The sequence below is a fragment of the Thalassolituus maritimus genome, from assembly GCF_900156675.1.
Taxonomy (GTDB): domain Bacteria; phylum Pseudomonadota; class Gammaproteobacteria; order Pseudomonadales; family Oceanobacteraceae; genus Thalassolituus; species Thalassolituus maritimus.
Map to the genome: position 1 here is coordinate 1 of NZ_FTOH01000009.1, position 56,064 is coordinate 56,064.

The following is a 56,064-nucleotide window of genomic DNA, read 5'->3' on the forward strand; positions in this document are numbered from 1 at the left end:
TAGACCGGGCAAGTGTACAGATAATGCCCATATGGAATCGTTCTTCCATTCAATGAAGGCTGAATTGATTCGCAATACAACATTCCATTCAGCAGAGAAGTTGAAGTATGCTTTGGCAAGGTATATCAATGATTACTACAACCGAAAGCGGCTGCATTCGGGAATAGATTACTATTCACCAATGGAATACGAGCGAATAGCAGCATGAAAACGAACGTGTCCGTTTTATCGGGGCAAGATCACCCAACTCCGTTCCGGCTTTTTTGTGGCGCTTTCAGCTTGCCACAAAAATTCCTCCACTTCGGTGGGCCTTTGATGGCGGCGTTAACCCTCTAGGAGAGATTGTGGCATTACTCGCGGGATTAGATTTTCATTTTGATCTGGACTATGACAAGATTCCCCTTCAGGAAGCGGAGGTCTATCTTGAGGAGTTAACATCAAAGTATGCGAACCTTATTTATGGTCAACAAACAAAGATTTATGTTCGACTTGAAGAAGGAAGTCTCAAGGTCACTTTAGCTGTTATTGGCGCTTTGTATATTGGTATTGGCCAATATGGCTCCTTCCGTTCTGGTATCGATTATATGATCAAAGATGCCAAATCATTGAATAGCTTGGTTACTAGTGAAATAGTTAAAAACGGAATGAATGAGGCAGACATAATTGAGAGTAAGAAAATGCACTGTGATCCTGACAGGATACGTCGTGTATTGCTTGCAATTGATCGACTTGAGTCGAAACAAAAATTATCAAAATCTGAACTAGATAAAGAATTATCAAAGATAAGAACATCAGTACGAAACATATGTAGTTCATTGAGTGAAGAGGATGCTGGATTTTTTGCCACATCAATTAAAGAGGAATACTGGCCACAGGATAAAGAAATTCCCTATTTTGTAGAGCGTTATAAGTTAGTGGCTAGAGAAGAAGATATTGTACATTACCCAGTAGCAAGTATTGATATACCAAGGGTTAACAAGGCATTGCAGCGGACAAGCCGCTGAATGCAGAGTTATGAGAAAATCGAGCATTAAGTACCTTACCATCTTTTGGGGCCTCGTCTGCTGTATTCTGGTTTGGTCGATCAGCATGGTGAAAGCCCTGACGTTTTCAAATGTTTTTGGTTCGTTGGCATTTTCTGTTGCCATTGGTGCAATGGTATTCTTTTCCATTTTTTCACCATATGGCCTACGTTCATCTACAACTGTCTTCGGCCGTGAGCAAAAGTATCGATTTCCAGTCTCTGAAATACCGAAAAAAGTGGCTATTCTTATTATATTTACAGTTTGCATTCTTTCTCTAATCAGTTTTGGGTTTTTCATCTATGGCATGTAATACTCATAACAAACCGTTCAAATCCGTTCCGGCCACAAAAAGCGTGGCCTCCATAAGTACGTGCTGAACACTGACTTTATCGATCGGCGAAGTAAGATGATGCTTTCAGCTCTGGTATCCGCACTGTATCTGACGAGAGTTCATAGATTAGCGATGTATTGACCTTCACTCTGCTTAGACTAGACTGAACGTCGCCTTCCCAAGGCGACTATCCCAATTGGAAAAGAACAATAAAACGGAGTTGTACCTATGAAGCTAAAATATCTGGCGTTTGCCACTATCGCTGTTTCTTCAAGCACATTTGCCGGTGCTATGGATATGGTTTTCAAAGATGGAAACGGTTCAGTGCTTACCATCGATGATTTTCAACCGGCAGGAACTGCACCAATGAGAGTCCCCGGGACTTACACTGATGCGGTAGGTTTAGGTGGTTGTCAGAAGGGTAAAACCTACAATATAGACCTTACAGTGACCGGTGATCCTTCAAATAGCACTGTTTTATTCGATAGCCCTTTATGTGGTGGCTTGACGCTATCCTTTTCGGGTACTTTTAGTATGGAACCGCCACCAGGTGTTGCCCCTGGCCAGATTCCGCCGCCGGGAAGTAATGCAGGTCTACCGACGATGGATATTAAAGCCACCCTTGATGTGAGCAGTTCTACAAAGAATACTTTTGTATTGCAGCCGCCGATGTAATTGGCGTTGTTGGGGAGTCGATCCTTAAGATACGCTAGTCTGAAAGCCGTCTGATCGGAAGCGGTGGAGATTCAAAGACGTGTTAACTAGGCTCTCCACCCGCCGCCGTAATCAATTTAACTCTAGAAGAACTATCGCGAAATGAAAATTCGCCTAGCAAGACCACACGATTTGGATGAAATATCTGAGGTATACACTCAGGCTCGCTCGCGTATGGTCGAGTCTGGAAACCCAAATCAATGGATTAATGGCTATCCCTCTCGAGAAGTCATACTGAGGGATATTGAAGATCAATCTTTATATATTGGTACTCAGCATGAAGAGGTGCTTGGCTGCGTTGTCTTTACCGAGGGCGATGATCCGACATACCAAAATATCGATGAGGGGAGCTGGCTCAATGATAACGCCTATGCAGTGATTCATCGATTGGCGGTTTCCAGTCAGGGGCGGGGAGTTGGTCGGAACTTTATTGAATGGTGCATCCGTCATCATAGTAACATCAGGGTCGATACTCATGCAGATAACTTGCCCATGCAAAATCTTTTGAAAAAAGCTGGTTTTCATCCTTGTGGGATTATCAGAAATGCTTGGGGCGATGAGCGTGTTGCATTTCATGGCGTGTTTAACAACGAACCGTGAGCTCTGTTTATCATTCATCCTACAGAATCTTATTTTTATTGCCTTGGATCAGGCATCAGTATTGGATCTGATCTCGAGTGCGAACGCGTGCTTTGGTCGGCTGCTCTGGCCCGTCTGGTAGTAAAGCTTTTACGTCGGCTCGTATATTCTAGCGGCACCATTAACTCTCGATGATAACTCTCAAGGCTGAGTACCTATGACAACCGTAAATAACCTTCGTAGTAAGTTGGCGTCTTTCTCATTGACGCTGGTTATTATACCGTTAACTTTCATGGCTTCCTTTGTTGCTCCTATCGCTTCTGCAGAAATCACCATGCAGGGGGCTATGTACGGCAAGGTACAGACGCTAGTGATCCCAGGAAGTCGTTGCTACACAAAAGGGCCTATCGATCTTACGTCTGCAATCACTAAGTTCTGCAGTCAGAGTAGAAGGGACGATTACTGCGTATATACAGTGCCGTGGCCAACGCCAGAACAGGACCCAGGTTATGGCTGTTATAAAAACTTCCAGGCTGTTTACAAGTGTTCGGGGTTTCAGAATCTAAAGACGATAGATATTGGTGGTGTGGCTTATGAGGCTGCAAACCAGAAGGTAACGTTTGATTGTGCTCCGATGAGGGTGGGTAGTGTGACGGTAACTGAGGATAAGAAAGGGTCTCAGTGGTTCTCGTCTAACGGTAACAAAGCCACTGCATGGTATACCGTTCAGGCAAAGAATACCTATGGGGCGGACTTTGAAGGTTCGATTAATGTCAGTACCCGCGTTAAACCAGTCACTGAGCGTGCAGATTTAGATAAAACCTCGAATTACCTCACATGTTCAGGGACTCCTAAGGTCACAACTAACTCAAAAGGTACTGGCTATCTTGGAGTGGAGTATCAGGTAACTGGCTATCCGAAGGTGGTTGGCGGTTTGACTGACCCTACTTCTGCTCAAGTCACCTTTTCACTAGAAGTTAATGGGACACCGTGCTCTGGTGGCTTTCGATACAACAGAGATCGCTACCCGACCGAAGTAGTTCGGGGTAAGTTCTTTCTGGTTGTGAATAATGAAGAGGTTCCTCTTAATATAAACTTTGTTAACCCAAAGTCAGCAACTCCCAGTTTAAAAATGACAGGCGGGCAGCTGCTGAGTCGTGATCGTTTTAGTAGTGCTATATCTGCTGGTGGGAAAAGCTACTTTACCTATGGATTTTATTACCTCAATGAGTACGGGCTACCGACCAGTGCAGGCGTGACCTGCAACTTTGGTAAAACCAGAGATATTGCGTTTACTACGGACTCAGATGGGCGGCTGGAAATCACTGGTGACCTTACCGTCACCAGAGCTACAGAAGACGGGAAGGCTAAATCAGATGAGAATGGCAAAGCCATCTGGAGCGCTGAGACGAGCTTAAAAGAAGGCGTAGAGGCATTTTACTTACAGCGCGGTCAGCCCATTGGTGAAGTTACCTGTTCTGTGGATGGCACCGACGCTAAATATACTCAGAACCTTGGGAACTGGTGATTTATTAGTTTGCTTTGCAATCCCCCATGCTGATCGAGCCGTGGGGTGTTGCCCAGCATCGCTATCCATGAAGCGAAGACCTAAAACGACAAGGATTGTGAATGAGCATCAGGCCTGATTGGGCGGCTATCGCAGATAGCATGCCCCCGTCACTGAGTGACGAAGAGCAACATCAGCTTTGGTTGATTGAGTGTAAGAAGTGGCTCGGGACCATAGCAGACGAGTTTGGTGGAAGTTATCGTATTGCCGAATCGGAAAATTTTTTAATCCTCTCGGATGAGAGCGACCGCTATGTAGATGTCTTTTCATCTTTTCTAGAGCGAACACTGAAACGTATTCTTAAAACCCTGAACGGTATCGCAGCGGATGATGGTTTCGGCAAGCATGTCGCAGTGATTTTCAAAGACAGTGATGAATACTATCGCTACGTGAGCCTCTTTTATCCGGAAGAGGGGGAGTTTGGTATGAGCGCTGGTATGTATATTAATGAGGGGTATGGTCATTTCATATTCCCTTCTCAAGACATCACCTATGCTGAGCCAACGGCCGTTCATGAACTGACTCATGCCTGTTTGTCCCATCTTCCAATTCCGCTGTGGCTGGATGAAGGCCTGGCTGTCCTGATGGAAGATGCCCTGGCTGGTAATCACCTTTATCTGGATCAAGAAATCGTGAGCAGGCATCAGGCTTTCTGGAATATGCAGACAATTCAGGAGTTCTGGTCGGGCGATAGCTTTTCGAGAATCGACGAGGGGCAGGAACTGAGCTACAGCCTGGCGCATGTGCTTGTACGCAACCTTGTTCAGAACTTTGAAGTGTTCGCTCAGTTTTGCAATCTGGCGAATTATAGCGATGCCGGGGAGCAAGCTGCTCAAGAGGTTCTTGGTTGTTCACTTGCTCATCTTGTTGGTGGTTTTCTTGGCGAGGGCGACTTTAAGCCGAGAGACAAGGTTGGATTTCGAAAAGGTTTAGTGGATGAGGATTGATTACCAATATACTTTAAGCCGGTGGATGTTGCTTTTTGGCATTGCTCTGGCACTCGCTTTTCAGGTGCTTGGTTCAGGAGGCACTATTTTCATCCTTTCATTTGCTGCTTTTCAGCTTTACTTTCTTTACCTGATGTTGATTGTGAAGCCACAAGTTATCCGTCTCGATGATAAGGGTCTCACTATCCCTTCACTCTTCTTTCAGGGGCTTTCTTTCAGGCGGGTTAATTGGTCCGACGTTAAGAAGGTATATACCTGGGGTGGTCCTCATAAGGCACCAGTGATCAGGATTGAGCGCTACAATGGAGCTGGTATCGATATTAATTCAGCTTGGGTAAACCGAGAGGGAATAAGAAGTCGGGGCATAGAGCCGTATCAGCAACTTCTACGCGATATTGAAAACTATACCCGTTCACCTAACGAGTAATTCAGCGTAGTCAGAACCTACCCTGAAGAGTCGACTCTAGTAGCAAGCTAAGAAGGAACATCGCATGAGTAGTAAAACGGTTGAGTGCAACATCCATGGAGAAAGATCACCCACATTCGTATGCCATCACCTCCTTAAAGGAGAGGGTGTAGGATTCAATGTTGGCTATGATCCAGATGAGCCGGATGCGTTGTATCCCGATGCTTGGTGCGATGCTTGTGAGGAGGTAGTTGATAGTGAAGGCGAGTGGAATGATAGGTCAGAGGCCTTTGCCGATATCAGATTGCTATGTTCCGGGTGTTATTGTGAAACCCGCGAGCGGAACTGGAAAGAAGATGAGCAGGCAGTTATCGATCTGATTACCCAAAGTTTTGAATATCTGCAATCTGTTCAGGAGTCGTTTAAGAAAGACTTCAGATTGGACGATTATGAACGCTGGGACTGGAATGAAGACGACTGCAAGCTGATCTTCTCTAATGGTGGTCAAGCTGTTGTTGAATGCGATATCGATTTTGTTGGTAGCTTTTCCCATGCTGGAAACTCTTGGATGTGGGCGTGGGCTAATGGGTCATTTTCCGAGGCTATCAAGTCGAGATCACGACAGATCAGAAACATCGGTGAAGATCAGAATATGCTTAAATTAGCCTCCGCGGTTTGGTATGGCGATCAGATAGATGGCTGGGAAATGACAGCTATTATGGCAGCTCACTTAAAAGCCATCGGTGCTTATCGCACGGCATCAGATATGGGGTATGTGTATATGATTATCAAGAATGCACGCTGGGTCGGGAGTAAACAGCACAACCTATGAATACCTGCCCGTATTGCTCGAATAGACTGCCTTTTTTTAACCTGATATGGCAGCGTTTAAAGGCTAATCGAGACAGCGCTATTGTTTGTAAGCACTGTACTTCTCTCATTTCTCAGAACGGTGGCGCCAGTTGGATTGATGGGACGTTCAGTTGCATCGCGGGTGCGCTATCTTTTTATTTGATAGATTTTGATACAGTTTACTCAGCCGCTGTTGCTTTCTTAGTCGCATTTCTCGTTCTGTTGTTTTCTTCATATTTCACGGCTCCGATTCGAAAGAGCTGATTCGTAATGGCAGTCATTGATTTATTTTCAGAAAGACTGTCGGGAAGAAGCTTCCCTCCTACAGGGTGACTATGTAGAGGGCTTCGCGCATAGCCAGGCAAGCTGGCTGAAGCGTTCCTATAGCTTTGGTGTGGTGCATCAGGCTATTTAAGTACGAAATATCGCTGAATTTGTGTCATAAATGGTGCTTATCGGCCGCTCGTTTGAAATTTTCGCCTGAACCTATACAGTGTATAAGTTGTATACCAGTCGTAACAAAACGGGAGATATCGTGTCTGAGCCCAAAGACAAGTACAGTATCGACAACACTGACTACTCCGTTGGTCAGGATAATATTCAAAAGTGGGGCTTCGATGTCCACAATCCCGTGTTCGGGATCAGTACCGCTCTTATTCTCGCTTTTCTCATTGCAACCCTCGTCACCGATGCCTCTGTCGCTAAAGCAGCGCTCGACGGTCTGAAGTGGGACATTATCGGCAGCTTTGATAAGTTCTTCGTGTGGTCTGCCAATATCTTCGTTGTGTTCTGTATTGTCATTGCGGTGTCGCCCTGGGGCAAGATTCGCCTCGGTGGTGCAGATGCTGAGACAGAATATTCGCGGTTATCCTGGTTGGCGATGCTGTTCGCTGCCGGTATGGGTATTGGCCTGATGTTCTGGGGCGTCGCAGAGCCCGTTGCTTACTTCACTGGCTGGTACGAAACACCGCTGGGTGTTGAGGCGAAAACACCAGAGGCTGCCAGCCTTGCTCTGGGTGCCACTATGTATCACTGGGGTCTTCACCCTTGGGCGATTTACGGTGTTGTTGCGCTGTCTCTGGCGTTCTTCTGTTACAACAAAGGTCTTCCACTTTCTATCCGTTCTGCGTTCTACCCGATTCTAGGTGATCATGCGTGGGGCTGGCCGGGTCATATCATCGATATTCTGGCGGTGCTGGCCACGCTGTTTGGTCTGGCAACTTCCCTCGGTCTCGGTGCAAGCCAGGCTGCCGCAGGTATCAACCATGTGTTTGATATTGAGTCAGGTGTGGGCTTGCAGATCGGGGTGATCGTTGGTGTTACTCTGCTTGCCATTGTTTCGGTTGTTCGTGGCCTGGATGGCGGGGTAAAACTGCTTAGTAACGTTAATATGCTGATCGCGTTTGTGTTGCTGGTCTTCGTTGCGATGGTCGGAGCCGCGGTAGCCTTCGGCTCGATTCCTACCACGCTGATGGCGTATGTTTCTAATATCATCCCGCTGAGTAACCCGCATGGTCGCCCTGATGAAGCATGGTTACAGGGCTGGACTGTGTTCTATTGGGCGTGGTGGATCTCCTGGTCGCCATTCGTCGGTATGTTTATCGCACGTGTTTCTAAAGGCCGCACCATTCGCGAGTTTCTGATTGCAGTGCTCGCTGTTCCAACGCTGGTTACCGTTATCTGGATGTCTGTCTACGGTGGTATTGGTATTGATCAGGTGGCCAACAAGATCGGCCTGCTGGGTGAAAACGGCCTGACTTCAGTTCCTCTGGCGATGTTCCAGATGTTTGATGCTCTGCCTATGAGTATGGTTCTTTCTGTCATCGCGATCGTTCTGGTGCTGGTGTTCTTCATCACTTCATCCGACTCCGGGTCGCTGGTGATCGACAGTATCACTGCAGGCGGTAAAGTGGATGCGCCAGTTCCTCAGCGTATTTACTGGGCGTCAGTCGAAGGTGCCATTGCTGCGGCGCTGCTGTGGATTGGCGGTAAAGAGGCGATTGAGGCGCTTCAGGCCGGTGCTATTTCCACGGGCTTACCGTTTACTTTCGTGCTGTTGCTGATGTGTGTGAGCTTAGTGATGGGCTTACGCACTGAGCCGAAAGGTTAAGTACTCGCTTAATGAAGAGCCCAGCAGTTGCTGGGCTTTTTTATGGGTGTTCTCCAGGAGTTTTTTACAGGCACAGGTCTTTGACGGCGCGATTTCCTAATTGCCATTTCTGTATCTGAGCTTGCAGTAGCTCCGCCGTTGCAATCGCGTCAACCAACGCATTGTGATTTTCGTATTCGGGTAAGTTATAGCGCTGGCGTGTATCTGGCAGTCGTAAGGAGGGCAGGGGTTTACCCAGCAGACGGTTATACCAGCGCTGGCTATGAGTGAGGCAGCTTGCTTCCAGTGCAAAGGTATCGATAACGGGGAAAAGCCAGGGTTCAGACCAGAGGTGAAATCCCAGCTTTCTGAAAAATTCACGCTCCATCGCCCGGTAGTGGACAACGCACAGGCGCCCGGACATTGCGTCCAGTAGCTCTGGCATGATGGAATTAATCCTCGGTGCAGCTGAAACATCACTGTGTGTGATGCCGTGTATTACCACGGAGGTATCGCTCAGTTCACCCGGATTAACTAACCAATGTTTTGCGGTTGGCAGATATACGCGTTCGGCATCAAACTCAACGAGCCCGACACTGACGATCTTATCTTCCTCGGGGTTCAGCCCTGTGGTTTCTATATCAATGGCGAGACAGCGCGTCTGGTTTAAATTCTGTTCTAAATATGAAAATCCGGCATCGTAAAAGCGTTTGAGGTCGGCTACGTCGGCTTTCGACGTATCGGTTGAGTCCGACATTGTGTTCTGAAATTCTGGCCAGCCACGGGGCACAGAACCAGGTACTTTTAATGATTCATCCATTCGCGGTGTACCGGTACTTCAGAAAACGTTGTGCCTGAGCAACAACATTAAATGCTTCTTTCAGCGAACGCTGCCGGGTGAAACTCAGGGTGTCAGGGGCGATGTTGTTGTTGGGTTCTCTTTTGTCGCGGATGGCCAACATCTGTTGATGTGCACGTAAGCTGTAAAGCAGCTCCAGAGCGTTCGTCAGCTCATCGTATTTTTCTTGTGGGAGCAGTTTGGTTTTTGAAATATCCTCAAGGCGCTCGAAGGAGTTCTGCGACATCGACCCTGTCGCCAGTGCGTGAACCCGAATAATGTCCGTTAGCGGAGCGGTACCGCGGCGCTTAATATTCAGAGACTTACCTTGTCTGCCGTCTTCTTCCAGTACAAAGTTTTTAAATACCCCTAGCGGAGGAGTGCGCTTCAGTGCATTCCGAGCGAGCAAAGCCAGAAACGGTTTGCTGTTTTTGGCTTTCGTTGAGATAAATTTCTGAAGTTCTTTGGCCCATATCTTAGTGCCATGTACAGCGACCAGGTCGAAAAATATGCAGGCGTTGAGCAGGGCTTCTGGTTCAGGTTTTTCAATCCAGTTGGTGAACTGGGCGCGCCATTCCGACCGGCGCATCCGCCATTTCGGGTTTGAGGCCATGATCAAGCCTTCGCATAAGGGGTAGCCACAGCGATCAAGGCCTTCGCACACCATTTTACTGAATTGCTCGAAATAATTACCGTGTGCTGCTTCGTCGTAATCATCGGAGAGAATCAGAGCATTGTCCTGATCGGTGACCAACAGTTGCTCATCACGCGCGAGTGAGCCAAGGGCAATCAGGCAGTACGGTACGGGCGGAGGCCCTAACTCTTCCTCTGCCAGCTTGGCCATCTGTTGCATAAAGCTGGCCCCTATCACAGACATCGCCGAGCCGATCATATGAGATGTCGCGTGCTCATTGACCAGCCGCTCGTACACAGCAGGCAGCTGCTCTGAAAGCTGGGCGAGTGCATCAACGCTCTCGGATGACAGAATGCTTCGCACCAGCAGCAGGGAGTTCTGTGACTCATGTGCCACTACGTCGAGAAGGGAGACGATCCCGAGTACGCGGTTGTCATCAACGATAGGGACATGGTGGGTATTATTACGCAGCATCACCAGCATCACTTCATGAAGGTATGCGTGGTCGTCCATGACCAGCGGTTCAGTACTCATGATCTCACCCACCGGTGTGTCATACGGCAGCGACTTGGCGATAACGCGCGCGCGCAGGTCACTGTCTGTCACTATGCCCAGAAGGTTGCCCTGGTCGTCCTGAACTAATGCGGCGGCAATGTAGTTATCAGAGATACGCATTGCGCATTCTGCGACTGTAGTATCCGGAGTGATCAGAAGGGGCTCCGCCTTGATGACTTCTGTTACTGGTACCGTCGTCATATCGTCGGTGCCAACCTGAGTCGCCTGCTCCAGAATGGAGTGTTCGTTTACTTCAAAAAAATCGCCGAACTCAGAGTATTTTTCACAGTAATCGATAAAGAGTTCGCTGGGGATCAGGTAGAAGAGACTGTCTTTACGGGTCGTTGCCGGAAAGCGCACTTTGCCTTTCATGAGAAGCCCCATTTGCCCGAATACATGCCCCGCAGGCAGGCGGTTATAGAGACTCCCATCACGACGAAACAGCTCAACTTCGCCTGAGCGTATAAAGTGAAGGTGGTGTATGGGTTCATCCAGAACCAGTACATCTTCACCGGCCTGTTTGTAGCTCACTTCAATTGAGCGTGCCATGTCAGACAGGGCATCTGCCGGAAGCCATGAGAAGGGTTCATGCTCAGCGAGTGCTCGTTCAATATCAGGAAGCTCAATGCTCATTGGTTAATCCATCACTCGAAATAAAAGGGTAGCGCATAGACGTTTTGGATGTAGACGTTTTGGATATAGACGTTCTGGGCCTAGACTCGCATAGCCAGTAACGGGTGATCAAGCTCAAATGGTCATCACTGGTCTGGCTTAGTGAATTGCTGAAACGCGCCAGTCAGAGTGACTTGGCACTAACGGCAGTTCGTTATTCTCTGATGGTATTTATCTCATACCAACGTGGCTGGGTGTTCGCGGTATCTACACTGAAATTTCCTTCAAAAAGTTGATTGATCTTTCAGCAATATCAGGCATTCTTCGTAGTCTATTGGTTGATAATTGAACAATTTCGCGACAAAGGAGGTCATTATGGCGCGTTTGGATGATATCGCTATTGCTAAAACTCTTTGTGATTATTTCGTCGGCCGACGGGTATACGGGCAGGGGCTGGATACCAATACTCAAGCCGGCCTTGCTTTGTATCAGCGAGGCGGGCGTTTATCTACCGCGTTGACCCTTCAGAATGCTGCAGCGCAGCGAACGGTGAATCAACAAGCTTTCTGGGAGCATATCGGTGCTCGTCAGAGACGCGAACCGGATGGCTCTGGATTATGGTGTGATGGCTCGGCCGGAATTATTATTTCGTTGCTAGGACAACGCTCTGATTTTAAGTCAAAACTTGAAGTTATAAAGCAAGGTGACCCTACGGTTCATGGGCACTGGTGGGTATTAGCGAACCGACCTAATAATGCGGTTCTTGATTTTAATACAGATTTGCATCAGGACAGCTTTGTTATCGATATCTGGGGAGCAATTCGCGGGAACCTTCCATCTAGCGTTGCCTATAACCCATCGCATATCCTCTACGATTGCGGTCAAGATAACTCGCTGGAAATTGTTTGTACTGTTCCAGCTAAACCCTAGTTGCTTCAGTTTTTAATAGCTGTATCTCTGCATTTGAGTGCAGAGGATTAATGCTCTGTAACGCCATTAGATAATTTTATGGCGTGGATTGACAGTATCGATGAAAATACTTTGAGAGTGCAGGAAGCGATTATTGATCAGTGTTTCATTGCCCGCTACGGCTGCACGCAAGAGCTTCAGGCACTTAAGCTGGAGCTGGCTTTTGCCTGACGCTTAGTTTCGCCTATGGCGTAGTTTGCCAATCACGCCCTTCATTACTTGATGCCCTGTTAAAAAGTCGATACGAATAGTTCTGAGTTAGATCCAGTAATCTGCCATCCGGCAGATGGCGTCTTTCTTACAGCCACAGGTCGACCGGTCGCTTTAGCGTGTCATTCGCTAAAAGCGCTAAAGGCCCGTGGCTTTTTTGATTATTCAACAAGGAGTTAAGTTATGGGTGATTCAGCAATGAATTCAAACGTGGATTTCGAAATATGGAACCATAATGATCGCGGTGGCTTAAGCGATACCTTCAAAAATACGCAAGGTCAGGACAACATCACGGGTAATACCGACTCGTTAGAAACGGCATCAAACACCTGGGTGATTGTTTTCAATGAAACCAATTACTACGGCGACTCCATGCAGGTCGGGCCATCTACCTATCTCGATGATCTGAACCATACTACCCGTTACAACTCATCAGGCAGCGATGAGGGAGACTGGAAGAATCAGATTCAGAGTTTTGTGCTGTATAAGACCAAGCCTTCTTACTGGGGAAGAAATCCAACGAGGGATGAGCTTTTTGCTCCTCCTTCCGGGCATGCTGTGTTCACGGAGAATAATAATTTCCTCGGGGACAACCGTACCTTTACAGCACCCTATAACGCCCTGAATCTGGGGGTTGTCGGATACACGACCAGTGGCACAGAAATGTATCGGACGACGGGCGGCACGATCAATTCATTACGCACAGGTCCAAATGCCTGGCTGATTGTATTTAACGAGGCAGATTGCCGCGGTTGTGCCCTGAGAGTGACGCCAAACACGAAACATGGCGACCTGAATAATATCACCCGCTATAACCTCCAGGGAGAAGACGAAGGCGATTGGAAGAATCAGATAGAGTCTTTCCTGCTCTACAACAAAGAACCCGAATTCTGGAGTACTGGATATCCGCGCCCGTACATCGATTTCACAACTCTGTTCAACCTATATCCGGGGACGACCAACACCAGTAGCGACGACAAAATTACGTATGTCATTGAAGATGCGACCTATAAAATTGATGAGCCAGAAGTCGCTGCGCAGGCAACAACGCAGGTTATCAGCGATTACTACATTAATGATGACTTCAGTGTGTTGCCTGAGGATGGCTGGACGAAGTATCACATTTCAATGAGCCACGAAAATACCGGCGGCCGCAATGACAAAGCCGAGTTTGACATGTTCTTCGATAACTCAGGAAAGCTTGTCAGCATCCAGCACTTTGAGTGGTCATCGAATGGCGCTTATAACATTTCTCAAGCTTTGATAACGATTGTCGATGATGAGGCCTGGCTGCTGGGTACCATTGGTGCGCTTGAAACTCTGGGGATTTCAGAAGAGGTGGCCGATGGTTTCGTACAGGTTTTCGATTTTTTAACGACAGCCTTCAACGATATTTCATCGCTGGTCTACAGAAAGACAGACAACGGCGGCAGTTACTATTTCCTGCCCGTGATCTGCCATACGATCAATCGTGTTTATTCAACGATTGCGGGCACGTTTAACCGGCCTGCCTATGCTTCTTCATCCGATAGCCGCAATAGCTATGCGCTGGATTTCAATTACGATGCCTACACGGGGGCATTGTCGGGTATTGGTTCAGGTGTCTCAAACGTCGGCGCCTGGAGCCTGAAGTCGGGCACAAGCGGCGCGATGCCGTTCAGTCAGGTGATTGAGTTTGAGTATCAGGGATATAACTTCCGTGTCTGGTACCCGGAAGTTTCGTTCTCGACTGAGCTGGGTATGGTCATGTCCTGTAAGATCGACTACGAAATCAGTGACAACAAGGATGATCACATCATTCTTTTAATGGGCGTCAGCGTGCCGGCCAATGCAGGTGATCAACCGGTATTGAGTTTTGCGCAGGCCACCATCCAGTTCACGGATATGTCAGACTCAAACATCATGACGTCCCCGTGTGGTGGCAACAATATCATCAACGACGTTTACGACCAGCTCAGCAGCCAGCTGACAGGTACCAACATCGACAGTAACTCAGGTGGGCGTGCTTACCTTGCAGACGTCGCTAAGGCCAATATGCAAGCTATGCTCGACTGCGCTGTGTTTACTCAGAAGTAGCATTTTTCAATCGCGTGGCAGCGTTCTACGTTGCCACGTTTATTCGCTTGCTTCCTGCCAGAACTGGCATATATTAAGCGCTGAACCCCGTAACCTCCCAACGCTTGCCACGAGAAGGCGGCTCTGCCGGTTCACCTGTGTTTACTGTTTGCTTTAGCGGGTGTGACTCCATGAATGAAATGTTAGCGATTGCGCTCTTGATCGGCGCCAGCGCGTGCTTTGCGATGGCCGAAATTGGTATCGCGGCCTCACGGAAAATAAAGCTCCGTGTACTGGTAGGCGAGGGAAGCCATAAGGCTCAGGATGTGCTGGACCTTCAGCAGAACCCCGGCGCTTTCTTTGCCATGATTCAGATTGCGTTAAACGCTATCTCGATTCTTGGCGGCATCATTGGTGAAGAGGCGTTGACGCCATACGTAAAAGAAGGCCTTGGGCTCGTGTATCAGGGGCCTGCGCTGGATCAGATCAGCTTCGCTCTGTCTTTCTTTTGTATTACTGCGCTTTTTATTCTCTTTGCTGACCTGTTGCCAAAACGCATTGCAGTGAACCTCCCAGAGGTGACAGCGGTGCGTCTGGTCACGCCGATGCGCTGGGTGACGTATGCTGTGATGCCGTTAGTGATGTTGTTTAACGGCATTACCAATGCGGTCCTGCGGCTACTGAAACTGCCAACGGAGCGGGAAGAGCAGGTCACTACTGAGGATATCGTCGCCATGATGGACGCCGGTGCTGAAGACGGCAGTTTGCAGCAGCAGGAATACGAACTGATTGGCAACGTATTTGATCTCGATACTGCGCTTATTAGCGGCGTAATGACGCCGCGCGATCAGATTGTGTACTTCGATCTCGATGAGTCGGTCGAATTGATTTCGCAGAAGGTCGTGGATCATCCACATAACGATTTTCTTGTGTGTGATGGATCGCTGGAGAAGATACGCGGTTCGGTAGAATCCAAAATGATTCTGCAGCAGGTATTGAAAGGTGAGATGTCGGGGCTGTCGGCGCTGAGCTTCTCAAAGGAGGTTCTTTATCTGCCGGAGACTCTGACCCTCGCAGAAGGCCTGAATGCCTTTAAAACAGCAACTCAGCCGTTTGCCGTTGTGGTCAACGAATACGCAACGGTTGTGGGCCTGGTGACGGTGAAAGACATGCTCAGTGGGTTTATGGGGCAGTTGATCACGCACGAGGATGATCAACTGATTATTCAGCGTGATGAACACTCATGGTTGATGGATGGCATGACGCCCATCAGTGATGTAATGCGAACGTTGGATATTGATGAATTCCCAGAGCGCGGACAGTACGAAACGGTCGCCGGGTTTATGATTCATCAGCTTAAGCGTCTTCCGCGAAAGACGGACTCCTGTCTGTACGAGGGCTACAAATTCGAGGTTCTGGATCTTGAGGGCGTGCGGGTAGAGCAGTTGCTCGTCACCCGATTGAATGGATGAGGTTGGTCGATGGCAAAGCGGGGTGCTCCCGCTTTGCCACTGTCCCTAGCGTTATCCCGTTGCGCTTATTTTGCAATCAGCTCGCGCAACACATAATGCAGAATGCCACCGGCTTTGAAGTAGCTGATTTCATTACGGGTATCGATACGGCACTGCACATTAAATGTTGTGGTTTTGCCGTCGGTATCCGTCGCTTCGACTTCAAGACGTTGGTTGGGTTTTAACTCATCATTAATGCCTTTGATATTGATGGTTTCCTGTCCGGTTAAGCCAAGTTCGGCGATGTTCTGGCCATCAACAAACTGCAATGGCAGAACACCCATACCGACCAGATTGGAACGATGAATACGTTCAAAGCTTTCAGCAATCACGGCTTTTACACCAAGCAGAATCGTCCCCTTCGCGGCCCAGTCGCGACTGGAGCCGGTGCCGTATTCCTTACCTGCGAGTACGACCAGCGGCGTGCCTTCCTTTTGATAGCGCATGGCGGCATCGTAGATGGCCATACGTTCACCGCTCGGGGTGTGAATCGTTTCTCCACCTTCTTCGCCGCCGAGCATTTGATTACGGATTCGGATGTTGGCGAAGGTACCGCGCATCATGACTTCATGATTACCACGGCGCGAACCGTACGAATTAAAGTCTTCTGGTTTTACCCCAAGGCTCTGTAGATATTCACCCGCCGGTGAGCTGGTTTTGATGTTACCCGCTGGTGAAATATGGTCGGTGGTGATGGAGTCACCAAAGAGGGCTAATACACGTGCGTTTTCGACGTTCTCTAAGGGTTTTAGAGGTTGGTCGATGTCTTCAAAAAACGGCGGGTTTTGCACGTAGCTTGAGTTGTCGTCCCAGGCGTAGGTTTTCCCTTCGCTGATATCAATGCCTTGCCAGTGCTTATCGCCGCTGAATACATCAGCGTAACGGGTGCGGAACATGCCATCATCGACCTTGGCGACGGCTTCGGCAATTTCGGTATTGGTTGGCCAGATATCTTTCAGGTACACCGGCTTGTTGTCTTTATCCAGACCGAGCGGTTCGGTTTTTAGATTAATGCGGGTATTTCCGGCGAGCGCGTAAGCAACAACAAGGGGCGGTGACGCTAACCAGTTGGCTTTTACGTGCGGATGTACACGCCCTTCGAAGTTACGGTTACCGGATAGCACCGCTGATACGGTTAGGTCATGTTCGGTGATGGCTTTGGCAATTTCGTCGGGGAGTGGGCCTGAGTTACCGATACACGTTGTACAGCCGTAGCCGACCAGGTTAAAGCCGAGCTTATCCAGATACGGTGTGAGTTCGGCTTTTTCCAGGTAGTCGGTTACGACTTTTGAACCGGGAGCGAGTGAGGATTTCACCCAGGGTTTACGCACCATGCCCAGTTCTATGGCTTTTTTCGCAACCAGACCGGCAGCCATCATGACGCTTGGGTTGGATGTGTTTGTGCAGGAGGTAATAGCAGCAATCACCACGGCACCGTGGCTCATGGTGTGTTCTTCGCCGTCAATCGTGACTGTTGCCTGTGCGTTCGGGCCGCCTACGGCCGTGCCGCTGCCACCTTCGCTTTCCAGCCGTGCCTGTTCATCATCCGCGGGTGTTACCTGCAATGCCAGGAGCTCGTCGAAGGTATCCGGAACGTCTGGTAGGGCCACGCGATCCTGCGGACGACGTGGTCCGGCGAGGCTGGCTTCTACTGTGCTCATATCGAGATGCAGGCTATCGGTAAATTCAGGCTCATCACCGGCCTCACGCCATAAGCCTTGTGCCTTGCAGTAGGCTTCAACGCGCTTGATTACATCATCGGGGCGACCACTTAAGCGCATGTAATTGAGGGTTTCATCGTCGACGGGGAAGAAACCACAGGTCGCGCCGTATTCCGGTGCCATATTGGCGATGGTGGCACGGTCAGCGAGTGGCAGGTCGGCAAGGCCGTCACCATAGAATTCAACGAATTTACCGACCACGCCTTTCTTACGTAGCATCTGAGTGACCGTTAGCACCAGATCCGTCGCGGTAACGCCTTCGGGCAGTTTGCCTGTGAGTTTGAAACCAATCACTTCTGGAATCAGCATCGACACAGGTTGGCCCAGCATGGCGGCTTCAGCCTCGATACCGCCCACGCCCCAGCCGAGTACGCCGATACCGTTAATCATAGTAGTGTGCGAGTCGGTGCCTACCAGCGTATCCGGGTAAGCCCAGTCTTCGCCGCCAATATTGGCCGACCATACGCTTTGCGCGAGGTATTCAAGGTTCACCTGGTGACAGATACCAGTACCGGGCGGCACAACGCGGAAATTATCAAAGGCGGTCTGGCCCCAGCGCAGGAAGGCGTAGCGTTCGCCGTTACGTTGCATTTCAATTTCTACGTTATCGTGAAACGCCTGATCATCGGCAAAGCGATCCACCATCACTGAGTGGTCAATCACAAGATCAACGGGTGAGAGCGGATTGATGCATTCCGGATCACCGCCGGCGTGGGCGATGGCATCACGCATGGCGGCGAGATCCACAACCGCAGGTACACCAGTGAAATCCTGCATCAGTACGCGGGCAGGGCGGTATTGAATCTCGCGGTCGGACGAACGCTTATCCAACCACTCGGCGATGGCCTTAATATCGTCTCCGGTGACGGTGTCACCGTCTTCGTTGCGTAGCAGGTTTTCCAGCAGAACCTTTAATGATTTTGGGAGTTTTTCTATTCCCTCCAGTTGCTCTGCAGCCTTACTCAGAGAGTGATATTGGTATTCTTTGCCGTCCACTGTCAGCGTGGACTGGGTGTTCATGCTATTGATAGTCGACATCTGGGTTCTCTCTATAATCATCATTCAGAGTTGTTCTTTTTAGGTACGGAAAAGGAGGACAGGTTCAACCTGATTGGCAAGGATTGGCCAAACAGAGTGTTCCGTCGGGTTTAGCGCCTGACATTGACTTTTTCTGGAAAAGCCCTTAGCCGCGGTGCCTGGCGGACACATGTGAGAATTTTTGCCTGAAAAGCACCCGTTGACCCTGTGCGAACTTGCGTCATTCTGGTGTAAGGAACTGCAGTAACTTACTACGGAGATTGGAGACTTTATGGCTATTTGTGAAACGCCTGACTGCGGCGAGCAGTCGATCGGTTATTTTCGTAATCTGCGAATCAATAAAATGGTTCAGATGTGTACCTATTGCCGTGCCCGATGTAACCAGACAGAGCCCCGTCTAAAGCCAGGTAAATTGCCCGAGCCGACTAAGAAAACGGGAGCTCAGTGGGTGCTCGCTGGGGCACTCAATAGGTACGACTGGACTGCAGAAAAGGCTTTTTTCGATACCGCATTGCATGGCAGCGATGGCAACCTTGAAAAAATATGGAATGGACGCAGCGCATATCACCGGACCCAGCCCCGAACCAACCTGACGGTGGTCTATACACGTACTGAACAGACGATGACCATCATTGGCGTAGGGCACCATGTCGGTGATGGTAATAATAAATATTCTATAAGATTTGATGACGGTGGAACCCGTCGTTGTGAGCGAAAGTAGCATCCTCTCAGATAAGTAAGATCTGGCGTTACTCGCAGAAGTGTCTCGGGCACGGCATAATGACTGCAAATTTTAAGGAGCCATTATGACTTTTAATATTGTTCTGATCGTACTTATCGTTTTGCTGGTGATCTACGCGTTAAAGCGCGCGGGTGTATTCAGCAAAGGCGCAGCAGAGAATGAGACCGTCGGTGATGCTTATTTAGCTGAGAATGCGTTACGTGATGAAGTAACTCAGACAGACAGTGGGCTGCAGTACGAAGTGCTCACAGAGGGGGAGGGTGATACTCGACCGGCAGCGACAGATACTGTGCTGGTGCATTATCACGGCACTTTGATCAATGGTTCTGTGTTCGACAGTTCGGTAAAGCGCGGTGAGCCGATTTCATTTCCGCTGAACCGCGTAATTCCAGGCTGGACCGAGGGCGTACAGCTGATGACCAAAGGCGCAAGATATAAATTCTATATTCCTGCGCGTCTGGCTTACGGTAATCGTCAGGTGGGTACTATTCCGGGTGGCTCGCTGCTGATTTTCGAAGTCGAACTACTGGATATTAACCCGGCCTGATCTTATGGCGTTTGATGCTGAGCTTGCGGAGCGTATTCGTGCGGTGGTCTGTCACTTTGGTCACTGGGACGAAAAGAAGATGTTCGGTGGGCTTTGTATCATGCTCAACGGTCATATGCTGTGCGGTGTCTTGGGCGACGAGCTGATGGTGCGGGTTGGCCCTGACGATTACGATGCCGCACTTGCTGAAGATGGTACGCGAGAGATGGACTTCACCGGCCGTCCATTAAAAGGCATGGTGATGGTAGATGGCGCAGCGGTCGCTGAACCAGAGGATCTGGAATACTGGCTTCAGCGGTGTAACCGCTTTGTCGGGCGCCTGCCGCCCAAATAACCCGAAAGGGCTTTTGAAATAGCCTCCGCCTGAAGCGACCAATTGAATCGTGTTTTAATCAATCGATCTCTTGGTGACGTTTTTACGCCCTGAAAAGAGAGAGCCTCCGCGACCTTTTGGCTCTTTTGCTGGTGGCGCGGATGGCTTCTCTTTAGCGCGGTTGGCACGTGGCACGGAGCTCAACTCCTGATTGTCTTCACCGCTCTGTTTTCCTTTTGAAGCCTTTCCTTTCTGTGCTTTCTCTTTGCCTGCTTTTGTCTTCAATGGTTTACGCAGGTTGAGTTTACCAGGCCCTGTCGCGGGGACGCTGTGGTTTGGTACGTGTCCGATAAGATCCTCGCGACGTAGTGCGCGGCCGATCAGAGTTTCAATGGCGGTCAGTGTGTCGACTTCGTGTGCGGCAACCAGTGAAATCGCGATGCCTTTTTCACCGGCGCGGCCGGTACGACCAATACGGTGAATATAGTCGTGCGCGACAGGCGGCAGGTCATGATTGATGACCGCAGGTAAGTGTTCAATATCAATGCCGCGTGAGGCGACATCCGTCGTCACCAGAACTCGCAGGCGATGCTCGCGGAAGGCATCAAGAATGTCGTTACGTTCAGTCTGTGATTTATCACCGTGCAGCACTTCCGCCTGGATGCCTTCCGACTTGAGGTGATCCGTCAGAGCATCGGCGCCTTTTTTAGTCTTGGTAAAGACCATTACCTGCTTCCATTTATTTTCAATCAGAAGCGAAGCAACGGCATTGCCTTTATCGCTGTGATCGACAGGGTGCAGCCACTGACGGACGTTTTCGCTGGTGCGGTTGGCGTCTTTCTGCCCGAGTTCGATGGCTCCGGGCATAAGCTCAGACGCAAGTTCGCGTACGGCATTATCAAATGTTGCCGAGAAAAGAAGGTTCTGGCGAACGTCGGGTAGTTTCTGAACAATGCGTTGCAGATCTTCGGCGAAGCCCAGATCCAGCAGGCGGTCTGCTTCGTCGAGCACCAGACACTGCAGATGCTCAAAACTGACACGATGACGGATCATGAGTTCGTACAGACGACCTGGTGTGGCTACGACAGCGTCTGCGCCTTCGGCCATTTTATCTTCAATGGTGCGTGGGTTCTGTCCGCCGCAAAGGAGCAGACAACGGTGACCGCAGTTGCGTCCATAGTCCCGAAAATTCTCCGCCAGTTGCTGAGCGAGTTCACGCGTTGGCGCAATAATAAGTACTCGCGGGTAGCGATAACCTTCTTCTTCTGTGCGTGGGTGCTCGCTGAGTAATTGCAGAAGCGGAAGCATAAACGCTGCAGTCTTGCCTGTACCGGTTGGCGCTGCGGCCATCAGTTCGGTTCCCGCCAGGATATGAGGGATTGCGGCCTCCTGAATCGGGGTAGGTTCAGCGTACCCCAGCGATGCCAGCCGTTTCAGAATGTTAGTGTCGTGCAACAGGCTGCGGAAGCTACTCATGACTGGTCTCCACCAAAGAGTGTCTCAGGCGTAAATTCGATGGACTGCTCGTCATTTCCTAGCCACATGGTGCCGTCCTGGATCGTCGCTTGCAGTCGCATGGTACGGGTGCATAGTGACTCTAGCTGAGTGCAGGCATCGTCGGCGAGCTTAATTACGCTCAGCTTTGGGTATGCATGAATTTTATTTTCGTGCTGTTTCCACCAGACATCAAATGCATTGCCCTGATAGCCGTACAGTTTGACTGACTGTGCTTTATTACACGCCTTTCGTAGACGTTTTTCATCAGGCTGGCCCAGTTCAATCCAAAGCTCCGTCTCATCGCTGTATGTGCGCTGCCAGAGATCAGGCTCGTCATCTGTGCTGATGCCTCGGGTAAATTCCAGACGTTCGTGTGCATTCAACGCGAATACCGCGATGCGGGTCATCATTCTCAGTATGGTTTCTGAGGGATGTTGGGCGATCGTCAGGGTGTGGGTCGCATAGTAGTCGCGATCCATGTCAGAGATCATCAGTTCAGCTTTGTAGATGGTGGCTTTCAGTGCCATGCCTGGATTCTCGAGCTTTGTGTACGGGAGAAGAAAGGTGCGTACTCTACTGCGATTGGTGGAGCTTGCATAGTATAAATACTTTTTACTTTAAGGATCATTCGTGATTAATTATATGTATTAATGTTATTTAGGAGGTCATAAATGAGTGAATATGATCTTGATCCACTGTCAGATCAGCAGATTCTGGCAAAGTTGGCCGGGCGACTCCGGAGTGAGCGTCTCCAGCGTAACGTTACACAGCAGGCGCTGGCTGATCTCGCTGGGGTCGGAGTTGCCACACTGCGGCGTTTCGAGGGCGGGGAGGGTAACCTGAGCCTACTCAATCTTATTGCTGTTTTACGCGCCCTCGGGCTTGTGCACCTGTTGGATGCATTGATTCGTGAGCCTGATGTCAGCCCGATAGCGAGCCTTCGAGAGAACGGTGCCGGCATTTATCGGGAGGCGCCTGTTCGTCAGAGGGCAAGGCCTGAATCGTCATCGGCAGATGATGCAAGCTGGTCGTGGGGCGATGGCGAATGATCAGCCTGGCGGAAGTGCAGCTTTGGGGACGCACAATAGGCGCTGTTCAATGGGACAGTGTGCGTCAACTCGGCGTTTTCGAATATGCTCCTGAATTCCTGCGCTCGGGCATTGAGTTGGCACCACTGCAGATGCCGTTAAGAGCGGGGCGTTTCAGTTTTCCGCAGCTAGCTCATGAGACCTTTAAGGGCTTGCCGGGAATGTTGGCTGATGCCCTGCCGGACAAGTTCGGTAATCTCCTGATTGATCAGTGGCTGGTGGCACAAGGGCGTGATCCGGGGTCATTCAATCCTGTTGAACGTCTGCTCTACATTGGGCAACGAGGCATGGGGGCACTGGAGTTTGCTCCGGCGACGCGAGGCCATGTAGGCGCTGGAACGCCAGTCGAGTTGTCCGAGTTGGTGTCGCTGGCGAATAAAGCCCTGAATCAGAAGCAGGGCCTGGCGGTAGAAATTATTGAAGGTGAAGAAGACGCCCAGGCGTTGAACCAGATTATTGCAGTGGGAACGTCGGCGGGTGGTGCACGTGCAAAAGCCGTCATCGCCTGGAACGAGCAGACCGGAGAGGTGCGTTCCGGGCAGTGTGATACAGAAGCGGGCTTTCAGCATTATTTGCTCAAATTCGACGGCGTTGCGGCGAATCGTGATAAAGAATTGGCAGACCCTCAAGGTTATACCCGCATTGAATATGCATGCTACTTGATGGCACGGGCTGCGGGCATCGAGATGATGCCAAGTCGCTTACTTGAAGAAAACGGTCGTGCGCACTTTCTGACCCAGCGGTTTGACCGGTCTGAAACTGGCAAGAAGCTTCATATGCAAACGCTCTGTGGTATTGCTCATTACGATTTTAATGTGGCAGGCGGGTATTCTTACGAGCAGTGCTTTCGTGTGATTCGTCAGGTTGTGAAGAGTCAGGCACGCGTTGCTCAAGAGCAGCAGTTCCGGCGAATGCTGCTTAATCTGATGATACGTAATCAGGATGATCATACGAAGAATATTGGCTTTCTCATGAACCGTAAGGGGGGGTGGTCTCTGGCGCCCGCTTATGATGTAACCTATGCCTACAACCCTGATGGGGACTGGACTTCTACTCACCAGATGTCTGTCAACGGCAAGCGGGATCATTTTGCCCTTGATGACCTCATCGAATGCGGTAAAGCAGCGGACATTCGGGAGCGACAGGTTAAAGAGTTGATTAGCGAGGTGGGAGAGGCTGTCCGAGACTGGAGAAGGTTCGCCCAGGAGGCAGGCGTCCCGGAGGATTGGGCCGCCTCTATTGAATCATCCTTTAGGAAGTTTTTAATTTAAAATATCGTTAATGATATTTTGGTATTGGTTTCTGCAATTTAGTGATCATTGATGATCTTTTGATTCATTCCATTTGAACAGTAGCAAACGTACACGCTCATCGCATGGCTGATGCCAGAAGTTGGTGTCTTCGTACCACTCTCCGAGCATGTCGAGGCCAGGCTCTGCCTGACAGGCGCCGATCTCAATGGATGACTCTTTGCCGTAGGCGTCGTAGAGCTTTTCAAGAAGAAGCTCGCAGCGCTCTGCGTGGTCGGCTAGCAGAAACGGGTGATCAAGGTCTGCTTCCAGCTCGCGGATGACCGACCAGCCGGTTTCTCCCATCTGGTAGAGAGTGTCCTGAGATATACCATGCAGGTCTTCGAGTGCGAAATCCCAATCGTCCCAGTCATCGTCCGGTTGAATCAGAGTTGTCTTGACGGTGCCGTCCGCCAGAGACCAGGCGATTGCGATGGGGTGTGCGCTGTCTTCGTATGAGCTGGCATCAATCGCAACAAAAGACGGGTATTCCACGGCGGACTCCAGATAGAAATCGATTAGTCAGGCGGCGAATTTACTTCGCCGCCGGTCGATGTGCAATATTGCAGTGCAATAAGTCGTCGGGGTGCAGGAATTGCTCGGCGTCTGAGGCACTCACTGGGTGACCATAATAGAACCCTTGTGCGAGATCACAGCCGTTGCGGATCAGAAAATCAGCTTGTTCGGCGGTCTCAATACCTTCGGCCACAATCAGCATGTCGAGGTTTTTGCCTAACGTAATGATCGATGCGGCAATAGCCTGATCGGCGGTGCTCGTGCTCAGGTCCTTCACAAACGTCCGGTCGATCTTGATGGCGTCGACGGGTAAGTTCTTCAGATAATTGAGTGATGAAAAGCCGGTGCCGAAGTCGTCGAGGTAAATAAATATGCCATGTTCTCTGAAATACTCGAGGACGTGGCGGGCATGAGTGAGGTCCTGCATCAGCAGGCTTTCAGTGATCTCAACTGAAATCAGCGAGGTCGGTATGCCTATTTCGTTAATGGTGCGGACGATATCCAGATGAAAGTTCGGGATCAGGAACTGTCTTGGGGAAATATTGATGCTGATATTGGCCTGGTAGCCTTGCTGGTACCACTCTTTGGCTTGAGTGCATGCCTGCTCAAGAATCCAGAAACCAATCCGGCCGATCATACCCGCATCTTCGGCAATGTGGATGAAGCTCTCGGGCGATACGAATTCACCGTTAGACTTCGGCCAGCGCAGTAAAGCTTCAAAGCTGTGCAGGTGGCCGGTCGACATGCCGGGTCGTATATCGTGGAGGCATACCTTAGGTTGGTAATATAACTCCAGCGCATTGCTTTCGAGCGCCTTACGCAGACTGGTCTCCAGGGACATACGCTGAACTGCGATACGTTCGAGTGATGGCGTAAACAGGTGGTAGCAATTCTTACCATTCGCCTTTGCACGGTACATGGCGATGTCGGCATTGCGCATAAGAATACCGACTTCTTCACCATCAGTAGGGTATATGGCTATACCCATGGAGGCGCCAATGACGAACTCTCTGCGTCCGAGGCGAATCGGATCACACAAGCGCAGCAGCAGATGCTCTGCGGACTCCAGTACTTCATCGTGGTGCTCGACGTGGTTGAACAGTACGATAAATTCGTCACCGCCAACACGGGCCAGTGTGTCTCCTGGGCGCATTACTCCCTGAAGGCGTTGGGCGACCTCAATGAGCAACTCATCACCGGTACTATGACCAAGGCTGTCGTTGATGGTTTTAAAACCATCCAGATCCAGATAGCAAAGAGCAAAACGCTTGTGCGTATCCGTCGCTTCTTCAATGGCTTCAGACAGTTTCTGTTGCAGGTGTACACGGTTTGGCAAGCCGGTCAGGCTATCATGGTACGCCTGGTAACTGATGGTCGCTTCTTTTTCACGTACTTCCGTAATATCGCGGATCATCCATATAAAGCCGGCAACTTCATGGTGATGTCCGTAGATCTCCAGGGTTGTCCCGTCATGAAACTTGTATTCATCGAACGACGATGTACCGGGATCACGAATCGCCGCCAGTTGACTATGCAGCTTCGTTTTATCGCTGAACAAGGAGCAGGAGTAGTGGAACAGGTCGGTGCCCGACCGAGAAATGACTTCGTCCCGTGAGGTGCGGAGCAACTCTACGTAGCGGTCGTTGAACGCTACGACATGATCATCGTTGTCGACAACAAGAATGCCTTCGTTTGACGCATTGAGCGTGGCATTGAGTACTTCGTATGACTGACTCAGTTCCTGTTGTGACTTTCGTTGGGATTCAAGGTTGCGGGTCAGGGTAGCGTTCCGCTCCAGCATGGTACGCGCACTCTGCTCAAGCGTTTCCATGAGGTCGGACCGCTGTTGATCCAGTAATTCGTATGTTCGGTCAACGTCCCGGAGCAGCGCCTGAAAGTTTTCGGGCAGGCTCGCCTCTTCTCCGAGGTGTTGCTTTATGTGTTGCTCAAGCCTTTGGTGCATAGGGCCGCCAGGTACCTGTTTGTTTTTGTAGTTGTCGGTAAGCGTGGTGACGACCTGACGGGAGAATCAGGACGGCCTGACATCCGCTGGTTGCCGTGGCAATGAATCGAGCGTACCCGGCTATTTTGTCCTGTCTGCATCTTCCGCTCTGACTTTTTAAGGAAGGTATGCAAGGCATCCGGAAAGAACTCGACTTTTGCTAGCGGCAACCGGCTTCTGTTGCTCGATTATTGCTCTATAAAACGGTTTGTTTAAACGTCTCAGGAGTGTGATGGATCACGAAACTCTGAGCTCCTCCGCACCAGTCGTACACTCTATCTCGTTTGTCTCATCCACGGTAATCGTGCGCGCTGGCGCTGCCGGCACGGAAAGCGCTTTCATGTGGCGATAATGGCCTTTAATGGCTGCCCAAATCGTTGGGTACGAGCGCAGTTCATAGCCCAGTTCTGCTGCTTTCTTTTCAACCATAGGGTGCAGCTCAGCGTAATGCACATGGCTCACACGTGGGAACAGGTGATGTTCTGCCTGAAAATTTAGCCCTCCGAGAGCCCAGGTCAGAAAACGGTTGTCCGTGGCGAAGTCTACCGTAGTACGCATCTGATGTACGGCCCACTCATCCGGTAATACACCACGTTCGTCCGGGCGGGGGAATTCAGCTTTATCTACGACATGTGCCAATTGGAAGATAACGGCGAACAGGAAGCCCAGAAAAGCGTGCATCAGAAGAAAACCGAGCAGTGCTGGGCCAGTTCCCAAAGCAGCCATTGGAATCAGCAGATACAGGGTCACGTAGATGGCTTTCGATGCCCAGAACTCCACATGGTCAGCGAGCTTCATGCGGTGCGAATAATCCCTGCGGGCAATTTTCTGGCTGCCATAGGCTTTAAAATCCAACGCAAAGAACCAGAACAGACTGGTAATCAGGTACAGGAACCAGACATAAAAATGCTGATATTTGTGAAATGGGCGATGCGGTTGATGAGGGCTCATCCGGAACAGTCCGAGCGCGTCGATATCCTCGTCCGCCTCATCGACATTGGTAAAGGCGTGGTGATTGCGATTGTGCTTCTGTGCCCAGTAGTAACGATTGCTACCAACAAGGTTGAAGGACATCGCCATCAGGCGATTGATCTTGCGTGAAGCGCTGAAAGATTCATGTGCACCGTCGTGCATGATATTGAACCCGACCAGTGCTGTGGCTACGCCATGCAGTGCCCAGGCAATGTAATGCATTGAGCCAGACAGACCGTAGATGAGCAGGTAGCTCCCTACGTACAGCAGGGCAATAAAAATGGCTTTATTATGCAGGCGATCATCGCCGGTTTTCCTGATTCCTTTCTCTCTGAAGAAACGGGTCACTTCTCCAGATAATTCCTGATATACCGGGCGTTTGCCGGACTGAAAGTGTACGTGAGACATGTTAATTATTCTTTTGTTATGAGGCCGCAGCCTGTGCTTTTCGGACGCTCGTTTCTTCCACTTCCGTATGGACAATCAGCGCCTCAAAGTTATCGTTATTATACAGGTGTTGTGAAACTATGGTTGGAAATATTGTGACTCAGGACACATGTTTGGTCAGTTTTCGGTAATTTAATGGTGTGATTCCCATCCATTTCCGAAACGCCCTCACGAAGTTTGACGTGTCTGTGTAACCTAGTTGCTCGGCGATTTCTGAAACCTTCATGCTCGAGTTGCCAAGCAGTCTTGTGGCCTGTTCACGTCTTACTTCTTCAACCATTTTTCGGAAACTGGTGTTGAGCTGTGCCAGTTGCCGGTTGAGGGATCGGGCGCTGATACGCAGGCGCTCTGCAACATCTTCTAGTGACAGGCCGCTGCCGTAACTGATCAGAAGTGTACGGACCCGTGACGCAAGATCGATGTGCTCACCCGGCGCTTCCGCCAGTAGCCGTTCGCATTCCTGCTCAGCGCTATGACGAGCAACGCTGTTCGCTGTTGATACCTCGAGGCTCAGAGCTGCTTTGGGTAATACAAGTTCGTACTGATCACAGTTAAATTCGACGTCACAGCCTAACAGTTGTTCATAGAAAGCCACCGGTCGCTGTGCTGACTCGACCAGTCTGATGATTGGAGCCAGGATGTCATTATTGCGGGTCAAAAAACGCGCAATTGTTACCAGCGTCGATAGAATATTGTGCGCAATAAAAGGGTAGGAGTCGGGCAGGGCGGCAGCTCTGATAATTTCCAGAGCGCATTCATCCTGCCCCTGACGAAACCGAATGCGCGCCAGCCCCGTACGGGTGCCCGCATAACGTACGGCGAGGGACAGGCCTTCACCGAGCGTCTCGCTTGCCATCACGGCAAAACCAAGGAAGCCATGGCTGGCGATGCTCATTCTTCGCCCGTGCTCCAGCCCCAGCAGAGGATCGTTTGACAGGCGATAGGCGTTGCGTACGATCTGGTCATACTCACGCGCTGAGATATGTGTGCCGGGTTGTCCGAGCGCACGTGGCGAAAGGCGGGTATTTGCGACCAGCTGTGCCGGGCTTATCCCTCGGTTAGCCAGCAGCTCCAGCAAGGGGATCAGGTACTCGTTAGTAAACAGCGGGTGAACCGCGGATATTTCCTGACGTCCGGGCATGATAAACCTGATACAATGTGTGGCGATAAATGACCAAAATGATGTCACGAATATCACTTTCGCTCAAACTCGCTTTGCTTCATAGTCTGGGCGCCATAAAAAACGATCAAATAAACAGGGGAAAAACCTATGGATGCGTCTTTCTGGGACGGCAAACGTGCGCCCGGTATCGTTGATACCATCAATGTGAATGAATACGATTCGGTTGTTGAATGCATTGACAGTGCGTTCAAGCGCTACGCTGACCGCAAAGCATTCACCAGCGTAGGCTACACTCTGACCTATCGTGAAATCGACGAGTACAGTGCTGCATTCGCATCCTATCTCCAGAACCATACTACCCTGCAGCCAGGCGATCGCGTCGCGGTTCAGATGCCGAACATTATGCAGTGTCCGATTGCTGTGTACGGTGTTCTCCGTGCCGGAATGATTCTGGTGAATACCAACCCGCTGTACACCGAACGTGAGATGCTTCATCAGTTCAATGACTCAGGTGCGAAAGCCCTGGTGTGCATGGACATGTTCGCTAAATCTGTACAAAGCATCCTGCCAGAAACGGGCCTGAAGCACGTTATCGTGACCAGCCTTGCAGACATGCTGCCATTCCCTAAGCGTCAGCTGATTAATGCTGCTGCTAAATACATCAAGAAAATGATCCCGGATTACTCGTTGCCAACCGCTGTGCGTTTCCGCAAAGCGCTGAGCCTGGGTAAGTCTGCGGGTGCTTACAAGAAGAACCACATCACTGGTCACGACAGTACTATCGTTCTGCAGTACACCGGTGGTACTACAGGTGTTGCGAAGGGCGCTGAGCTGACCAACCTGAACCTGATTGCGAACATGCTGCAGGCGCGCGCCAACATGGCACAGGTTGATGATAACGGTAAGCCACTGAAACCAGCCGACGGCGCTACCGTAGTAGCTCCGCTGCCTCTGTACCACATATACTCTTTCACTGTTCACCTGATGGCGATGCTGGATTCTGGTGATCACAGCATCCTGATCGCGAACCCTCGTGACCCAGGTATGTTCATCAAGATGATTAAGCCTCATCGCCTGGACGGTTTCGTTGGTCTGAACACCCTGTTTGTTGGCCTGCTGAATCACCCTGAATTTAAAGAGTGTAACTTCGAGCACCTGAACCTGACGCTGTCAGGCGGTACCGCTCTGATGGACGACACGGCTAAGCGTTGGAAAGAAACCACAGGTTGCGGTATCTCAGAAGGCTACGGTCTGACTGAATGTTCGCCAATTGTTGCAGTTAACCCAGCGGCGGGCCTTGAGCGTCTTGGTACTGTTGGTCAGGCTGTGCCGGGCACGTCTCTGAAGTGCATCGACGATCAGGGTAACGAAGTGCCTCAGGGCGAACGCGGCGAGCTGTGCGTTAAGGGCCCTCAGGTAATGAAAGGTTACTGGAACCGTCCTGAAGCTACGGCTGACTCCTTCACTGAAGACGGCGAATGGCTGAAGACCGGTGACGTTGCTGTGATCGACGACGATGGTTTCGTGAAAATCGTTGATCGTATCAAAGACATGATTCTGGTTTCTGGCTTCAACGTATATCCAAACGAAATCGAAGAAGTCGTAGCGGCTCACCCAGCAGTAGAAAACTGTGCGGCTATCGGTATCCCAGATGATAAGAGCGGTGAAGCCGTGAAACTTTTCATCATTTCAACCGACAAAAATCTCACTGCTGACGATATCAAAGCGCACTGCCGTGAGAGCCTGACAGGTTATAAACAGCCTAAGTACATTGAGTTCCGTGACGAGCTGCCAATGACTCCGGTTGGTAAGATTCTGCGTCGTGAACTGAAAGACGAAGAAGCTGCAAAAAACAAAGAAGCTGAGCCGGCATAATTCCAGCTCTGTGAATTGTTTATAAGAGACAGCCCCTTTTAGAGGGGCTGTTTTGTTTCTTGATCTGCCTCAACATTCCCATCAGAAAGACCAGAAACTTACCCCTGTGACAGCCTGAATAGGTCTTCGCGGCCAATGGCGCGACACACCTCCGACTGAAAGAATGCTGACTGTCTGTTTTTTCAACAGCTTGTTTTTTTATTAGCGAGACAGTTTCATGATTCAATTTAAAGCTCCACTGCGCGACATCAACTTTCTGATTAACGACGTATTCGATTATCAGACTCACTACAAAAATATTCCGGGCGGCGATGAAGCGACGCCTGATATGGTTGACGCCATCATTGGCGAAGCTGCACGTTTCAGCGAAGAAGTTCTGTCTCCTCTGTATCAGGTCGGTGACGAAGGCTGTAAGTTCGAAGATGGTCAGGTAACGACTCCACCGGGCTTTAAAGAAGCCTATCAGCAGTACATGGAAGGCGGCTGGCAGGGTATGTCTGCGCCGGTTGAATACGGCGGTCAGGGTCTGCCTCTGTCACTGGGTGTGATCAAATCTGAACTGATCGGTACCGCGAACTGGGTGTGGGGTATGTACCCGGGTCTGTCACTGGGAGCGATGAACACCATCTACCTGCACGGTACAGAAGAGCAAAAGCAGACTTTCCTGGTTCCATTAACAGAAGGTCGCTGGACAGGCACCATGTGTCTGACTGAGCCGCAGTGTGGCACTGACCTTGGCCAGGTAAAAACCAAGGCTGAGCCAAACCCGGATGGCAGCTACAACATCACCGGTACCAAGATCTTTATCTCGTCTGGTGAACACGATTTTACCGATAACATCGTTCACATCGTACTGGCGCGCCTGCCTGACGCACCAGAAGGTACCAAAGGTATTTCTCTGTTTATCGTTCCTAAGCTGAACGTTAATGAAGATGGCAGCAACGGTGATGCGAACAACGTGACCTGCGGTTCTATCGAACACAAAATGGGTATTCACGGTTCGTCTACCTGTGTCATGAACTTCGACGGTTCTAAAGGCTTCCTGATCGGCCCTGAGAATAAGGGCCTGCACTGCATGTTCACCTTTATGAACACGGCTCGTCTGGGTACTTCTATTCAGGGGATCGGTGCGGCTGAACTGTCGTTCCAGGGCGCACTCCCTTACGCGAAAGAGCGTCGCTCCATGCGCTCCCTGAGCGGTAAGAAGAGCCCGGATAAAGTGGCTGACGCACTGATCGTTCATCCGGATGTCCGTCGCATGCTTCTGACTCAGAAAGCCATCGCTGAGGGTGGGCGTGCCATGCTGTATTACGCAGCAACGCTAGCTGACAAAATGATGGCCTCGCACGCTGCAGGCGACATGAAAGGTTACGAAGATTGGGATGACAAACTGGGCTTCCTGACGCCGATCATGAAAGCGGGTCTGACAGAACTTGGTTACGAAGCGGCGAACCACGGTGTTCAGGTTTACGGTGGTCACGGCTTTATCAAAGAGTGGGGCATGGAGCAGATCATCCGTGATACTCAGATTGCCAAGCTGTACGAAGGTACTACAGGCGTTCAGGCACTCGACCTGCTGGGTCGTAAGATCCTGCTGGGCCGTATGAAGTCATTCGATGATTTCCGCGCTGTGGTAAACCAGTTTATTAAGAACCACAAAAATACCAAAGAGATGAAGCCGTTCATCAAGCAGCTGAAGCGGGCGATGATTGCCTGGCGTCTGAACACTTTCCGTATTGCGTTCAAAGCACGAAAAGACCGCGACATGGTAGGTGCTGCGTCAGTCGATTACCTGATGTACTCCTGCTACATCGTGATGGCGTTCTTCTGGGCGAAAATGGCGGATGCTGCTTACACTAACCTCGCTGAGGGGAAAGACGTCGATTTTCACAAAGCGAAAATTCAGACCGCAGAATTTTATTACGATCGTCTTCTGCCTAGAGCGAAAGCACACAGGAAAATGATGCTAAAAGATCCGAAGTCTCTGATGCAGATGGATGAGGAGAGCTTTGCTTTTCTTTAAGTGAGATCTGACGATAATAAAACGGCCAGCAAATGCTGGCCGTTTTATTGTCCTAATCAGGCTTCGACTTCGCTTTCATCATCGTCATGCACTGACTCGTCAGAGTAATCATAGAGCGCGATCGAAAGATCAATATCGAGCGTATTCTCATCGCTTAACTGGCGGTTTAGATCGCCATGGAAGCGGGTTGTGGTGATATATTCAGCCAAACCAAAGTGCGGATGAGGCGTTACTTCGTCGGTTCCTTCCGGGAGTACCAGTGAGAAGTGAACCTGTGCCGTAGCGCCTTTTACTTCCGCACTGGATTTGAGAAGGGTTGCACGTTCCAACATTGGCTCTCGTTCGAGAATCAGGCTGATCAGGAATGACAGCAGTCCGGCCGGTTCTGATATCACTAAAGAGAATGGCATCTGATTCACGGTTCGAACTGACTTAAGAATCTCCGATTCGTGTAACAGGTCGTCGAAGAGCTTTGGCAGATCAACAGCGCCCTGGCCCTCGTTAGTGCAATGGCGCAGATACTCGCGCATGACCGGCATTCTGCCCGGGAGGTCTGCACCTTCCGGGTAGTGCTCTTCCATTTCTGCAAGCAGCCACTTCTTGAACTCATTCGTTGACTGCTGATTCATCTGAGCATTTTTCTGCTCGAGGCGGGTCTCGAGGCGTCTTACTGTTTCGCGGGCCTTCTGTTGCTCTGTGTACAGCTGCTCCGTGCGCTCAGTGACTTTATTCTCAAGCGATGCCGCCAATTCATGAGCACGCCGGGTCGCAGACTGCTCGCGGGTTTTATCCAGCATGCAGATCAGAACTTCACGAGGGCGCGATTCACTGAACTGGAGCGTTTGCATCGTGATATCGAAATAGCACTTCTCATTGCGGAAGTTGGCAATGGTAAATTCGCCATGCAGTCGCGATATGCGGCCAAGCAGTAACTGGTTGATCTTTTCCCGCTGCTCCGGGCCTTTGAGCCCCCGAACCATGTCACGGATATGTTCCATTGCACTGGGCATGGACTCCAACTCCTGGCGCGTGGTCGCCAGGTGCCGTGCAAAGTGATTGTTGCACTGCAAATGATCAGATTCTGGTAGGTATCTCGCAAAGCCCAGAGACGCGTTGTCAATTGCGACTGTCAGCTGCTCTTTGGTTTCGACCAGCTGCTCTCGGGCCTGCTCCCGTTCCTGGGCGTCACTGCGAAGGGTTTCGCGCATGCGGTTAATTGCGTTGGCGACCATGTCGAGCTCATCTGATCGCTTATGTTGATCGTTGAACTGAAGTGGGTCATCCAAATTATTCAGGCTGAAGGTGTGTGCCCACTGGGCCATCACATCTAACCGGCGGGTAATCAGCAGGCGTACCATCACAAGAATGAAAATAGACACGGAGAAAGTTTTGATGAACTGGGTGCCAATGATGGTGACCGCTTTATGTTTGAGGTCGTCGTACAGCCCGGTGTAGTTCACGTTCAGGTAAAGGTTACCGAGTTCGTATTCCTGAGAGGCGCTCTGGTGCGTCAGCGGAAACGAGTAGTGAAGGTCCGCGGCGGCATAAATATCTCCCGCGCTCTGTACCAGCTTCTCACGACTTTCGATGTAGACGTAAACCACACCTGGGAAGTTGAGGATACCGGAGAGCTGAGATTCGATCTGGCGGTTGTCAAAGTTCCAGAGGCTGTAGCTGATACTTTCCTGGTAACTGGCGTGGATCTGATCGAGGTTGCTGCGGTATTGGCTGACACCGCGGCGATAGTCGGAATAAAGTACAAAGCCTGACGCAAGAACGCTGACAATAAAACTGAAAGCCAGTAGATAAGAAAGCAGACGCACACCAACGTGGCTTTTCTGAACAAATTCCTGATCTGTTGTTTTCTGCGGGCTACTCAAGTCCTGTGTCCTGCAATAAGGGGGTTAAACTCGTCTTGTAACTATAGGCCAGAAATCAAATTTTGACGACCCGAGATCAACAGGGGCATATTCTCTGGCTTGTTTCGCACATTCTTCGCCGAAAATTGACATAGATCGTGCTTCGCGACTGTGAACCGTTCGTTGTTGTTTTGTTTTTGATTTGTATCAAATGACGTCATTGTCATTTACGTACTCTGGCTGTGTTTTCTATTGCACAGATATAAGGAGTGCGCGATGAAACTGATGAAAACCCTGATCGCTGGTGCTGTATCAATGGCTTTCCTTCCTGCCGTTCCCGCATTTGCATACGAAGCTGGGGATATTATCGTTAAAGCTGGCGTAATCAATGTTATTCCGAAAGATGGCAACGCCGATACCAGTGCTCTGGTGCCAGATTCAGAGTTGGATATCGATAGCAATATTCAACTCGGGCTGACCGGTGTTTATATGGTCAATCAGTATCTCGGTGTGGAATTGCTTGCTGCTACACCTTTTGAACACACTGCCGAAGGTGATGGTGGGGCGATTGATGGTGCTGACGTTCTCACCACAAAACACCTGCCACCAACCCTGTCTGCGCAATACTATCCGATGGGAGCTGATTCTGCGATTCAGCCATATGTCGGGCTGGGCGTGAACTACACCTTCTTTTTTGACGAAGAAGACGATGCAGGTCTTGGCTCCAACGGACTGAAACCAAGCTTTGGCTTAGCCTACAGCGCCGGTGTTGATTATATGATCAATGATAACTGGTTGGTCAATGCGTCTGTCTGGAAAGTAGATATCGATACTGAGGTAAAAGGTGGCGCTGCGGATGGTCTTGAAGTTGAGATTGATCCTATCGCCTTTATGGTCGCCTGCGGTTATAAGTTCTGATTATCCAGTGCGTCCAGAGCACAAAAAAACCGGGCTATTGCCCGGTTTTTTTTGGATATCGGTTTTAGAGTACAGGGGCGATCAAACGAAGCAAACGCGCAAGAAGCTGCTTCCACCAGCGCTGATCGACGTGGGTGGGGCGACAATGGTCGAGGTCATCAAGCATCATCGCCTCGATTTCAGCAGCGAACTCTTTGTCTTTAATCAGAGCGCCAATTTCGAAGTTGATGCGCAGCGAGCGGTTATCCAGATTGGCGCTGCTGACGCACGACCACTCATCGTCTACCAATAGAACTTTCTGATGCAGGAATCCGGGCGTATAAGTGTAAAACTGCACCTGAGCTTTCTGCAGAGAAGCAACGTAGCTGCGGTTCGCCTGAGCTACCATCCAGTTATCAGAGATACCCGGAAGAATAATCCTGACATCAACTCCACGCAGGCCAGCCAGTTGAAGCGCAGCATAGACGTTCTGGTCCGGAACGAAATAAGGGCTGACGATCCAGCAGCGCTCTGTGGCGGTGTTAATCATGTGGGTAAAAAAGAGGCTGCCGCTGTCGTAATAATCGGCAGGACTTGGGTTGATGCACATCACTTTGCGCTTACCCATGATTTGCGGCTGCTCCCAGCGCAATTCAGGCGTGACGCCTGTAGCCCACATCCAGTCTTCGCTGAACGATAGCTGAAATGCCAGCGATACCGGGCCAGACACGCGCATGTGTGTATCTCGCCAATGACCTATTTCCGGATCTTTACCCAGATATTCAACACCCACATTGTGACCGCCGACAAAGGTTGTGTGATCATCGATAATCACCAGCTTACGGTGGTTACGGAAATTGATGTTGGTGCGGTTGCGCAGTTTGAGTGGGTTAAAGCGTGATACTTCTATGCCAGCATCTGTCATCTGCCTGATGAAATTCTTATCCAGACCACCAGAGCCGATTTCATCATAAAGCAGGTAGATCCTGACGCCTTCAGCGGCTTTCTGGCACAGTACATCAGCAAAGCACTGTCCCAGAGCATCGTCGCGGAAAGTATAAAACTGCACGCAGACGGTATGCCGCGCTGTTCTTACTGTATTGAGGATGGCATTGAAGGTGTCGTGTCCGTTAATCAGTAACTGAGTGTCATTGCCATCCAGCATCGGGACGCGAAAAAGTCTCTGTAGTGGCAGGGTGGTCGTGTCAGGCGACAGCACAGCATCTGTCAGAGTTTTACGGATCTGCCGCTGACGCTTAGCCAGGTGCGTGTCTTTTTTACGTCGCGCCCTGCGATAGCCCCGGAAACGGCGGCTGCCAAAAAACAGATATACCGGCAGGGCAACCAGTGGCATTAAAACCAGGGCGAGAACCCACGCTGCGGTTCCCTGCGCGGTCCGGCCTTGCCACAAAGCGTCAGCGGCGGCTGCTATGCCGCCGATGTATAAGAGGATGGGCCACACCCACCAGGCAAAAGCTTCCATAATCTTCCTGAGACGACTTTAAGTCATGTAAAAAGGCGTCGGGCGCCTTTCGATATCAGACGGGTCAGCAGGTGAGGTGGCTTGTAATCAGAGGCCGACGAGTCTCATGAATTCTTCACGGGTCGCCTGATTAGCGCGAAAGTCACCCTTCATCACCGAGGTGCGCATCATTGAGTTCTGTTTCTGTACGCCACGCATCATCATGCACATATGCTTGGCTTCAACGATAACACCTACACCACGACAGCCCGTGACTTCTTCTACGGCTTCCGCGATCTGTTTCGTCATGTTCTCCTGAATCTGAAGTCGACGTCCGAACATGTCAACAATTCGCGCGAACTTGGAGAGGCCGAGTACTTTACCGTTTGGCAGGTAACCAATATGGCATCGGCCGATAAATGGCAACATGTGGTGCTCACACAGTGAGTAAAACTCGATGCCCTCAACTACAACCATTTCGTCGTTATCGCTGCTGAATACGGCACCGTTGACTACTTCATCGATTTTGGTCTCGTAACCACTGGTCAGGAACTGCATCGCTTTCGCAGCTCGTTTGGGTGTATCCAGAAGGCCTTCACGTGAGACATCTTCGCCTAATTCAGTTAATACATCACTGTAAAGTGACTCTAGTTTCGACATTTTGGTTCCGTCGCTTGTTCAGATTTGAAGTAATAGTACTTAATTCGATGAAACTTATACAGGATTTTGTGCTTGTATAAGTTTTATTGTGTTATCGGCCAGTCGAATGGCATCCGTTTTACGTGCTCGCCAAGCTCAGAAAGGTAGCCAGCGACGCCATCAGGTTCCTGTCTGCCGGTCCAGTGCAAACATGTATGGCTCTCGGTTTCTCCAGGCAGACCGCTTCCCGGCGAACCCCTGGATTCTGAGATATTTACTGACCTTGTTGAGACGGCAGCACGGAGTATTTTATCGGTCTGGCGAGCAATTGCTTCACCTGAGTCAATCCAGTGATGATCCGGCCAGAGATGTTCTAACTCTTCGCGCAGCAGTGGGTAGTGCGTACAGCCAAGTACAATGGCTTTCATGTCCGGGTATGTCTCCAGCCAGGGGCCAAGGTGGGCCTCAAGTTCTGAACTGACATCCTCCCCAGAGATCGCACGCTCCGCGTAACTGACCAGCAGCGGACTACCAAAACGGTGAACTTCGAAGCCATCAGCGAAGTCTGATATTAGGTTGTCGGTGTACGGGCGCTTCACCGTCGCGGGAGTCGCCAGAAGACCGAATGAAGTATCAGCCGAACTCGCGCAATGCCCGGCGGCGACCCTCACCGCGGGCACAACGCCCACAACTGGGATGTCGAGTACTTCACGGAGTAATGGCAGGGCTAACGTACTGGCAGTGTTGCAAGCGAGAACAAGTACCGCAGGATCGAAACGCTCGACTGCTGCCTTGCATAATTCAGGGATCCGGCGTTCAAGGAGGCTATCACTCTGATTACCGTACGGAAAACAGGCTGTGTCCATCAGGTAATGAAAGCGCGTTACCGGGAGTTTCTTGCGGACCTCACGAAGTATCGACAGACCACCGGCGCCAGAGTCAAAAATCAGGATGCTGTTGTCTCGGGAAGCATGAGGCGTGGAGGTAACCACTGAAGAGAAGTCCGCAGGTTAGTCAGTATTGCCGGCATTCTATCAAAGAAATTTCGCTCATGCCGGGCAAAAATCAGGACAGCGTCTACACTGAGTGGAACGGGAGAGGACAAACCTTGGAACTAGCGGAATTACTCGAAAACGCCCGCCGCAATGAAGCGCTGCTGAAGCGTCTACAGGCGTTTGAACTGCAACTGCTGTCAGCCCAGAACTGGCAGGATTTTCTGACCTTACTTCTTGAAGCCTTGCCTTCTCAGTTTGATCTGGACGCCGTCAGCTTGCGCATCTGTGACCCAGATGGAGAACTTAAGGCGTCGATGCTTCAGTCTCTCGACATCGACCAGGGTGCACTGCTTAATCAGATCGAATTCAAAGTCAGCCTACCCATCAGCAAAGCCGATGTAATCGAAACACCGCCGCCATGGCGCTCGGGTTTGCGCTTACCCCTTATGCGAAGCGGCGAATACATCGGCCAGCTTTGTATGTTCTCTTCTCGAGAAGATCGTTTTACCGCCGGTATGGCGACAGATTTTATGCAGCACCTGGCAGCTGTGATCGCCGCATGCCTGGTGATGGTGCGGCAGTCTGAGGCACAGGCGCTGATGGCACTGACTGATCCACTCACTGGCGCTGAAAATCGTCGGGGGTTTGATCGTGTTTATCGACGTGAATGGGCCAGAGGCCAGCGGCAGCATCATGTATTTGCGATGGTGCTGATGGATATCGATCACTTCAAAAAGGTCAACGATATTCACGGTCACGGCACAGGTGATCGCGTGCTGAAGACGTTATGCCGGACATTGAAATCGACCATACGACCCACCGATCACATCGGACGCCTCGGCGGAGAGGAATTCGCATTGATTCTGCCTGGTTGCCAGCCAGATCAATTAATGGCGGTGGTTTCCCGGGTTCAGGAGTCGATTCGTGAAATGTCGGTATTGAATGACTCGGGCAAGCGTGTGCCCGTGACGGCGTCGGGGGCTTTTATTGCTGTGACGCCACGTCCGCATCAGGATCTATCAGTCGAGCAGGTACTCGATCATCTGGATAAGTATCTGTACAAAGCAAAAGCGGCCGGCCGGGATAGGTTCCTGCCGGCGGCATCTGCCTGAGCGTTACTCAGGAGCTTCGGTAAACAGGAGAGTAAAGGTCACGGGCACAGTCGTTGAAATTCGATCCAGACCTGCGACTTCGCGCAGCGCTTCAACACCTTTTGCCAGTTTAAAGTCGCCAGCATTCACTAATACTGGGGATTGAGTGGTAACAATCACGTGACCGTCGGCAGCCGCAGTAGCGAGCACATCCGCTTCAATGTCTTTCTTCTCGCCGTGCAATTCGAGTGTCAGCGGTAATACAGACGTTGCGGTTTCACCGTTCTTAAGCGCCAGCATCATTGTGTCTGGCAGGTCCGTAGAAACGGTTGCGGTGGCATAGTCCGACACATTGAATAGCATCGATTGCATGCGTTCGTTGCGGATGCCAATGCCGGTTTCAACGCTGCTCAGGTCGATAGAAATTTCGGCATTACCTTTGTCACTGACTGAGCCCGAAAGCTGGGTAAACTCATGAACTTCGGTGATATTAGTGTTTTTCGTGCTCAGAAATTTCACTGAAGAATCCGGACTCAGTGTCCATTCAGCATAACTTAGTGGGGCGGCAAGAATTAGCAGGGTAGAAGTCAGCAGTTTCATGATTGGTTCTCGTTAACGTTTAGTCCGACTTTGACACGAAAGTTCCTGAAGGTTCAAGACGTATTGTGTGGTCCAAGGCGTCTGGAAAGGATCAATGAACATGGATTACTGAATAAGAGTCACCTGAGGAAATGAGTACCTGCTTAACCACTTCAGGTCTCGTTCGATGCTCAGGCGGTTGTCATGCTCAAGTGTCAGGCGCTCTTTATCTATCTTGAATTGCTGTTTGGGTGTCAGCGCTTTGTATTCATCAAGGATCGGCATCGCACGTGTAGCATTGTGGTGGGCGCGAACACTGGCAAGCTCATCCATATCCCAGACATCCGGGTCCAGGCCCTTTAATAAGTATTCCAGACGAAGCACGCCCTCGGTGATATCGCACTGCTGCTGCAGGACAGAGCGACTGACGAAACGGATATCTGAAATCAGCTCTTCCTGATGCTTACGAAGCTGCATAGCGGCTTCTGCTTCCTCACGTTCCTGTTCTTCCTCCATCGCCTGCACTTTGCGGGTCAGGCTCCAGGCGTACCAGGCGAGTGGAATTATTACGAGAACGGCAAGCAGAATAAGAAGGCTGGAAAATGACATGAATACCTCGGGTCAGATACGGCAGTCGTCTAATGATACCTTCTGCCATCGGTCGGCTGAACCCTGACTTACGCTTTCAGACGTCAGATCTCTTTCTTGTCGTGCTAACGTCAGATGATGTAGTTGTCATTACTCTTCTCCGGTATTGAATGGCCGAGTGCTGACATGGCATCACTGATAGTGAAGAAAACCTGCCCGGGCCTAATTTTTTCAGCCAGGTGAGTTTTACTCAGTTGATCCATAACAGGCCCTTTAAATTCTGCCAGATGCAGAACAACCGATCGCTCCTTCAAGCGACTGTTGAGAAGCTCGAGTGCTTCAAGGCCGCAGTAGTCAATGTGGTTGATCGCGGTGCCAACCAAAACAACGTGGCGGATATCAGGCCGGCGCGCGACTCGCTCCAGGACGTAGTCAATCAGGTAGTCGCTATTAGCAAAATACAGGTTTTCGTCGACGCGAATCAAAGTGACGCCGGGGATAGTCTCAACAGAATGTCGCAAAACATTTCGGAATTGCTGTGTACGGGGCAGACGACCAATCTCTGCAATATGGGGCTGACTGGTGCGGCGCAGATAAATCACGAGGGAAACAGCGACCCCTGCAATAATCCCGCTTTCTGCATCGACGACAATGACAAGTGCAAACGTAGTTAACCAGACGATGCCGTCACTACGTTGAAAATTCCACGCATTCAGCCCATCGCGCCAGCGAAAAAGAGGCCAGGTAGCGACAACGATTAAGGCGCCCAATGCCGCGTGGGGCAAGTGTTGAAACCAGCTGCCGGCAATGAGACAAACAAGGGTCATAAAAACAAAGGTGAAGATGGCTGCCCACTGACTTAATGCGCCCGCTGACTGCATCACCATACTGCGACCAAAGCCTCCTGCCACAGGCATCGCATGACTGATGGCTGCCGCGACGTTGGCAGTTCCCAGTGCCAGCAATTCTTGATTGGGCCTGATGCGGTTGGTTTGCTCCCGAGCCATAGTGTTTGAGATGGAGAGGCTTTCAAGAAAAATGATCAGGGCAAGTACACCTGATGGGATCACTAAGGCTTGCCAGTCGAGATCCGTGATTGCGGGCAAGGACAGCGCTGGAAAACCGGATGGAACGGCGCCAACGGTCGCCAGCGGTGGGTTGAGAACCAGCACCAGCAGCGTGCCAGTGGTAACCAGCACCAGTGGTCCGGCTCGGTTTGCCAGAGTGCGCAGAGCATCGGGTAACGCAAAGCGTGCCGTAACCGCAGGAATGAACTTTTGCCAGAAGGTGAGCAGGGCTACACCTGCCAGTGCCGTGATAAGAGGCCAGAGCGCGATTTCCCGCCAATGCTCAACAGTGAAGGCAGCAGGGCTCCAGCCAGACCCGCCTCTGGGCATATCAAGCCCTGTAAAATACTTAAGCTGACTGAGGATGATCACAATGGCTGCGGCGCTGGTGAATCCGGAAATCACCGAATGGCTGATAAATGAAGTCCAGGAACCCAGACCGATGGCAAAGAAGATAAATAGCCAGGCGCCGGTCATGCCCGCAAGCAAGGTGGCATAAGCGTGATAGTCAGAGGCATCAGGGCTGACTATGCCGTGGAGCGAGCTGAGCGTCATAAGTGAAATAATGGCAACCGGGCCGACCGCAAGTGTCGGACTGGAGCCCAGAACGGCGTATGCCAGTAACGGCAACAGGGAAGAAAACAATCCAGCCTCGGGTGGTAGCCCGGCCAGAAAGGCGTACGCCAGCGCTTGTGGAACCAGCATAACCGCGACGACCAGACCGGCGATAAAGTCCGGCAGCAGGCCCTGGCGGGGGAGCGGATAAAGCGTATTACGGATCTTCACTGCTCACGGGTCCGTACAGTTGGTTGAGAAGGGCAATAACGTCTGCAGCGCGCTGATCTCCTAGTCGATAAAACATGGACTGAGCCTCTCTGCGACAGGTGACGAGCTGCTCGTTGCGAAGCCAGGCGAGGTGCTGCGAAATGGCAGACTGGCTGAGAGGCAGCATACTGCACAATGCTGACACGGAAACTTCTCCGTTTCGCAGCGCGCAGAGAATACTGAGCCGGTGTTCGTTTGCCATGGCTTTGAGAAGGCGCACAGCTGCCGCTCGATTGTCACCGTGCCTGGTGCTGTTGCCGGAGCTAAAACGGTTGGCGGGTTGCATGGAGGTTGACCTCGTACGCGACTGGATATTTATCCTTCATTGCTGGATGAGAATATTCTAATATAATAATTCCATCAAGGTCAGTCTCAGAGCGGGGAATATATGAGTCATACTATTCAGAGTTACATCCATGAAGACACATCGACCTTCACGCACCTGCTGGTAGATTCCGGTTCGCGCACCTGTGCAATTATAGACCCTGTGCTGGGCTACGACCCGAAATCGGGCAAAACAGATACCGCCTTTATCGATCACATCCTGAGCGATATTGAGTGTCGTGACCTGGATCTTCAATTGATTCTGGAAACTCATGCGCATGCAGATCACCTGACATCGGCCGCCTACATACGCGAAAAAACCGGGGCGAGTATTGTTATTGGACAGAAGATCAAAGGTATTCAGAAGACCTTTGCCTCGATTTTCAACGAAGGTGCTACTTTCAGACCCGATGGTTCTCAGTTTGATATTCTTCTCGGTGATGGGGCTGAGTTGATGCTGGGTGATACCCGCATTAAGAGTATGGCGACACCCGGCCACACACCTGCATGCGCGAGTTACCTGATTGATGATACCGACGTATTTGTCGGTGATACTTTATTTATGCCTGATGTCGGTACGGCACGTTGCGACTTTCCTGGCGGTGATGCAGGAACCCTCTACGATTCAATCCGCAAGTTGCTATCTCTTGGCGACGATGTGTTATTGCATATGTGTCACGACTATCCTCCTGAGTCACGGACTGAGTTACGTAGCGCTGTGACTGTTGGTGAACAACGCCGGGATAATATTCATGTCAGCGATGATCACAGCCGCGACGATTTCATCAGCATGCGTACTAAGCGCGACAGGGGGCTGGCGATGCCGCGTCTGATTTTCCCGTCTTTACAGGTAAATATCCGCGCCGGTGACTTTCCAGCCCCGGAAAATAACGGAGTCATCTACCTGAAAGTGCCGCTCAATCAGTTCTGACGTTGTTTTTGCGTCGCTGGAATTGGCATTTTATGCGGCTTCCGTTAGTCTGAGGTGAACAGCAGACGCTAACGCAATAAGGAAAACTTCATGCTGGTGAACAACCGTTGGGTTCGTGCAGGCGGTAGCCTGAAGGAAAAGCCAATCAGTATTCAGTTCCGTGAGGACTGGCAGCTGGCAAAAGACTCGGGCCTGTATGGCTTATGCGTCCAGATCGCCTGGAACGCGGAAAGCCGTGACGAAAGCAGTGGTTTCCCTGCCACGGAAGAGCAGGCACGTATCGTGGCCTTCACAGAACAATTGCAGGCGCGCCTTGAACCCGAAGAAGACTCTGTTGTTGCCATGATGATCACTCACGATGGGATCAATCAGTGGATCATCTACACCCGCGATCTCGAGCAGCTTAAAAAAGGCCTGGATGCAATCCCGACCGATAATGGCTTGTATCCGATCGAAGTCGTTGCCGACGAGGACCCTGATTGGGAAACCTTCATTCAGGTTCATGGGCGCATCACCAGCGAAGAAGCCTGAACCGAACATCAGATCGGCACGACAGAGATTATTCGCTGTGGTGCCGCTTTCCGCGTGACTCCTCTTTGGCTGCAGCTTCTCTGGCAGCCGCTGCTTCCTCTTTCTGGCGCTCAATTTCTTCTGATTCGACCTGAATCATCGCCGGCGTTTCCATACTGATACGTCCGATTTTACCGGCGCGTAACTCGTGCAATACGATCTCTGACGCTTTGTGCAGGTCGACGACACCGCCCGCGCGCAGGCAGCCGCGCTTGGCCGCAATCGTATTCAGCAATTGCTCGGCATTTTCTGGGGTTTCTTTCAGCTTAAAGCGCGCCGTCAGTTCTTTTTCATAGGCGCTACGCAGGTAATCCAGAGCGAACATGGCAACGTCGGTGTACTCAATCGCGGTATCTTTCACTGCGCCACTGGCAGCCAGACGGTAGCCGCTTAACTCGTTCTCGAATCTGGGCCAGAGAATTCCGGGCGTATCTGACAGGATGATGCCGTTTTTCAGATCAATCATCTGATTTGCTTTGGTGACAGCGGGTTCATTCCCAGTCCGGGCGATGTAGCGCCCGGCCAGAGCATTGATCAGGGTCGATTTACCCACATTAGGAATCCCCATAATCATCACCCGCACTGCGCGGTTTTTATCCAGCTGCGCCTGACCGACCTTCTTCGCCAGCGCAATCAGCTGCTTAACTTGCTTCCGGTCTTCGGCAACCATGGGCAGAGCCTGTGTCTGGGCCTGCTCTGAGAAATGACTGACCCAGGCGGCTGTCGTGGAAGGATCTGCGAGATCCGCTTTATTCAGCACCTTGATCGTTGGCTTGTCGCCACGCAATTCGTTGACGAGAGGGTTGGTGCTGGAGAAGGGCAGACGAGCGTCCAGAACTTCGATGACCAGATCGATGTCTGGCATCGCCTCGCTAATTTTTTTGCGGGCTTTGTTCATGTGCCCGGGGAACCAGTTAATGGCCATTGTGCGCTATCCCGATTGACGTTCGCTCAAGAAAGCGACACATTGTAATGCATGGCAGTGCAAGAGTAACCTTCCTCTGATTGTCATAATCAGGTGATAAAAAGCATTGCTAAGGATGATGGGATTGGAGACAACCTATGGATCTTTTGCCTGTAGACATTATTGATACTGCGCGCAAGCAGGGCAGACACGCGTCAGCAACCGTTTCTGGACGTCGGCGTGAAGGGTTTTTACTTGGAAATCGCTTTGTCTTTTCGGATCAGAGTGAAGTGCTCTGGATGCAAGCGGGCCCGGGTGAATTCCGGGAATTGAAGATCTGGCGTAAATAGCCAGCCTGGCTCGGTAAGAGTTGAGGTAACAGTCGGCAGATTCTGCCGTGAATTCCAGGCCGCCCAGTAAAGATGGGCGGCACAGTGTCTTTCGCGCTTATAGATCCGCTTATTCAGCGTTGGCGGTTTGTTGTTCCTCGTCGTACTCGTTTGCTGCTTCTGTCTGAGTTTCCAGTGCGGCAGGGGCCTTTTCGATCGCGCTGGTTTCAGGGTAGTGGGTCGATTCTTCATTACTGCTGTCTTCAGCAGTAGCTTCAGGTGCTGTTGCCGGCTCTTCAGCCTGTGGCTTCGGTGTTTCCTGTTTGTTTGCCATAGAGGCTTCTTTCTCTGCCTGCTTGGCTGCCTTCTCGCGTTGCTTTTCTATTTTTGCGATCTGGCGATCCTGCTGTGTCCAATATCCGGTACGGAACTCGACATCACGCACACCGTTTTCTTCGGCGATGCTGTCTGCGATTGACTTGGCGGCATCGTCGGCATCGCGAGCCATCAGCTTACGTTCAGACGCATCAATACAGGAGAACAGATCCAGCAATGCGCTTGAGAGTACTTCCTGGGCTACATCATCACGACCTTTGCGGAACCGACGTGCGATCATGCTCAGCATGGCAAGGTCGTTCGCATCGAGGCGCAGCTTCAGCTCTGCCAGAGAGAGTTCTTTCTCGCGTTGCTCACGCTCTTCTTCGTAATATTTTCCAATCAGGGCGTGGGTCTGTGTGGTCTCGGTCATGGTTGAAGGCGTCCGTAAAGTAATTCGCAAAACGCGTACTTTAGCGATAACCCCTCTTGGTGTGCAACTGCGGGATAGTCGTTTATGATAGGCCTAATCTAAGTAGTCAGGTGATGTATGAGTCAGGAGCGCACAGCACAGCTAATCGAACAGAAATTATCGATGCTCGAACCTAAGTTTTTGCGGATAGACAACGAAAGTCATATGCACTCCGGCCCGGCCACAGATTCCCATTTTAAGGTGACTCTGGTGTCCTCAGCCTTTGATGGCGTGCGTACAGTGGCTCGTCATCAGAAGGTCTACGGCATTCTCAGCGATGAATTGGCTGGGCCCGTTCACGCACTCTCCCTTCATCTCCATACTCCAGAAGAATGGCAGACAGATTCAACCATTCCCGATTCTCCCGCGTGCATGGGGGGCAGTAAGCATGATTGATAGATTGATCGGGTTTGCGCTGGCTACTACGGCATTGGTGTTCACATCGGTGGCTGCTGCCGGTGATTGGGAAGAAGTGGCGTATGATAAAGACGAAGATATCCGCGTATATACCCGCTACGTCGAAGGCTCCGATATGAAAGCGTTTAAAGGCGTCACAACGCTTGAAAGTACAGTAACGGCGCCGGTTGCTCTGCTACAGGATGTTAAACGCGCTCATGAGTGGGTGTTTAATTGCAAGGCAATGGACCTGATTGAAGAGATAGCACCAAATAACGCTACCTACTACACAGTGACGTCTATGCCTTGGCCTGTGAAAAACCGAGATAACATCAGCGAGTCACTGGTGACACAGGACGCCAGCTCTGGCGTTGTCACAGTGACCATTCAGGCTCGCAATGACATTTTCCCGTCGAACGATGACCATGTCCGGATTCGTGAGCTGGATGCGACCTGGACGCTCGAACCGCAGGCGGAAGGTTTGTTAAAGGTGACGTACGAAGCACATGCCGATCCTGGTGGTGGCTTACCGTCCTGGTTGGTGAATAGCTTTGTCGTTGAAGCACCTCTGAATACTTTGCGTGATTTCCGCGAGCTGGTGGTTGATGAAAAATACCAGTCGGCCTCACGGGAATATATAACGCACTGATTTAAAAAGGCTTTTTTAGCTTTGTAATATTGCTGTCATAAAAGTCAGGTACTCTCCGCCGCTGGTGAATAGAGTAGTACCTACTATGCGCATTTTCGTAATTGTCACAGCACTGTTGTTATCTTTCGCGGGCCTGCCGTCTCTGGCACAGCAGCCGGAGTCGCTTTTCAGCGATATTTCCTCTGGGCGTTATCAGCATCTTTTCCGTATTGATGGCTCCAACACCATTGGTGCAGAGCTTGGTCCTGCTTTAGCTGAAGCCTGGCTGACCAGTCACGGTGCCAGCCAGTTATCCCGCGTTCCTATGGCGGAGAATGAGACCCGTATTACAGGCTACCTCGATAGTGTTGGTTCTCATGTGATTATCGATATCGCCGCCCACGGTTCAGGCACCGGGTTTAAAGCCCTGTCTAAGGGGCTGACCGACATTGCCGCCGCGTCTCGTCCGGTAAAAGCCAGCGAAGCGGCGATGATACCAACGGCGGACCTGACCAGTGTTGAAAGTGAACATATTGTTGGCATCGATGGTCTGGCCATCATCGTTGATCCCTCAAACCCGATTAATGCGTTGAGCGTGGACGCTCTCCGCAATATTTTCTCAGGTCAGGTCGCTAACTGGAAAGAGGTGGGTGGTCCGGACATGCCAGTCAGTATCTTCGCACGTGATGACAAGTCGGGTACCTGGGATAGCTTCCGTCATATGGTATTAGGTAAGACTCCACTGGCTGAGACTGCTGAGCGCTTTGAATCGAATAACGACCTTTCTGATCGGGTTAGCGGCGTTCGCGGCGCGATCGGATTTGTCGGCCTCCCTGCGGTGCGTCAATCGAAGCTGCTGTCGGTATCGGTGGGAGATGTAGCAGCGCTGGCGCCAGATCGCCTGACGGTTGCGACTGAGGATTATGCCTTGTCCCGTCGTTTATACATGTACACCGCGGGTACATCAGATAACCCCTACGTACGAGACTTCCTGCGTTTTGTTGCGACCGAGGGGCAGGAGCAGGTGGCTGCGACAGGCTTTATTTCACAGGACGTTTCTGCTGTTCGCCCAGAGAATACTGCCAGCTTGCCTTCAGAAATACGTCAGCGGGTTGAAGGCGCCTATCGCCTGAGTGTTAATTTCCGCTTCAAGGACGGTTCCGCCCGGCTAGATAACAAAGCCCAGCGTGACGTGGAGCGTCTTGTGAAGTATCTGAGTAACAACCCGGATGCTGATGTCATGCTGTTCGGTTACGCGTCTGAAAGCGACGACCTGAATCGTGCTCACCTGTTGTCCAAGCATCGGGCCATGGCGGTCAGTCGGGCATTGAAGCAGGAGGCGCTCTATCCGGATGAGATTGATGGATTTGGTGCGGAGGCACCACTGGCGCGCATAGAAGGAAACGATGGCCGTCAGAAGAACAGCAGGGTGGAAGTCTGGATTCGCCCGCCGCACTCAATCGCCGAAGCGCTGTAACGCGCTTCGCGATTGGCCGGACGTCGCTCGGAAAGATCAGGCGGCGCCGTGCATCATCAGATAAAGTTCGACGACTGCCGCAGGAATGTTGGCGCACATACGGTCGGACAGGTCAGCATCTTCATCGATATCCGCCATTTCTGGCTCTTCCATAAACAGCCCTGATGCATACATGATCGGGAACAGGTGCTGAGCCACGATTTCTTCACGTTCGGCGTACCAGGCCTCTTCGTTCAGAAGAACGGCTGACATAAAGCCCATTGCCCAGCTTTCGAGTGGTGGTTCGTTTTCATCGTCGATCAATGTCAGATCCGTAGGGACGGGAAAGTCCTGACCGGAATCCAGCCACGCCTGTATCTCTTTCGACAGCTGGCTCATCAGGGTATCAACTTCCTGACGTTCCGCTTTCGAGAAACCGGGCTGTGCTTCAAACGCACAATCCCATAGGGTTTGCTGGTCCATGCCAGAGGCACCCGAAGGGCCCGTCAGAAGGCCGGTAATGAAACCGTGTACAGCAAAGAAATCAAAGCTATCGTTGCGCTCTGCTTCGTCTTCAAGCAGAGTGCCGAGTCGTTCGAGTTCTTCTTCGGTAAGGGCTGGGATACTATTCAGATCAGTCATATATTCAGAAATCAGATTTACTTAATTCGGGCAATCGTATCAGGCTTATGAGACAGCGGAAATCCTACCGGCAGGAATTATGGTTAGATGTCGCCGGAGAACAGGTAAAAGTACTGCTGAGTGCGTCCGTCCGGAAGTCGATTCGCCTGCAAGTGAACTCAGAAGGTGACGTTGATATCCGAGTGCCTGTCGGTACACCTAAGAGCGATGTACTGACCTTTGTACGTCGTCATGAAAGCTGGCTGAGCGAGCGCCGTGAGGCGGTGAAGGAACGCGATCGTAAGCGTGCGGCATCGGTCACTTTATATGGCCGTGAACTGCCCATTATGGAAAGTGCGCTAGGTGAATTTCTGGTCACTGATCAGCAAGTATGGATGCCACTGGAGTGGTCGCAGGAGAAACGCGACAAGGCGCTCGACAAATGGCAGCGAGAAGAAGCACGCCTCTGTTTCACGCGCTTAATCGAACAATGGTGGCCACGTTTCACCAAACCCGGCCGTGAGCGTCCCGTGTTGCGCGTAAAGCGGATGCGTACGCGTTGGGGCAGTCTCTCAAAGAAAGGCTACATCAACCTGAATCTGGCTCTTCTGTCGCTGCCTGAGGATCTTATTGAGCTGGTGGTTGTTCACGAGCTGTGTCACCTCGAGCATTTTGATCATGGCCCAGGGTTCAAAGCCTGTATGACATCTTGCTTACCGGACTGGCGTGCGCGCGACAAGCGAATCAATCAGGCAGGCCTGATGCTGCTTTAAGGTAGGCACCAGGTCACCTGCAATACTCTTTCTTATCGATTGCTGACGTCTGTGTTCACCCACAACTGCGAATACCAGTAGAAACGGCCAGGTTGGCTCAGACTGGGAGCAGTGCAGTTATAGCGGCCCCGGCCAGCGGTGATGGCATCCGGTTGCTGCATCTTCACGGTCATGGTTTTACCTTGGACAGACGTTTCTATATCCAACTCTCCAGCGCCGGCGGCATAGCATTGCAGTTGCGCGGGCCTGAAGTCGTTCACATCAATAGTCAGTGTGAGTTCTGGTGGGTTATTTTCCAGTACGGGGTCTCGCACCTGATCGGCTGAAATCGAAAACGGCAGGCTCATAAGCTTGGTCGCAAGAGTGTCTGTGTTGGCATACGCCCCTGAGGCCGGGAAGCGCGCTATGACCTGCGGATGAGCGCTCTGACCAACGGCGCCGCTCTGTTGACCGAAAGCAATGTAACCATGATCCTCCAGCCATTCGGCCATCTCCAGTGTGTACTCGCCGTAGGGATAGGCAAACATACGTGTTGATGATCCGGTCTCTGCTTTAATACGTGCTTCCGCTTGTTTGATTTCGTTTTCCCACCAGTCTTCGGCATCCTGACCTTCAGGGGTTTCCAGTAAGTAAGGGTGACTGCGTGTATGGTTGGCGATGACAGCTCCACCGTCTTTAATCTCGCGAAGCTGATCCCAGGTCATCATGTCGGCGTATTTCTTATCTACCGGGTCCGTACTGGTGAACATAGTGAATGACCAGCCGCGTTTCTTAAGTTCTGGCCAGGCATTCTCGTAGACCGACAGATACGCATCATCGAACGTAATAGCAACGGCTCGTTCGGGTAAGGGCTCGCCGGTCATGATCGACTGGAGTGCTTCTTCGAGGTTCACCACGGTCATGTTTTTTTCTTCCAGCAAGGTCATATGTTCGCGGAAGACCTCGGGTGTCACACTGGTAATGGCCGGGGTCGAAGCATTGACGTGGTGGTACTGCAGGATCACCAGTGCGTTTGCCAGGCCCGGAAACAGGGCACTCATAATGAATACAGCAAAGATCAATCGGTGCGTCATAAGGTCCTCAGAGTTGGCTCTCTATTCGTAATAGCTTCTATCGTGGTCAGCTGTTAGCCGTGCCGATAGCGTAATCGTTGATAGGCGGAGCTGACTTTGCGGAAGGTCTCTGCGTCGCCGCCTTTGTCTGGATGATGCTGACTCGCCAGCCGTCGGTATTGCTGTCGGATGGTACTGAGATCTACCGGAGGCGTCAGCTCAAGCACTGCCAGATCATTGTCGTAATGTTCTGGTATGACCATGCGCTGCCAGAAATCGTTCAACAGGGCATCGACGCTGGCCTGATCTGTATCCAGATTGTTCAGATCGAGGTAATACCCAGCGAGTGCATCGTGTTGGTCGGGCAGGTCGCTCCCGCTGTCGGTTTTTAAAGGAACGAGTCCGATATCCAGTGCACTGATCTGAAGGTAACCCCGCGCATCCTCAAGCCAACGATTTCGCAATCGATACAGGGCATGCATGACGATGAAGTTAGCCCGGAAAAGAGTCATAGAATCGCTCAGGGCATCTTCACGAAATATGCCTTGCTCTGGGGCCTGTAACCACCGGATCAGTTCGTATTCCGGGCACCGGTGTCCATCGGCAAGGTAAGTCGCTAAAAGATCGGTGACCAGATTGAGAGTGTCTTCTTCCATGCACACAAGTTAGCACAGAGAGGCGCGGTCAGCTTCTTCTATCCGGGTCGGTTTCTTCAATCACGCGCCGGACGAACCCGGGCAGTCGTGGACTGATGTGATTCAGACGCTGAGAGGTAATGGGGTAGCGTCGGCGAATGCGCTTCAGATAGCGTGCAAGTGCGGGGATTGCCGGCACGAGCAGCGAAACGCCAAGGATGATCATCAGTAAACCAACGGGTACAGGCAATGGTAGAACGAGTAGACCGGCAACGATCAGTAGGGCGCCGCCGACAAGAGTTACACTGCGTCGGATCATTAGTTATGCTTTAGAAAAGCCTCAAAGGGCGCGTGCAAGTAGTGTGTGCGCTCAAACTACTGACCAGATGTTGCAATACGATGACCGAAAATAAAAAGCCGCTGCCGCGCCGGGCGCACCTGATTACACCGGGCGGGCTGAAAGCTCTTGAAGACGAGCACGATTTTTTATGGCGCCGCGAACGCCCGAAGGTAACCCAGGAGGTCTCTGACGCGGCTAAGCTCGGAGACCGCTCCGAGAACGCTGAATATATTTACGGTAAAAAGCGCCTGAGACAGATTGATAGTCGTCTTAGGTTTCTCGGCAAGCGTATTGAGGCAGTCACCGTAGTCGATCGCCCGCCCACAGATCTGGATAAGGTTTTCTTCGGTGCCTGGATCGAACTGGAAGACGAAGAGGGCGAGATCCTGCGTTACCGGATTGTCGGGGAAGATGAGATCGACTTGCCGCATGGTTATATCAGTGTCGATGCGCCGCTGGCCCGCGGCTTAATCGGTAAGTTCGTTGATGATGAGGTGACGGTGCGTCTGCCGAAAGGTGAGACGACGTACTTTATTGCTAAAGTACAGTACGAGCGGCCTGACTGGGATAAGCGGCCCACACCCGAGTTCTCGTAAGTGATCCCCGTACGGGAATATGACGCACGGGCAGGTATGAACTAGTCTTGAGCAAAGGAGGTGCATGATGATGCAACGATGGCTGCTTACGCTGCTCGCTATACCGGCACTGGCTCTGGCCGATAATCACGTGGATCACGGTTCAGATTCGAACCCAGATACTAAAGATGCGCTGTCAGAAGCCTATGTGATGCCGGTCTGGGTCGATGCTGTGACTCAGGTTTGCCCATGGAAATCGGAAGATGCTGAAGGCTATATTCGTCTGATCCGTAAACAGAACGACGATGGCAGTCACGGGCTGTTCGTACAATGGCTAAGAAAGGGTATTGCAGGAGCTCCGACGGCTGCGGTATCTACGCTGGCCGTCGAGTCTCTCGAAAAAGACTATCTGGTCAGAATTGAAATGCCGCAGCCGACACTGGCTCGTGATGCTTGCCGCCTGAAGGCGATGGCCGAAGATATGATGAATGAGCGACGTTATGAATTTGACCTGCTACTCCGTGGTCCCGGCGACATGCAGGTCAATATTACGCGTATGCTTGGCGGCGGAGTCTGAGCGGGTCAGTCGTCCGATGCCAGAAGGTCAATGCGGGCACCGAGGTGGCTCTTATCCTGCTCATCCTGCAGGCCTTCGAAGTTCCACAGTTCGCGATCGCCCAGCTGTGATGGCGCAACGTTACAGACAGCGGCAAAGATGTTTTCACTGCGCCCTGGTTGTTCTTTTTCCCACTGAGCCAGCATTCCTTTGATGTTCTGACGCTGCAGGTTTTCCTGAGAACCACACAGGTTGCATGGAATGATCGGGAATTCTTTCTCGATGGCAAACTTCTCAATGTCTTTTTCTTTGCAGTACGCCAGAGGACGGATGAGAACGTGTTTTTTGTCGTCGCTGAGCAGCTTGGGCGGCATGGCCTTGAGTTTGCCCCCGTGAAACATATTCAGAAACAGAGTTTCGATAATGTCGTCACGGTGATGACCCAATGCAATCTTGTTGGCGCCAATGGATTCCGCATAGCCATACAGAGTACCGCGGCGTAGTCGTGAGCACAGGCCGCAGGTGGTTTTTCCTTCAGGGATGATCTCTTTAACGACGCTGTAGGTGTCTTTCTCGATGATATGGTAGGGCACGCCCACCTGTTCAAGGTAAGCTGGCAGGATGTGCTCAGGGAAGCCTGGCTGCTTCTGATCCATATTGACGGCGATCAGTTCGAAGTTGACGGGCGCGCTCTTTTGCAGGCTCATCAGAATTTCCAGCATGGTGTAAGAGTCCTTACCACCCGACAGACACACCATGATTTTGTCACCGTCTTCAATCATCCGGTAATCTTCGATGGCTTTGCCAACGTTACGACGAAGGCGCTTCTGGAGCTTGTTGAATTCGGTTCTGGATTTGCGTTCAGCTTGATTGGCTGCAGCTTCAGTAGCTTCTGTAGATAGCTCAGCGGCCGCTGGATCGAAGATCTCAGGCTTATAGCCTTCTTCAGGTTGCGAAACAGCAGATTCAGACACGTTCAATTCAGACATACAACACCCCATGCGTAGGGTGCGCTTTATATCAGAATGCGGTGCTTATATAAACATCAGGCCACCGCGTCACTGGATTCAACCAGTTCTTCATAGCGCTGTACGAAGTCCTGTACGGTCAGGTCGTCACGGGTGTGATAACAGTTTTTCCAGAGCGTTGCCAGATGCAGCACACTGGCGCCACGGGGCAGAGTGAACTGAGGGTGGCGAACGTAGGCGAGCCAGGTAACAGCGGTCGCATAGGCGAGGTTTGTTGTTAGTTCAGCGTGCGGGTTCTCCAGGAATTCCCGTTGGCTGGCAATGCCTCGCACTTTACTGGCCAGTTCTGGCCGCTCTGCAAGATAGTCATCCCAGATATGCCGGTGCGTCAGGCCGTGCAGCCGGTAAATACCTGATGTGCGCTGCCCCTCTGTTTTCAGGAATGAGCCCAGCTCAGACTCGATAGCCGCAGTGCCTAACAGCAGGAGCTCTGCGTCGGCGCTGTAGGCTTCCAGTTTCTGCAGTGTCGGACGAATAACGTACGTCCGGAAATCATCAGCATCTATACCCATCAGAAACTCCAGAGGGTGTAATTTTGGCAGTCTCAATAACATCAGCAATAAGCGTACCTGAATAGCTGCCGGTATAGGCAACGCCTGTTATCAGATGTTTACTCAATAGTACTGCCCAGTACGTTAAGCATAGTGATGCAGGTCTCAGGGGGAAGCAAATATTTGCGCACTGTGACCAATGTCTGATATTGCGAGCGAAAAGAGGATGAGCACGGTCCGTGTGCTCATTGGGATGCTAAAAGCCAGAATCTAATTTAGCTTTCAGCCTGATGCAGACACTCATCGTTGGCGCGTGTCAGTCCCGCGAGATCATACAGGGTATCGCTGTCTTTCAGGATGATTTCTTTGCCCTGAGTTTCGATCAGTTCGTTTTTCTGGAAACGAGTAAATACACGGCTGATGGTTTCTACTGCCAGGCCCAGGTAGTTGCTGATGTCGACACGAGACATGGGAAGGCGGAAGTGAGTCGCTGAGAATCCACGGCGTTGATAACGTTGCGAAATATCCAATAGAAAAGAGGCAACGCGTTCTTCAGCGTTCTTTTTACTTAAAAGCAGC

At 51.1% G+C, this 56,064-nt stretch carries 57 protein-coding genes (1 of these 57 only partly in view); 31 read left to right on the plus strand and 26 right to left on the minus strand.

Annotated elements, in window-relative coordinates; all coding sequences use genetic code 11:
• The 9 genes from BW941_RS13675 to BW941_RS13720 form a co-directional block, all read left to right on the plus strand.
• Positions 1–208: IS3 family transposase (locus tag BW941_RS13675; RefSeq protein WP_139325854.1), on the plus strand; the 208-nt coding region annotated here is incomplete at its 5' end.
• A gap of 136 nt (positions 209–344) precedes the next feature.
• A complete protein-coding gene (locus tag BW941_RS13680) occupies positions 345–1,004 on the plus strand; it encodes a hypothetical protein (protein WP_076516976.1) in 660 nt (219 codons plus the stop codon).
• A gap of 580 nt (positions 1,005–1,584) precedes the next feature.
• Positions 1,585–2,031, plus strand: coding sequence for a hypothetical protein (locus BW941_RS13690; RefSeq protein ID WP_076516980.1), 447 nt, complete (start codon positions 1,585–1,587; stop codon positions 2,029–2,031).
• 141 nt (positions 2,032–2,172) lie between these two features.
• Positions 2,173–2,670 carry a GNAT family N-acetyltransferase gene (locus tag BW941_RS13695; protein WP_076516982.1) on the plus strand — a complete coding sequence of 166 codons (498 nt, stop codon included), beginning with the start codon at positions 2,173–2,175 and terminating at the stop codon, positions 2,668–2,670.
• A 196-nt stretch (positions 2,671–2,866) separates the two neighbouring features.
• A complete protein-coding gene (locus BW941_RS13700; protein WP_139325855.1) occupies positions 2,867–4,177 on the plus strand; it encodes a hypothetical protein in 1,311 nt (436 codons plus the stop codon).
• Positions 4,178–4,278: 101 nt separating this feature from the next.
• The gene (locus BW941_RS13705) at positions 4,279–5,163 is read left to right on the plus strand and encodes a hypothetical protein (protein WP_076516986.1); all 885 of its coding nucleotides are present in this window, start codon (positions 4,279–4,281) and stop codon (positions 5,161–5,163) included.
• Positions 5,153–5,590 carry a hypothetical protein gene (locus BW941_RS13710; protein ID WP_076516988.1) on the plus strand — a complete coding sequence of 146 codons (438 nt, stop codon included), beginning with the start codon at positions 5,153–5,155 and terminating at the stop codon, positions 5,588–5,590. Before BW941_RS13705 ends, BW941_RS13710 begins: the two co-directional genes overlap by 11 nt.
• A 64-nt stretch (positions 5,591–5,654) precedes the next feature.
• Entirely contained in the window at positions 5,655–6,401 is a 747-nt protein-coding gene (locus tag BW941_RS13715) for a DUF6882 domain-containing protein (protein ID WP_076516990.1), read from the plus strand.
• 555 nt (positions 6,402–6,956) lie between these two features.
• Complete coding sequence (locus BW941_RS13720) at positions 6,957–8,531, plus strand: BCCT family transporter (protein WP_076517259.1); 1,575 nt, start codon at positions 6,957–6,959, stop codon at positions 8,529–8,531.
• A gap of 64 nt (positions 8,532–8,595) precedes the next feature.
• Here BW941_RS13720 and BW941_RS13725 read toward each other — a convergent pair whose 3' ends face one another.
• Positions 8,596–9,330, minus strand: a complete 735-nt coding sequence (locus BW941_RS13725) for an exonuclease domain-containing protein (RefSeq protein WP_076516992.1) — start codon at positions 9,328–9,330, stop codon at positions 8,596–8,598.
• Entirely contained in the window at positions 9,323–11,170 is a 1,848-nt protein-coding gene (locus BW941_RS13730) for a DUF294 nucleotidyltransferase-like domain-containing protein (protein ID WP_076516994.1), read from the minus strand. Before BW941_RS13730 ends, BW941_RS13725 begins: the two co-directional genes overlap by 8 nt.
• Before the next feature lie 354 nt (positions 11,171–11,524).
• Here BW941_RS13730 and BW941_RS13735 point away from each other — a divergent pair, with 354 nt between their 5' ends.
• From BW941_RS13735 to paeA, 4 genes are all read left to right on the plus strand, one after another.
• Positions 11,525–12,079 carry a hypothetical protein gene (locus tag BW941_RS13735; RefSeq protein ID WP_076516996.1) on the plus strand — a complete coding sequence of 185 codons (555 nt, stop codon included), beginning with the start codon at positions 11,525–11,527 and terminating at the stop codon, positions 12,077–12,079.
• A 78-nt stretch (positions 12,080–12,157) separates the two neighbouring features.
• On the plus strand, positions 12,158–12,289 hold the full coding sequence (locus tag BW941_RS18060; protein ID WP_273091049.1) for a hypothetical protein: 132 nt from the start codon (positions 12,158–12,160) through the stop codon (positions 12,287–12,289).
• A 222-nt stretch (positions 12,290–12,511) separates the two neighbouring features.
• Positions 12,512–14,404 carry a hypothetical protein gene (locus tag BW941_RS13740; RefSeq protein WP_076516998.1) on the plus strand — a complete coding sequence of 631 codons (1,893 nt, stop codon included), beginning with the start codon at positions 12,512–12,514 and terminating at the stop codon, positions 14,402–14,404.
• A 170-nt stretch (positions 14,405–14,574) separates the two neighbouring features.
• Positions 14,575–15,855, plus strand: a complete 1,281-nt coding sequence (gene paeA, locus BW941_RS13745) for a polyamine export protein PaeA (protein WP_076517000.1) — start codon at positions 14,575–14,577, stop codon at positions 15,853–15,855.
• Between the two features lie 65 nt (positions 15,856–15,920).
• Here paeA and acnA read toward each other — a convergent pair whose 3' ends face one another.
• Complete coding sequence (acnA, locus tag BW941_RS13750) at positions 15,921–18,653, minus strand: aconitate hydratase AcnA (protein ID WP_076517002.1); 2,733 nt, start codon at positions 18,651–18,653, stop codon at positions 15,921–15,923.
• A gap of 271 nt (positions 18,654–18,924) precedes the next feature.
• Between acnA and BW941_RS13755 the strand changes: the two genes are divergently transcribed.
• The 3 genes from BW941_RS13755 (at position 18,925) to BW941_RS13765 (ending at position 20,276) form a co-directional block, all read left to right on the plus strand.
• Positions 18,925–19,374 (plus strand): hypothetical protein, encoded by a 450-nt coding sequence (locus BW941_RS13755; protein WP_076517004.1) that lies wholly within the window; start codon positions 18,925–18,927, stop codon positions 19,372–19,374.
• Positions 19,375–19,459: 85 nt separating this feature from the next.
• Entirely contained in the window at positions 19,460–19,942 is a 483-nt protein-coding gene (gene bamJ / locus BW941_RS13760; RefSeq protein ID WP_076517006.1) for a BamJ family beta-barrel-assembly machinery protein, read from the plus strand.
• A 4-nt stretch (positions 19,943–19,946) separates the two neighbouring features.
• Positions 19,947–20,276: a TfoX/Sxy family protein gene (locus tag BW941_RS13765; RefSeq protein ID WP_076517008.1), complete on the plus strand. Its 330-nt coding sequence runs from the start codon at positions 19,947–19,949 to the stop codon at positions 20,274–20,276.
• A gap of 54 nt (positions 20,277–20,330) precedes the next feature.
• Here the strand turns inward: BW941_RS13765 and BW941_RS13770 are convergent, their stop codons facing one another.
• Positions 20,331–21,731: a DEAD/DEAH box helicase gene (locus BW941_RS13770; RefSeq protein ID WP_076517010.1), complete on the minus strand. Its 1,401-nt coding sequence runs from the start codon at positions 21,729–21,731 to the stop codon at positions 20,331–20,333.
• On the minus strand, positions 21,728–22,279 hold the full coding sequence (locus BW941_RS13775) for a YaeQ family protein (RefSeq protein WP_068439536.1): 552 nt from the start codon (positions 22,277–22,279) through the stop codon (positions 21,728–21,730). Before BW941_RS13775 ends, BW941_RS13770 begins: the two co-directional genes overlap by 4 nt.
• A gap of 144 nt (positions 22,280–22,423) precedes the next feature.
• Here BW941_RS13775 and BW941_RS13780 point away from each other — a divergent pair, with 144 nt between their 5' ends.
• Positions 22,424–22,801: a helix-turn-helix domain-containing protein gene (locus BW941_RS13780; protein ID WP_076517012.1), complete on the plus strand. Its 378-nt coding sequence runs from the start codon at positions 22,424–22,426 to the stop codon at positions 22,799–22,801.
• Entirely contained in the window at positions 22,798–24,111 is a 1,314-nt protein-coding gene (locus BW941_RS13785; RefSeq protein WP_076517014.1) for a type II toxin-antitoxin system HipA family toxin, read from the plus strand. Before BW941_RS13780 ends, BW941_RS13785 begins: the two co-directional genes overlap by 4 nt.
• A gap of 45 nt (positions 24,112–24,156) precedes the next feature.
• Here the strand turns inward: BW941_RS13785 and BW941_RS13790 are convergent, their stop codons facing one another.
• From BW941_RS13790 to BW941_RS13805, 4 genes are all read right to left on the minus strand, one after another.
• Positions 24,157–24,624 carry a hypothetical protein gene (locus tag BW941_RS13790; protein ID WP_076517016.1) on the minus strand — a complete coding sequence of 156 codons (468 nt, stop codon included), beginning with the start codon at positions 24,622–24,624 and terminating at the stop codon, positions 24,157–24,159.
• A gap of 40 nt (positions 24,625–24,664) precedes the next feature.
• Complete coding sequence (locus tag BW941_RS13795; RefSeq protein WP_076517018.1) at positions 24,665–26,608, minus strand: putative bifunctional diguanylate cyclase/phosphodiesterase; 1,944 nt, start codon at positions 26,606–26,608, stop codon at positions 24,665–24,667.
• A gap of 276 nt (positions 26,609–26,884) precedes the next feature.
• Positions 26,885–28,027, minus strand: coding sequence for a fatty acid desaturase family protein (locus BW941_RS13800; RefSeq protein ID WP_076517020.1), 1,143 nt, complete (start codon positions 28,025–28,027; stop codon positions 26,885–26,887).
• A gap of 139 nt (positions 28,028–28,166) precedes the next feature.
• Positions 28,167–29,207: an AraC family transcriptional regulator gene (locus BW941_RS13805; RefSeq protein ID WP_076517022.1), complete on the minus strand. Its 1,041-nt coding sequence runs from the start codon at positions 29,205–29,207 to the stop codon at positions 28,167–28,169.
• 129 nt (positions 29,208–29,336) lie between these two features.
• Here BW941_RS13805 and BW941_RS13810 point away from each other — a divergent pair, with 129 nt between their 5' ends.
• Positions 29,337–31,064 carry an AMP-binding protein gene (locus BW941_RS13810; protein ID WP_076517024.1) on the plus strand — a complete coding sequence of 576 codons (1,728 nt, stop codon included), beginning with the start codon at positions 29,337–29,339 and terminating at the stop codon, positions 31,062–31,064.
• A 217-nt stretch (positions 31,065–31,281) separates the two neighbouring features.
• The gene (locus BW941_RS13815) at positions 31,282–33,087 is read left to right on the plus strand and encodes an acyl-CoA dehydrogenase C-terminal domain-containing protein (RefSeq protein ID WP_076517026.1); all 1,806 of its coding nucleotides are present in this window, start codon (positions 31,282–31,284) and stop codon (positions 33,085–33,087) included.
• 56 nt (positions 33,088–33,143) lie between these two features.
• Here the strand turns inward: BW941_RS13815 and BW941_RS13820 are convergent, their stop codons facing one another.
• The gene (locus BW941_RS13820) at positions 33,144–34,967 is read right to left on the minus strand and encodes a HAMP domain-containing protein (RefSeq protein WP_076517028.1); all 1,824 of its coding nucleotides are present in this window, start codon (positions 34,965–34,967) and stop codon (positions 33,144–33,146) included.
• 255 nt (positions 34,968–35,222) lie between these two features.
• Here BW941_RS13820 and BW941_RS13825 point away from each other — a divergent pair, with 255 nt between their 5' ends.
• A complete protein-coding gene (locus BW941_RS13825; protein ID WP_139325856.1) occupies positions 35,223–35,864 on the plus strand; it encodes an OmpW/AlkL family protein in 642 nt (213 codons plus the stop codon).
• A 64-nt stretch (positions 35,865–35,928) separates the two neighbouring features.
• Here BW941_RS13825 and cls read toward each other — a convergent pair whose 3' ends face one another.
• The 3 genes from cls to murI all read right to left on the minus strand — a co-directional run bounded on the left by cls (position 35,929) and on the right by murI (position 38,936).
• On the minus strand, positions 35,929–37,326 hold the full coding sequence (cls, locus tag BW941_RS13830; protein ID WP_076517031.1) for a cardiolipin synthase: 1,398 nt from the start codon (positions 37,324–37,326) through the stop codon (positions 35,929–35,931).
• A gap of 87 nt (positions 37,327–37,413) precedes the next feature.
• The gene (gene folE, locus BW941_RS13835) at positions 37,414–37,965 is read right to left on the minus strand and encodes a GTP cyclohydrolase I FolE (protein ID WP_068436502.1); all 552 of its coding nucleotides are present in this window, start codon (positions 37,963–37,965) and stop codon (positions 37,414–37,416) included.
• An 83-nt stretch (positions 37,966–38,048) separates the two neighbouring features.
• On the minus strand, positions 38,049–38,936 hold the full coding sequence (gene murI / locus BW941_RS13840; protein WP_076517034.1) for a glutamate racemase: 888 nt from the start codon (positions 38,934–38,936) through the stop codon (positions 38,049–38,051).
• Positions 38,937–39,052: 116 nt separating this feature from the next.
• On the opposite strand from murI, the gene BW941_RS13845 reads away from it, so the two are divergent.
• Positions 39,053–40,051 (plus strand): DUF484 family protein, encoded by a 999-nt coding sequence (locus tag BW941_RS13845; protein WP_175607914.1) that lies wholly within the window; start codon positions 39,053–39,055, stop codon positions 40,049–40,051.
• A gap of 3 nt (positions 40,052–40,054) precedes the next feature.
• On the opposite strand, the gene BW941_RS13850 is transcribed toward BW941_RS13845, so the two are convergent.
• From BW941_RS13850 to BW941_RS13865, 4 genes are all read right to left on the minus strand, one after another.
• On the minus strand, positions 40,055–40,630 hold the full coding sequence (locus BW941_RS13850) for a YceI family protein (protein ID WP_076517039.1): 576 nt from the start codon (positions 40,628–40,630) through the stop codon (positions 40,055–40,057).
• Between the two features lie 105 nt (positions 40,631–40,735).
• Entirely contained in the window at positions 40,736–41,218 is a 483-nt protein-coding gene (locus BW941_RS13855; RefSeq protein WP_076517042.1) for a DUF2489 domain-containing protein, read from the minus strand.
• Positions 41,219–41,328: 110 nt separating this feature from the next.
• Positions 41,329–43,050, minus strand: coding sequence for a SulP family inorganic anion transporter (locus tag BW941_RS13860; RefSeq protein ID WP_076517046.1), 1,722 nt, complete (start codon positions 43,048–43,050; stop codon positions 41,329–41,331).
• Positions 43,037–43,375: an ArsR/SmtB family transcription factor gene (locus tag BW941_RS13865; RefSeq protein WP_076517049.1), complete on the minus strand. Its 339-nt coding sequence runs from the start codon at positions 43,373–43,375 to the stop codon at positions 43,037–43,039. The genes BW941_RS13860 and BW941_RS13865 overlap by 14 nt, the downstream gene beginning before the upstream one ends.
• A gap of 102 nt (positions 43,376–43,477) precedes the next feature.
• Here BW941_RS13865 and BW941_RS13870 point away from each other — a divergent pair, with 102 nt between their 5' ends.
• Positions 43,478–44,344: an MBL fold metallo-hydrolase gene (locus BW941_RS13870; RefSeq protein ID WP_076517051.1), complete on the plus strand. Its 867-nt coding sequence runs from the start codon at positions 43,478–43,480 to the stop codon at positions 44,342–44,344.
• 90 nt (positions 44,345–44,434) lie between these two features.
• The gene (locus BW941_RS13875; protein ID WP_076517053.1) at positions 44,435–44,875 is read left to right on the plus strand and encodes a DUF695 domain-containing protein; all 441 of its coding nucleotides are present in this window, start codon (positions 44,435–44,437) and stop codon (positions 44,873–44,875) included.
• 28 nt (positions 44,876–44,903) lie between these two features.
• Here BW941_RS13875 and ylqF read toward each other — a convergent pair whose 3' ends face one another.
• Complete coding sequence (ylqF, locus tag BW941_RS13880) at positions 44,904–45,839, minus strand: ribosome biogenesis GTPase YlqF (RefSeq protein ID WP_076517055.1); 936 nt, start codon at positions 45,837–45,839, stop codon at positions 44,904–44,906.
• A gap of 137 nt (positions 45,840–45,976) precedes the next feature.
• Here ylqF and BW941_RS13885 point away from each other — a divergent pair, with 137 nt between their 5' ends.
• Positions 45,977–46,168, plus strand: a complete 192-nt coding sequence (locus BW941_RS13885; protein ID WP_068439496.1) for a hypothetical protein — start codon at positions 45,977–45,979, stop codon at positions 46,166–46,168.
• Between the two features lie 109 nt (positions 46,169–46,277).
• On the opposite strand, the gene BW941_RS13890 is transcribed toward BW941_RS13885, so the two are convergent.
• Positions 46,278–46,895: a prolipoprotein diacylglyceryl transferase gene (locus BW941_RS13890; protein ID WP_076517057.1), complete on the minus strand. Its 618-nt coding sequence runs from the start codon at positions 46,893–46,895 to the stop codon at positions 46,278–46,280.
• 117 nt (positions 46,896–47,012) lie between these two features.
• On the opposite strand from BW941_RS13890, the gene BW941_RS13895 reads away from it, so the two are divergent.
• From BW941_RS13895 to BW941_RS13905, 3 genes are all read left to right on the plus strand, one after another.
• Positions 47,013–47,330: a BolA family protein gene (locus BW941_RS13895; protein ID WP_076517059.1), complete on the plus strand. Its 318-nt coding sequence runs from the start codon at positions 47,013–47,015 to the stop codon at positions 47,328–47,330.
• Positions 47,323–47,979 (plus strand): START domain-containing protein, encoded by a 657-nt coding sequence (locus tag BW941_RS13900; RefSeq protein ID WP_076517061.1) that lies wholly within the window; start codon positions 47,323–47,325, stop codon positions 47,977–47,979. The genes BW941_RS13895 and BW941_RS13900 overlap by 8 nt, the downstream gene beginning before the upstream one ends.
• 85 nt (positions 47,980–48,064) lie before the next feature.
• Positions 48,065–49,435, plus strand: a complete 1,371-nt coding sequence (locus tag BW941_RS13905) for a substrate-binding domain-containing protein (protein ID WP_084188988.1) — start codon at positions 48,065–48,067, stop codon at positions 49,433–49,435.
• 36 nt (positions 49,436–49,471) lie between these two features.
• On the opposite strand, the gene BW941_RS13910 is transcribed toward BW941_RS13905, so the two are convergent.
• Entirely contained in the window at positions 49,472–50,056 is a 585-nt protein-coding gene (locus BW941_RS13910; RefSeq protein WP_076517063.1) for a YecA/YgfB family protein, read from the minus strand.
• A 47-nt stretch (positions 50,057–50,103) separates the two neighbouring features.
• Here BW941_RS13910 and BW941_RS13915 point away from each other — a divergent pair, with 47 nt between their 5' ends.
• On the plus strand, positions 50,104–50,808 hold the full coding sequence (locus BW941_RS13915) for a M48 family metallopeptidase (RefSeq protein ID WP_084188990.1): 705 nt from the start codon (positions 50,104–50,106) through the stop codon (positions 50,806–50,808).
• A gap of 32 nt (positions 50,809–50,840) precedes the next feature.
• Here BW941_RS13915 and BW941_RS13920 read toward each other — a convergent pair whose 3' ends face one another.
• The 3 genes from BW941_RS13920 to BW941_RS13930 are packed head-to-tail and all read right to left on the minus strand — an operon-like array spanning position 50,841 to position 52,814.
• Positions 50,841–51,881 carry a polysaccharide deacetylase family protein gene (locus tag BW941_RS13920; RefSeq protein WP_076517065.1) on the minus strand — a complete coding sequence of 347 codons (1,041 nt, stop codon included), beginning with the start codon at positions 51,879–51,881 and terminating at the stop codon, positions 50,841–50,843.
• Between the two features lie 53 nt (positions 51,882–51,934).
• The gene (locus BW941_RS13925; RefSeq protein ID WP_076517066.1) at positions 51,935–52,516 is read right to left on the minus strand and encodes a DNA-J related domain-containing protein; all 582 of its coding nucleotides are present in this window, start codon (positions 52,514–52,516) and stop codon (positions 51,935–51,937) included.
• Between the two features lie 28 nt (positions 52,517–52,544).
• A complete protein-coding gene (locus tag BW941_RS13930) occupies positions 52,545–52,814 on the minus strand; it encodes a PGPGW domain-containing protein (RefSeq protein ID WP_076517068.1) in 270 nt (89 codons plus the stop codon).
• 80 nt (positions 52,815–52,894) lie between these two features.
• Here BW941_RS13930 and greB point away from each other — a divergent pair, with 80 nt between their 5' ends.
• Entirely contained in the window at positions 52,895–53,431 is a 537-nt protein-coding gene (greB, locus tag BW941_RS13935; protein ID WP_076517070.1) for a transcription elongation factor GreB, read from the plus strand.
• Between the two features lie 64 nt (positions 53,432–53,495).
• Entirely contained in the window at positions 53,496–53,987 is a 492-nt protein-coding gene (locus tag BW941_RS13940; protein ID WP_139325857.1) for a hypothetical protein, read from the plus strand.
• A 5-nt stretch (positions 53,988–53,992) separates the two neighbouring features.
• Here the strand turns inward: BW941_RS13940 and ttcA are convergent, their stop codons facing one another.
• From ttcA to fnr, 3 genes are all read right to left on the minus strand, one after another.
• On the minus strand, positions 53,993–54,955 hold the full coding sequence (gene ttcA / locus BW941_RS13945) for a tRNA 2-thiocytidine(32) synthetase TtcA (protein WP_084188992.1): 963 nt from the start codon (positions 54,953–54,955) through the stop codon (positions 53,993–53,995).
• 56 nt (positions 54,956–55,011) lie between these two features.
• Positions 55,012–55,506 (minus strand): hypothetical protein, encoded by a 495-nt coding sequence (locus BW941_RS13950; protein ID WP_076517076.1) that lies wholly within the window; start codon positions 55,504–55,506, stop codon positions 55,012–55,014.
• A gap of 254 nt (positions 55,507–55,760) precedes the next feature.
• Positions 55,761–56,064: the end of a fumarate/nitrate reduction transcriptional regulator Fnr gene (gene fnr, locus BW941_RS13955; RefSeq protein ID WP_068437023.1), read on the minus strand. Its footprint extends 461 nt past the window's final position; the window shows 304 of its 765 coding nt (coding positions 462–765); its start codon lies beyond the right edge, outside the window; its stop codon occupies positions 55,761–55,763.

What these genes read in the sequence shown, in the direction of transcription:
- BW941_RS13690 (WP_076516980.1), top strand. Translation starts at nt 1,585, where the DNA reads ATGAAGCTAAAATATCTGGCGTTTGCCACTATCGCTGTTTCTTCAAGC.
- BW941_RS13695 (WP_076516982.1), top strand. Translation starts at nt 2,173, where the DNA reads ATGAAAATTCGCCTAGCAAGACCACACGATTTGGATGAAATATCTGAG.
- BW941_RS13700 (WP_139325855.1), top strand. Translation starts at nt 2,867, where the DNA reads ATGACAACCGTAAATAACCTTCGTAGTAAGTTGGCGTCTTTCTCATTG.
- BW941_RS13705 (WP_076516986.1), top strand. Translation starts at nt 4,279, where the DNA reads ATGAGCATCAGGCCTGATTGGGCGGCTATCGCAGATAGCATGCCCCCG.
- BW941_RS13710 (WP_076516988.1), top strand. Translation starts at nt 5,153, where the DNA reads ATGAGGATTGATTACCAATATACTTTAAGCCGGTGGATGTTGCTTTTT.
- BW941_RS13715 (WP_076516990.1), top strand. Translation starts at nt 5,655, where the DNA reads ATGAGTAGTAAAACGGTTGAGTGCAACATCCATGGAGAAAGATCACCC.
- BW941_RS13725 (WP_076516992.1), bottom strand. Translation starts at nt 9,330, where the DNA reads ATGGATGAATCATTAAAAGTACCTGGTTCTGTGCCCCGTGGCTGGCCA.
- BW941_RS13730 (WP_076516994.1), bottom strand. Translation starts at nt 11,170, where the DNA reads ATGAGCATTGAGCTTCCTGATATTGAACGAGCACTCGCTGAGCATGAA.
- BW941_RS13735 (WP_076516996.1), top strand. Translation starts at nt 11,525, where the DNA reads ATGGCGCGTTTGGATGATATCGCTATTGCTAAAACTCTTTGTGATTAT.
- BW941_RS18060 (WP_273091049.1), top strand. Translation starts at nt 12,158, where the DNA reads ATGGCGTGGATTGACAGTATCGATGAAAATACTTTGAGAGTGCAGGAA.
- BW941_RS13740 (WP_076516998.1), top strand. Translation starts at nt 12,512, where the DNA reads ATGGGTGATTCAGCAATGAATTCAAACGTGGATTTCGAAATATGGAAC.
- paeA (WP_076517000.1), top strand. Translation starts at nt 14,575, where the DNA reads ATGAATGAAATGTTAGCGATTGCGCTCTTGATCGGCGCCAGCGCGTGC.
- acnA (WP_076517002.1), bottom strand. Translation starts at nt 18,653, where the DNA reads ATGTCGACTATCAATAGCATGAACACCCAGTCCACGCTGACAGTGGAC.
- BW941_RS13755 (WP_076517004.1), top strand. Translation starts at nt 18,925, where the DNA reads ATGGCTATTTGTGAAACGCCTGACTGCGGCGAGCAGTCGATCGGTTAT.
- bamJ (WP_076517006.1), top strand. Translation starts at nt 19,460, where the DNA reads ATGACTTTTAATATTGTTCTGATCGTACTTATCGTTTTGCTGGTGATC.
- BW941_RS13765 (WP_076517008.1), top strand. Translation starts at nt 19,947, where the DNA reads ATGGCGTTTGATGCTGAGCTTGCGGAGCGTATTCGTGCGGTGGTCTGT.
- BW941_RS13770 (WP_076517010.1), bottom strand. Translation starts at nt 21,731, where the DNA reads ATGAGTAGCTTCCGCAGCCTGTTGCACGACACTAACATTCTGAAACGG.
- BW941_RS13775 (WP_068439536.1), bottom strand. Translation starts at nt 22,279, where the DNA reads ATGGCACTGAAAGCCACCATCTACAAAGCTGAACTGATGATCTCTGAC.
- BW941_RS13780 (WP_076517012.1), top strand. Translation starts at nt 22,424, where the DNA reads ATGAGTGAATATGATCTTGATCCACTGTCAGATCAGCAGATTCTGGCA.
- BW941_RS13785 (WP_076517014.1), top strand. Translation starts at nt 22,798, where the DNA reads ATGATCAGCCTGGCGGAAGTGCAGCTTTGGGGACGCACAATAGGCGCT.
- BW941_RS13795 (WP_076517018.1), bottom strand. Translation starts at nt 26,608, where the DNA reads ATGCACCAAAGGCTTGAGCAACACATAAAGCAACACCTCGGAGAAGAG.
- BW941_RS13800 (WP_076517020.1), bottom strand. Translation starts at nt 28,027, where the DNA reads ATGTCTCACGTACACTTTCAGTCCGGCAAACGCCCGGTATATCAGGAA.
- BW941_RS13805 (WP_076517022.1), bottom strand. Translation starts at nt 29,207, where the DNA reads ATGCCCGGACGTCAGGAAATATCCGCGGTTCACCCGCTGTTTACTAAC.
- BW941_RS13810 (WP_076517024.1), top strand. Translation starts at nt 29,337, where the DNA reads ATGGATGCGTCTTTCTGGGACGGCAAACGTGCGCCCGGTATCGTTGAT.
- BW941_RS13815 (WP_076517026.1), top strand. Translation starts at nt 31,282, where the DNA reads ATGATTCAATTTAAAGCTCCACTGCGCGACATCAACTTTCTGATTAAC.
- BW941_RS13825 (WP_139325856.1), top strand. Translation starts at nt 35,223, where the DNA reads ATGAAACTGATGAAAACCCTGATCGCTGGTGCTGTATCAATGGCTTTC.
- cls (WP_076517031.1), bottom strand. Translation starts at nt 37,326, where the DNA reads ATGGAAGCTTTTGCCTGGTGGGTGTGGCCCATCCTCTTATACATCGGC.
- folE (WP_068436502.1), bottom strand. Translation starts at nt 37,965, where the DNA reads ATGTCGAAACTAGAGTCACTTTACAGTGATGTATTAACTGAATTAGGC.
- BW941_RS13850 (WP_076517039.1), bottom strand. Translation starts at nt 40,630, where the DNA reads ATGAAACTGCTGACTTCTACCCTGCTAATTCTTGCCGCCCCACTAAGT.
- BW941_RS13855 (WP_076517042.1), bottom strand. Translation starts at nt 41,218, where the DNA reads ATGTCATTTTCCAGCCTTCTTATTCTGCTTGCCGTTCTCGTAATAATT.
- BW941_RS13865 (WP_076517049.1), bottom strand. Translation starts at nt 43,375, where the DNA reads ATGCAACCCGCCAACCGTTTTAGCTCCGGCAACAGCACCAGGCACGGT.
- BW941_RS13870 (WP_076517051.1), top strand. Translation starts at nt 43,478, where the DNA reads ATGAGTCATACTATTCAGAGTTACATCCATGAAGACACATCGACCTTC.
- BW941_RS13875 (WP_076517053.1), top strand. Translation starts at nt 44,435, where the DNA reads ATGCTGGTGAACAACCGTTGGGTTCGTGCAGGCGGTAGCCTGAAGGAA.
- ylqF (WP_076517055.1), bottom strand. Translation starts at nt 45,839, where the DNA reads ATGGCCATTAACTGGTTCCCCGGGCACATGAACAAAGCCCGCAAAAAA.
- BW941_RS13885 (WP_068439496.1), top strand. Translation starts at nt 45,977, where the DNA reads ATGGATCTTTTGCCTGTAGACATTATTGATACTGCGCGCAAGCAGGGC.
- BW941_RS13890 (WP_076517057.1), bottom strand. Translation starts at nt 46,895, where the DNA reads ATGACCGAGACCACACAGACCCACGCCCTGATTGGAAAATATTACGAA.
- BW941_RS13895 (WP_076517059.1), top strand. Translation starts at nt 47,013, where the DNA reads ATGAGTCAGGAGCGCACAGCACAGCTAATCGAACAGAAATTATCGATG.
- BW941_RS13900 (WP_076517061.1), top strand. Translation starts at nt 47,323, where the DNA reads ATGATTGATAGATTGATCGGGTTTGCGCTGGCTACTACGGCATTGGTG.
- BW941_RS13905 (WP_084188988.1), top strand. Translation starts at nt 48,065, where the DNA reads ATGCGCATTTTCGTAATTGTCACAGCACTGTTGTTATCTTTCGCGGGC.
- BW941_RS13910 (WP_076517063.1), bottom strand. Translation starts at nt 50,056, where the DNA reads ATGACTGATCTGAATAGTATCCCAGCCCTTACCGAAGAAGAACTCGAA.
- BW941_RS13915 (WP_084188990.1), top strand. Translation starts at nt 50,104, where the DNA reads ATGAGACAGCGGAAATCCTACCGGCAGGAATTATGGTTAGATGTCGCC.
- BW941_RS13920 (WP_076517065.1), bottom strand. Translation starts at nt 51,881, where the DNA reads ATGACGCACCGATTGATCTTTGCTGTATTCATTATGAGTGCCCTGTTT.
- BW941_RS13925 (WP_076517066.1), bottom strand. Translation starts at nt 52,516, where the DNA reads ATGGAAGAAGACACTCTCAATCTGGTCACCGATCTTTTAGCGACTTAC.
- BW941_RS13930 (WP_076517068.1), bottom strand. Translation starts at nt 52,814, where the DNA reads ATGATCCGACGCAGTGTAACTCTTGTCGGCGGCGCCCTACTGATCGTT.
- greB (WP_076517070.1), top strand. Translation starts at nt 52,895, where the DNA reads ATGACCGAAAATAAAAAGCCGCTGCCGCGCCGGGCGCACCTGATTACA.
- BW941_RS13940 (WP_139325857.1), top strand. Translation starts at nt 53,496, where the DNA reads ATGATGATGCAACGATGGCTGCTTACGCTGCTCGCTATACCGGCACTG.
- ttcA (WP_084188992.1), bottom strand. Translation starts at nt 54,955, where the DNA reads ATGTCTGAATTGAACGTGTCTGAATCTGCTGTTTCGCAACCTGAAGAA.
- BW941_RS13950 (WP_076517076.1), bottom strand. Translation starts at nt 55,506, where the DNA reads ATGGGTATAGATGCTGATGATTTCCGGACGTACGTTATTCGTCCGACA.